Origin of the sequence: Bosea sp. 685 (assembly GCF_031884435.1) — a bacterium.
In the GTDB taxonomy this organism is placed as follows: domain Bacteria; phylum Pseudomonadota; class Alphaproteobacteria; order Rhizobiales; family Beijerinckiaceae; genus Allobosea.
On record NZ_CP134778.1, the window covers coordinates 113,614 to 169,987 of the forward strand.

The window sequence follows — 56,374 nt, forward strand, 5'->3', positions numbered from 1 at the left end:
CCTTTGCGATGATGGCGGAACTGCTTTCGGGTTCGGGCATAGCCGGAGGGCTCGCCCGCGGATTGTTCGACGGCCTCGGCAGGTGGGCGGTCGTGCTCACCCTGTTCATCTCAGCGATCTTCGGAGCGCTGGCAAACACGGGGAATGCGGCAAACGGCCTCTTCATGGCGCCTCAGATCAGCTTGGCGACGGACGCCGGCCTGAACGTGGAAGCTGTGATCGCCCTCCAGCATGCCGCGGCGCTATCGCTCAACATCGTCTCGCCGGTACGCATGTCCATCGTCTGCGCCCTGGCGGGCACTCCGGGGCATGAGCGGGACGCCTATCGCATGATGATGCCGTTCGTTTGGGTGGTGGTCGCAGCCCTTCTGGTCGCAGGCCTGATCGTCGTCCTGAGGGTCGTCTGACGGTAGAGGCGACCGATTGAAGCCGCAGGAAGCGACAGCTACTCAGCGGGCTCTTCAACTCTCTCGGCGCCCAAAAAAATCGGCCGTAGTCGCTGGAGTTCCTTGGACGCAAATGCAGTGAAGGTGTTCACGCGAGCCGTCCGACGAAGGTCTTCGTGTGTCAAAACCCAGAGTCCGGTCGTCTCGAACTCTGGAGCAGAATAGCGGACCCTCCTCAGGTTGGGAGACAGATCCCCTAGGTAATGTGGGAGCAGGGCGAAACCCAACCCCGCCTGGGCGGCTTGCCTCAGAGCTATCAAGGAGTCCGCTCGAAGGGCAACCGCGCCAGCTGGCACGTTTTTGTTCAGCCAACGAGAGATGCCCATTCCGCCAAGGGTGACGTCAGGAACGAGCCAACGATCGAACGCGCGCGGCTCCACGTTTTCATTCTGCTCGACCAGGTCCATTGCAGCGTAGATCCCGAAACCGACATCCGAAATTCTGCGTCCGATTAACCTGTCGGGGATGTCGTCTCCGGTGCGGATGGCTATATGCGCGTCCCTTTGCGCGAGGTCCGTGACGAAGCTACCCGTCGTGACTTCCAAGGTTATGCCGGGATGAAGCGCACTGAACGCTCTCAAGATCCCCGGCAGGACAGAGCCCATCAGCGTGTCGCATGTCGTGATGCGAAGGATGCCCTCCAACCGAAGATCCCTCCCGGTCAATTTGCGTTCCAAGTTATCGACGATGGTGCTCATCTCGTTCGCAGCTTTGAGCAACTCGTCGCCCGAGTCCGTCAATGCGTAGCCATGTGGCAGGCGGTCGAATAATCGCAATCCATAGCTCTGCTCGAACGCATTGATGCGCCGAAGAACCGTCGTGTGATTCACCCGCATGGCGCGCCCGGCGCCTGCCAGGGTCCTGTGCTCAGCGACCGCGAGCACGAACCTCAGGTCGTCCCAATTCCAGCTGTGCATTTTCGCAGAGTCTTTCGCCATTTTTTCCATCTGGTGAAGCAATTTAGCACATCCTATCGGTCAGGCACACCGCCGCGCCGGATCGGTCGCTGCGCCAAACGGAGAGAAGAAATGATCGAACTAAAAAGCGCTCCTTACGGCATCTTGCTGCTCCGCCTCACCACAGGTCTGGCGCTGCTGGCGCATTCGCTTCTTCTAAAAGTATTCGTATTCACGATGGCTGGTACGACGGCCTTCTTTCAGTCGATAGGTTTGCCGGGATTGCTCGCGTGGGGCGTCCTCGTCGTGGAAATCGTAACGGGCGCAATGCTCATACTCGGCATCAAAACCCGCTTTGCGGCGATCGCCGCCACCCCCGTCATGCTGGGCGCCACCTGGGCCCACTCCGGGAATGGATGGCTGTTCAGCGGCGCGGGCGGAGGTTGGGAATACCCGCTCTTTTGGACGGCTGCCCTGGTGTCGATTGCGTTGTTGGGCGATGGCGCTCATGCCATTGCCCCAACGGCCACCGTCGCACCGTCGGCATCCAACCGATAGACCGGCTTGCCGTCTGCAAAGTCGACCGCCAGCTCGCGCCGCTGTGAGCCGCCTTCGTTGTCGCGGTCGATCGCTCCTTCGATACTGAGAAGAAGCGATCATTCTCGCCGCGCCCTCGAGGCGCGGGCACATGGCTGGTCGCGCCGGCCCCTCCCAGCGTTCGTCCTACGGGACAGCGGGTTCGTGGGAAGTCCAACGCTTTGGCAGACGGCATCTCAAACAGGTCGACGCGACACTGGAATGTCGGCATCGGTCCATGCTGTCGCAAAGCCATGCGGGGCCACGGCACAACGGAACTGGATCATCGACATTCGCGTAAACTGGCCCTGTTAGCTGGGCCAGGTTCGATCCAAGATGTCGCTTGGTGTGGAGCTATGTCGAAGGCTCGTCGGTCGATGGGAGCACGATGAAAGACCTGGTCGTCCCATTGTCGTCTAGCGTCGAACCCGTGCAAATCCCGCTTAGAAGCTGGATCTGTGCGCTTTGTAGCCTCGTTTATCACGAGCGGGACGGCTGGCCGGACGAAGGCATCCCACCCGGTACGCGGTGGATCGACGTGTCCGAGGACTGGCTTTGTCCAGACTGCGGTGCGGCCAAGGGTGACTTTGAGATGACGGAGCTCTGAAGTCGCCCAGGGGGTTGGAACCTTTCAACGTGGCGCCGCAGATGGCCGCCAAGGAGCTACCATGTACGTGCCGCCGCATTTTGATGTTTCGCGCCTTGAGACGCTTTGCGATTTTATCGACAATAACGCTCTCGGCGTCCTTGTCACGCACGGCAAGAGCGGGCTGGACGCCAACCACATTCCATTCGAGCTGAACCGCACGCAGGGGCCGCATGGCGTGTTGCACTGCCACGTCGCCCGCAACAATCCTGTTTGGCAGGATATCGCCTCGGGGGACGAGGTGCTCGTCGTATTCCGCGCGGCGGACGCATACATCTCGCCTCAGTGGTATCCGAGCAAGCACGACTTCCACAAGCAGGTGCCGACGTGGAACTACCTCGTCGTCCATGCTCATGGTCGTGTCACGATCAGGGACGACGAGCGTTACGTTCGTGGAATGGTCGCGAGATTGACCCGTACGCACGAGGCGTCGCAGCCCGTGCCGTGGAAGATGACGGATGCCCCCAAGGACTTCATCGATGCGATGCTCAAGGCGATCGTCGGTATCGAAATCGAGATCACGCGCCTCGTGGGGAAATTCAAGCTGAGCCAAAACAAGGAAGAACGCGATATCCGCGGCGCCGGAGAAAATCTGGTCGAGCGGGGCGACACATATGTTGGCGAGAGGATGCTAGAGGCAGCCGCGGCCAAACTCGTTTGAAAATACCGTGACGACGACGGTGGTCTAATCCGTGACGTCGGATGAACGTGCGCATCTTTGGCTCCGGTGTTCGCGGCATGGGGCCGAAGGGGCGGAGTCATGGGGATGGCGCTAGCCCCGCGCCCTCCCATCGGTGCGGCCGTTGGCACGCCATCATCCGGGGCGCGGCGATCACCCTTGCGGGTCAGTTCAACGATTTCGGAAAGCTTGCGGGGCGCACTCGATCCCAGCTGGAATCGTGGGGTCGAGGCGCGACCTTCAGCCACCGACTTTCACCGACCCGGATGGAGCGACTTCAAACTCAATATCGCCTGGGCCCTTCTGCGTGATGCGTCCGATGAGACCATGGATGTCGCCCAGAACCCACAAGTCCCGAACCTTGTCACCCTCGAAAGTGAAGATCGGCATTCCGTTCCACCAGACATGACGCCCGGTCGCCGCAAGGCCGAACATGGGCTCGCGGTGGATGCCGTGAAAGCGCAGCTTCGCGGACACCCTGTCCTCCTCCTCGATCATCACAAGGATGTCGGAGGTGTAGTCGCCCAAGGATTGAGTCACCCAACGAACGTAGTCCGCGAATTGGGAATGCCCTACCAACGTCGGTCCCAAGGAGCCTCGGAAGGTGAAATCCGGATGGAAGATGTCGGGGATCAGCGAGACGTCCGCGTGGTCCCACATGTCCTTGTAGAATTTTCTGACCAACTCCTTCCTTGGACTAAGAACCGTTCCTTCGAAGCTCAGTGCTGGTTCGGTATCCATCAAAGTCCTCCAATGTCTCACGGCCGCCGTTCGCGTCGTGGCTTGATCGTCTGGTCACGAATGCAAGTATGAGATGCCACGGCCGATGTGCTCTGGAGCATCGTCCCCGGTCACGACGAGGTTGTCGGTGAGGAAGTGGACCAGCGGCCGGACGAGTTCGGTGGTCTGCGTCCCGTCCGATAGGATCACGATCTCCATCTGCGGGAGGGCCGGCCAGCCTTCCTCGGTCGTGAGGACGCGCATGCCGCGCCCCAGGAATGACCTGCCCAGAGCTGTCACGCCAAGTCCTCCTTCCACTGCCGCCTGGGCTCCCAGGAGGCTGCTGGCCGTACAGGACACCCGCCAATCCAAGTTGGCCTGGGACAGACGCTCGATCATCAAGGCACGATACGTGCAGGGTATGGGAAGCATGACCAACCGGATCGGCTTCGCATCGATCGCGAAATCGCTGCTCGCCATCCAAGTGAGCGCTTCACGCCAGATCGTCTTCCCGCGCTGGCTGGTTCGATCCTTCTTTGCGATCACAGCGTCGAACCTTCCTTCGTCGAAAGCCGCCACCAGGTTGCAGCTCAAGCCGGTGGTGACATCGACCTGCACCCGGGGATAGGCGCTCGCGAAACTGGCGAGGATCGAGGGCAGCTGGCGGGGGATTGCGTCCTCGGAGATCGCCAGCCGCAACGTGCCTTCCACCTTGGGTTCGCGAAGTTCGCGCACGACCTTGTCGTTGAACTCGATCATCTGCCGCGCGGCCGCGAGCAATTTCTCCCCTTCGAGGGTCAAGCCGATCGAGCGGCTGTTGCGGTCGAACATCCGCTGGCCGAGGATACCCTCCAACCGCAGTACCTTCTGGCTCACGGCGGATTGGGACCTGCCCACCAGGGGCGCGGCTGCGCTGAAGCCTCCGGAATCGGCGACGGCCACGAACGCCCTGAGCAGATCAATCTCAAGGTCTGGGTATCTCATGCCGAAGCCTCCGCAAATCGATGAACGGGCCGAACAAGACGCGACGTTTCAGCGTTCGGGCCAAAGCTGCTCGATGGGGAGAGCGGTCTTGTACTTGACCTGTTTCAACGAAAAACTCGATCGAATGCTTGAGACGGCCTCGATCTTAGTGAGTTTGTCGAGGATGAAATCCCTCAGGGCCACCGTGTCGGTGACGACGACGCGCAGAAGATAGTCCGAGTCGCCGGACATCAGATAGCATTCCATGACCTCCGGCAATTCGATGACCACCTTCTCGAACCTCTCCAGATTTTTCTCCGTCTGGTTCGTCAGCGAAATCTGGATGAAGACGCTCACCGTGCTGCCGATCCTTTCAGGATCCAACAACGCCACGTACCTGCTCACGACACCCTTGTCTTCGAGCTGCTTGACCCTCGCGAGGCAGGGCGACGGGGAGAGTCCCACTTTTCCCGCGAGCTCAACGTTCGAGATTCGTCCGGAATTCTGAAGCTCAGCCAGAATACGACGGTCGGCTCGATCTAGCGCTGATCTCAGCATATCGTGCTCCATAATCGCAGTTTCGCAGACTAGCATGCCGCAACGGTGTTTCAAGGCGGTATATGCGGCAGGATATTCCGGCGTGAAATCGGTAGTCTCCGGCGCGTGATTGGAGTCCATCAAAATGCCTGAGAGCAGCAGTCGGGAACTTTCCACAACCTCTGGCGACGTCGATCCGAGCGAGACCTCGGATTGGCTGGGATCGCTCGAGGCCATGGCACGCGAGGAAGGAAGCGACCGCGTTCGGTTCGTGCTCGCAGCGCTGGAGCGTCGCGCCCGAGAGTTGGGCGTCCTATCCGATGCGCTGCCCTATTCGCCCTATCGCAACACGATCTCGCTGGAAAAACAGCCTCCGTTCCCTGGCGATCTCGCGATGGAGGAGCGGATCACATCGATCATCCGATGGAACGCGCTCGCGATGGTCGTGCGTGCCAATCGTGCCTATGGCGAGCTCGGGGGGCACGTCGCAAGCTATGCGTCAGCCGCAGAGATCTTCGAGGTCGGATTCAATCATTTCTTTCGCGGCGGCGGAGAGAAGGGCGAAGGCGACCTCGTGTTCTTTCAGCCCCACTCGGCACCCGGTGTCTACGCCCGGGCCTTCCTCGAAGGCCGTCTGACCGCCGATCATCTTGCTCGCTACCGCCAGGAGATCGGGGGAGGGGGGCTGTGCTCGTATCCCCATCCTTGGTTGATGCCCGACTTCTGGCAGTTCCCGACGGGGTCGATGGGGATCGGGCCCATCAGCTCGGTCTATCAGGCCCGGTTCATGCGCTATCTCCGGGACCGTGGCTTGCTCGACACCGATGGACGTCGCGTCTGGGGCGTGTTCGGCGATGGTGAGATGGACGAGCCGGAGTCCATCGCCGCGCTGTCTCTTGCCGCGCGCGAGAACCTCGACAACCTCACCTTCATCATCAACTGCAACTTGCAGCGCCTCGACGGTCCCGTCCGGGGCAATGGCCAGATCGTCCAAGAGCTCGAGTCCATCTTCAAGGGTGCCGGCTGGAACGTCGTCAAGGTGCTCTGGGGCTCCGAATGGGACGCGATCTTCGCTCGGGACACCAATCACGAACTGCTCCGGCGCTTCGCGGAAACCGTCGACGGCCAGTATCAAACGCTCGGGGCCAAGGACGGCGCATACAACGTCGCAAATTTCTTCGACGCAAACCCGGAGGTCCGGAAGCTCGTTTCCCATATGTCGGACCACGACGTGGACCAACTGAAGCGCGGCGGCCACGATTTCCGGAAGCTCTTCGCCGCCTTTCAGAAGGCCAGAGACACCAAGGGGCGGCCCACCGTCATCCTGGCCAAGACCAAGAAGGGCTACGGCATGGGCCGGGCCGGCGAATCCAGGATGACCTCGCATCAGGCAAAGAAGCTCGACGTCGAGGGCCTTCTCGCCTTCCGCGACAAATTCTCGCTGCCGCTTTCAAACGAGCAAGTCGAGAACCTAGAGTTCCTGAAACCGGCGGACGACTCCGCCGAGATCGCCTACCTGAAATCCCGACGCGAGCAGCTCGGCGGCTATCTGCCTACTCGGCGGTCCGCAGCTAGGACGTATGCCGTCCCGGCCATCGAGAGCTACGCCGATTTCGCGTTGAGTGCTGCCGGCAAGGAGATGTCGACGACGGTCGCGGTCGTTCGCCTGTTCAGCACCCTGCTGAAGAACAAGGAGCTCGGTCCCCGAATCGTGCCGATCGTCGCCGACGAGGCCAGGACCTTCGGCATGGACAACCTCTTCCGACAGGTCGGCATCTACTCGCCCGTGGGTCAGCTTTACGAGCCGGAAGATGCCGGAACGATGCTCTACTACAAAGAGGCCAAGGACGGTCAGCTTCTTGAGGAGGGCATCACCGAGGCCGGGGCGATCTCGTCCTGGGTCGCCGCTGCCACGTCCTACAGCGTTCACGCCGAGCCAATGCTCCCGTTCTATATCTACTACTCGATGTTCGGCTTTCAGCGGATCGGCGATCTGATCTGGGCAGCAGCCGATCAGAGGGCGCGGGGCTTCCTGATCGGCGCCACCGCGGGCCGCACCACACTCGGTGGCGAAGGCCTCCAGCATCAGGACGGGAGCAGTCACCTGGTCGCATCCACGGTGCCCAACTGCCGCGCCTACGATCCGGCCTACGCCTATGAGATGGCCGTCATCATCGACCACGGCGCCCGCCGGATGATGGAGGAGGGTGCGGACGAATTCTTCTACGTCACAGCGATGAACGAAAACTACGCGCAACCCTCGATGCCGGCGGGTATCGAAGGCGACATCATCCGCGGGATGTACAAGCTGTCCGGGCCGTCCGGCGGTGCCGCGGCGGTGAGGCTTCTCGGCTCCGGCGCGATCCTTCCGGAAGTGGTGGCAGCCGCGGAGCTCTTGAAAAACGACTGGCAAATCGACGCGGACACGTTCAGCGTCACGAGCTTCAGCGAGTTGGCCAGGGAGGCGCGCGAACTCGAGCGGCAGCAGATATTCTGCGGTGGAGTCTCCCCGAAGAGCCACGTTGCAACTCTGCTGGACGGCGCCGCTCCCATCGTCGCGGCCACGGATTACGTGCGGGCCTATCCGCAGCTGATCGCGTCCTACGTGGAAGCACGCTTCATCGCCCTCGGCACTGACGGCTTCGGACGCAGCGACACGCGAAAGGCTCTCCGCAACTTCTTCGAAGTGGATCGGCATCACATCGCAGTGGCGGCTCTGTCCTCGCTCGCCGCAGAGGGCAAGCTCGATGCCGAGACCGTCGCGGCCGCCATCACGAAGTACAGCCTGAATGCCATCGAGGCTCCGCCCTGGTCGCGCTGAGTTCGCGCCCCTGAAACGATAAAGGAAAGCGCGGCCATGGGCGCAAGGAAGACGATCGAGTTGCCGGATATCGGCGACTACAAGGACGTTCCCGTCGTGGAGATTCTGGTTTCCCTGGGCGACGCCGTCGGCGCCGACCAGCCAATCATGACGCTGGAATCCGACAAGGCAACGCTGGAGGTCCCGGCCCCGTTCGCCGGCAGGATCGTCGAGCTCCTGGTCGAGGTCGGGTCGAAGGTCTCCACGGGCCTCGCGGTGGCCATCATGGAAGTCGAAGAGGCGCAAGCGCCACCCGCACCGACGGCGCCTTCTGCCGCGCCGGTGCCTGCTCCGGCGCCTCCAGCGGCTGCGGCGCCTCCCGAGCCTGCCAAGGCCGCTATTGTAGGTGCACGCCCTGATGAGGTGCACGGGCAGAGCCGGGCGGCACACGCCACGCCTTCCGTGCGAGGCTATGCGCGCGAGCTCGGCGTCGACCTCTCGCGGGTCTCAGCGAGCGGACCGAAGGGGCGGATCCTGCGGGAGGACATCCAGGGCTTCGTCAAAAACCGCCTCAGCGCGCCGGAGAGCGCGAGCGCTCAGACATCCTCGGGGCTCTCATTGCCGGCGATGCCTGCGATCGACTTCTCCAAATATGGGGAGATCGAGCGCGAGCCGCTATCGCGCATTCAACAGATCTCGGGAGCCAACCTGCATCGCAATTGGCTGACGATCCCGCATGTCACGAATTTCGACAACGCCGACGTCACCGATCTGGAGGCGTTCCGTCTCGCCATCAACGCCGAAAAGCGGAACCCGCCCGTGAAGCTCACGATGGTTGCGTTCCTCCTGAAGGCGTCGGCGCTCGCCCTTGCGGCGTTCCCCCGCTTCAACAGCTCGCTCGATGGGGCGCACCTCGTCAAAAAGAAATACGTGCATGTCGGCTTTGCCGTGGATACCCCAAAGGGGTTGATGGTCCCGGTCATCCGTGACTGCGACAGGAAGGGGCTGCTCCAGATCGCCGACGAGATGGCGACGCTCTCGGAGAAGGCCCGCCAAGGAAAGCTGGCGCCTTCCGACATGGAAGGTGGGTCGTTTTCCGTCTCGTCCCTGGGCGGCATCGGAGGAGCCGGCTTCACCCCGATCATCAATGCGCCCGAGGTCGCGATCCTCGGAGCCGCCCGATCGCAGATGCAGGCGGTCTGGAATGGCTCGGCCTTCGAGCCCCGGCTCATCACGCCCATCAGCCTGTCATGGGATCACCGGGTCGTCGATGGCGTGGCTGCCGCGCGCTTCCTCGGCCATGTGGCCGGGTTGCTGGGCGATTTCCGCCGCGCGCTGCTCTGAGGATGACGATGGCTACGACAGTGCTTGTCCCCGACCTGGGCGACTACAAGGACGTTTTGGTGGCGGAGTTCCTGGCGAAGCCGGGCGATGCGGTCGCGGTCGACCAGCCGTTGGTGGCCATCGAAAGCGACAAGGCGACCATCGAGGTCCCGTCCCCGGTCGCGGGTCGGCTGCTTTCGTTCGCCGTCAAGGTCGGTGATCGCGTCAGCACGTCGTCGACCCTCGCTATGATCGAGGAACGCGCGAGCGAGGACCAGCAACGGAATGCGGCGGCGCCAGCGAAGCCACAGGCTGCGCCGACCGTCAAAGATGAGACCGTCGAGCGCCTCGACCTCGTGGTGATCGGTGGCGGTCCGGGCGGTTACTCGGCTGCGTTTCGGGCCGCGGACCTGGGCCTCCGGGTCACGTTGATCGAGCAGTACGACACCCTCGGCGGCGTTTGCCTGAACGTCGGCTGCATTCCCTCGAAGGCCTTGCTGCATGTCGCGGCGGTCGTAGAGGAGGCAGGCCGGATGGCCTCCCATGGGATCACGTTCGCCGAGCCGCAGATCGACCTCGAAAAGCTGAGGGGCTCGAAAGGACAAACAGTCCGGCGGCTGACCGATGGCCTCGCCCAGATGGCGCGGATGCGCAAGGTCGATGTCGTCGTCGGGAAGGCCAGTTTCGTCGATCCGAACACTCTGAATGTCGAAGGCGCGGACGGAAGTCGGCGGCAAATCGGCTTCGCCAATTGCATTGTTGCCGCGGGGTCGTCGCCGATCCACTTGCCCTTCCTGCCGGAAGATTCCCGCATCGTGGATTCGACGGGAGCCCTTGAGCTTCCGTTCATTCCGAAGAGGATGCTCGTCATAGGCGGCGGGATCATCGGGCTAGAGATGGCGACGGTGTATAGCTCGTTGGGGGCCCGCATCGACATTGTGGAGCAGCTCGACGGGCTGTTGGCCGGCGCAGATCGGGATCTCGTCGCGGTCTGGCAGAAGCGGAATGCCCACCGTTTCGATCACCTCATGCTGTCGACGCGCCTGGAGTCGGTGGCGGCGACCGATGAAGGACTTGTGGCCGTTTTTGCCGGGAGCGATCACCCGCCACGGACATACGATCTCATCCTGCAGGCTCCCGGCCGCCGACCGAACACCGCCGCCCTGAATTTGGCCGCCGCCGGCATCGCGTGCGAAAATGGGTTCATCTGCATCGACAAGCAGATGCGCACTTCAGTCCCTTATATCTACGCGGTCGGGGACATCGCCGACCAGCCCATGCTGGCTCACAAAGCGGTCCACCAGGGGCATGTGGCGGCCGAAGTCGTCGCCGGCGAGAAGGCGGCCCTCGATGCCATGGTCGTTCCGTCGGTCGCGTATCTGGACCCGGAGATCGCCTGGGTCGGCGCAACCGAAGAAAGCGCCAAGGCATCCGGCCTGTCCATCGAGGTCGGTCGCTTCCCCTGGGCTGCTTCCGGCCGGGCGATCGCCAACGGAGCGGACTACGGCATGACCAAGCTGCTCTTTTCCAAGGAAACCGGGCGGATCGTCGGCGGGGGAATCGTCGGCGTGGGCGCAGGCGACCTGATCGGCGAGGTCTGCCTAGCCATCGAAATGGGCGCCGATGCCCATGATATCGGCAAGACGATCCATCCGCACCCGACCTTTGTCGAGACGGTCGGCATGGCCGCCGAGGCCATGTTGGGGACGTGCACGGATCTCCCGCCGAAGTCACCCAAGAAGTAATTTGGAATGCGAGCCTGCCTTGGGCCCTGAACGTATCCATTTGAAGAAGGAAATTCGTCATGAGTCGGCAAGCAATTTCGGCCCCGGATGCCACGGCCGTCGGCCCCTATTCGCATGGCATCAGGGCGCGCGGGGACGTCGTATTCCTGTCGGGGCAGACGCCTTTGGACAGTGCTACGGGGAAGCTTGTCGTCGGAGACATCAAAGACCAGGTGCGTCAGTGCCTCGGCAACCTCGGTGCCGTCCTGGCCGCGGCGAACCTGACTTTTGACGACGTCGTCAAATGCAATGTCTTCCTCGTCGATATGGCCGATTTCCCAGCCCTGAACGAGGTCTATGCGAGCCATTTTCGCGAGCCGTTCCCAGCGCGGACGACCATTGGCGTGGCGTCGCTACCCCTCGGAGCCAGGGTTGAAATCGAAATGGTCGCCATCGCGCACGGGGTCTAGAGATACGATCGCGAGCGGCGGAAGGCACCCGAGAGGAGCGCATCGGGCATCGGCAATGCCGCGTCTGGCATTGCCATTTCATCCAAGCCGCCATGTCGGGTTAGAGGCGTCCGGGAGCTCCGCCCGTCGCAAACACTATGCCCGCCAAAAGCTCGGTGCGGTTCCTGTAGATCTCAGTCGCATGCGCCCATGCGTATTCCAACAAAATGGCCGGCCTCCGCTAGGAGCCGGCCAAAGTTGGAAACATCGGCGCTCGCCAAGGTTTCTCTGGGGAACAATCAAAGCTGGCGTGAATATCAAGCATTGAAGAGTTATTCGAAAGACTTGGAATCGAGGATATTCCGACTTAGATCGATTCGCAATGAACAAAAACTCACTTCGGCCATGCGTTTTGCTCATGAAGAATGGGCTACCTAGATTGAAAGTTAAATTTATCTGGTGCGTTACAGTGTTTATGGGCGCCATTCGAAAAACGACTGACTATTATTTGAACTATGCGTTTGCGTCCCCGTTCGGGCGCCCCAAGCTGGCATGACAACAAACGAGGTTCCTGCATGCGCGCCCAAGTTCTGAAAGCCTACGGCGGACCGGAGATGCTGCAGCTGGCAGATGTCGAACGTCCGGCTGCCCGGTCCGGAGAGGTCCTCATCCGCATTCGTGCCACCTCGATCAATCCCGTCGACATCAAGATCCGAGAGGGTCTCCCCATCGGTCCCGAGCTTCCGGCGATCCTTGGCGCGGACCTGGCCGGAACCGTCGAGGCGGTCGGGACCGGGGTCGACGATTTCAATGTCGGCGACGAAGTCTACGGCTGTGCAGGTGGGGTGAAGGGCGTCGGTGGTACGCTCGCGGAGTACATTGCTGCCGACGCGCGGTTGATCGCGCCGAAACCGCGTGCCTTGACGTTCCGGGAAGCCGCTGCTCTCCCGTTGGTCTCCATCACCGCCTGGGAGGCCATTGAGCGCATCGCCCCAAAGAAGGGGGAGGCAATACTCGTTCAAGGAGGCGTTGGAGGCGTGGGCCACATCGCCGTTCAACTGGCCGCCATTGCCGGTGCGGTGGTGTCCGCGAGCGTCGGCACCGATCGCGACTTCGAGAAGGCCCGGTCATTCGGGGCCGCGAACGTCATTGACTACAAGAACGATCCGGTGGCGTCCTTCGTACAGCGCATCACCGGTGGTCGCGGGTTTGATGCAATCGTAGACACTGCAGGCGGCCAGAATCTCGTCAAGTCGTTCGAGGCGGCTGCGGTGGGCGGACGCATCGCCACGACCAATTCCAGAGCCTCGGTCGATCTTGGACAGATGCACGGAAAGGCTCTGTCGCTGCACCTCGTCTTCATGCTGCTGCCCATGCTCTCGGGCGAGGGGCGCGACAAGCACGGCCGTATTCTTCGCGAGATAGCGGCTCTGGCGGATCGTGGGCTCCTGCGTCCGCACGTCGATCCCGAACGGTTCACGTTGGAGACGGCAGCGGATGCGCATCGGCACGTTTCGAGTGGCAAGTCGAAAGGCAAGGTGGTGATCGAGGTCGATTGAAAGGTCGGCTGAAGCTTCGCCGTCGGGTTCGAATTTGGAAGCAGTGCATCGAGCAATGCAAAGTGGAGGAAACGAATGAAACGACAGCTCGCAGCAGCCCTGATCGCGTCCATCGTCCTCGGCCCCGCCATCCCAGGCTGGGCACAGGTGCCGCAGGCGGTGCCCGGCAACTCGATAGATCTGCCTCACGCCTGGCCGAGAAGCGGTGCTGAAAAGATCCTTGAGAACGACCGCGGAGCGATGTGGAACATCGACTTCGCCGAAGGTGTCGGTGCCCATTGGCACAAGCATCAATTCGAGTTCGTCGGCGTGGAACTGACCACCTCGGCGTTCACTGTGACCAACCCCGATGGCATGACCCACACCGTAGCCAGCCCAAGGGGAAAAATGTGGATTCTGCCCAAGGGGCTAACCCACATGGAGAAGGGATTGACCACACCGGGACGCAACATCCTGATCGTCGATCTCAAGGATGGGCCGTCGCCCGGCTATGAGAACAAGTCGGGCGAACCGTCAGGTTACGCTGGAACTCAAGCCAAGCTGGTGAACGATACCGCACGCTTGCTACAGTGGGACGTCTCACTGTCACCGAGCGTGCCGGAGAAGGCGACCTTCCATTCCCGGGACATCTTCATTTGCGTGCTCGACGGCGGGCGCTTGAAGGTTTCGGAGCCGGGCAAGCCGCCGGAACTGCTCGAATTGAAGCCCGGTGTCGGCGCGTTCCTCAAGGGTGGCGTCGTTCGCAGTCTGGAAGCGGTGGAAGCGACGTCCCGATTGATGCTCGTCGAGCTCAAGTAGCAAAAGGCGGCGGGCCTTCCCCCATGGGAAAGCCGCCGCGATTTTGTTTGCACCGCCATTGACGCCGAACAACGCGGCAGGCTCGCGACACGCTTCAGCCTATCCTTCACGTTGGCCTTCACACCTCCCCGGCGCCCACGGACTTTTAATCGGCGCGCGACATCCGTGATGCCTGGAAGACGACCGGTCGCCCTCGACTGGCAAGACCAGCCTTTATAGCAATTCGAGTAGCATCAATCGCACCGCGCCATTGGCGGATCGGAGCGAAATGCTCTTTCCCCGTTCCAAGAACAGTACATCGCCGACATCGACGTCGAGGACGTTGTCCTGCCCATGATCTAGGACGATCCGTCCCGGCGTGACGGCAACGACGAACGTATCGTTCGGCCAGTGGGGCGAATTGACATCTGAGGATGGATTGATGGTGACGTCGTACTGTTTGTAAAAGACGTCCTCTCCCACCAGCTTGTAATCAACATTCGAAATCTTGTTCGTCTCGAAGACGCCGCGGCCATCGCCGACCGGACTGGCGTCCTTTATATCAACGATCACGATATGCCTTCCGATCGTCGAGATCCCCTTCTCCATATGAGTGAGACCCTTGGGAAGCATCCACATCCTTCCCGGGAAAGAGACTTTTATTTCGGACCCACCATCGGGGTTTATGATCTCGTATGCCGCGGAAGCCAGATCAACGCCCGCATAATGATACAGATGCTTGTGGAAATTCGAGTAAAGCCCCTGGGTGAACTTAATGTCCCAAGCCGCACCGCGATCATTTTCAAGGATCAGGTTGGCACCAGGTCTCGGCCAGGCGTGAGGAAGCGATACCATGTTGGCCTCGACGTCACGTTCAACTGTGGCTCCACTCGACATGGTCTTCGACCTCACTCTTCCAGATGATGTATGAATTATGGACCGATTTCGCGTCCCTCCAAAGGGCCGACGGTCCGGTTCGGGCACATTCCTCAAGGGCGGCGTGTCAGCTTTCGACGACGCTCTCATTCAATTCGGCTTTGCCAGGAAATAGCGCGGAGTACCCCGGCAAGCTCTCGATCCGCTTGAGCCAGCTCAATACATTGGGCTTGTCATCGAGCTCGATACCGCCCATTCGCGCCATGCGAGTGTAGGGGTAAAGGGCAATGTCCGCGATGCTTGGCTGACTCCCGGTCGCCAACCAATTCCCTTCCTCGACCTGGCCCAACCGCTCATCCAGAACAGCCAGGGCCCGGTTGGCCTTGCGCTCCCACTCTTCCACATCGCCACGCTCGACTTTCCAGTCAGGGTGGAGCGCGCGATGCAGCCTTAGTTGAGCCAAGGGGTGCATGTGCGCGGATTGCTCGAACGACATCCATGATAAAACATCCGCCTGCTCACTCGGATCTTTGGGCCACCAGTCCGTCCCTTGGGCCAGGAAAAACAGGATCGCCGCGGACTCTGCGATCGTCCGGCCATCCGCCATTTCGATGACGGGGACCTGACGGAAGCGAGCAATCGCTCGAAATTCGGGGGTTTCCAGGTCCCCCTTGTCGATCGACAGCGTCCTTCGTTCGAGCGGCTGTCCTATGAAACTGGCGAGAAGGCGGACCTTCCACGCGTTTCCCGAGCGCTGCGTGTCATAGAGGCGCACGGGCCCTGGCTTCGGCATTTGGATGGCCTCGCTTGGGTGAAGGCTCGCCGCACCGGGGCGGGCTGCCTGGAAGGAGGTGAAGGGTTTGTCCTGCTCCAGGGCCCTTCAAGCCTTTCCGAGAGATCGCATCTTCGAGGCGACGACCGCCTCTTCGAGAAACTCCAGCCGATCTTGACCCCAGAAGATGTCGCCCTCGAACAGGTAGAACGGCGACCCGAATACCCCCTTCGCGATCGCGTCGTCGGAGTACCGTCCAAATTCCTCCTGGACCGATGGCGAGCCCGCTTCTTCGAGCAGACGGGGCGCGTTCTTCAACGACCGGTTCGCGAGGGTCAGTAGGACGTCGGGTGAGGCAACGTCGAGCTCCTCCACCCATGCGGCCTTCAAGATGTCATGAGAGATCTGCTCGACGGATTGTCCGGCGCGTTTAGCCGCGATGATGAGCCCAGAGGCCAGGTCCTCGTTGGTAGTGCCGTATTTCGGGGGCTCATTGATGGGCATGCCCAACTTGACCTGCCAGCGGCGCAGTTCGGCGAGGCGATAGTCCTGCCGCTGCTTGGATCTTTGGCTCAGAAGGATGCCACCCGTCCTGGCGTAGACGTAAGGCATCTTGATCGGAAAATAATTGATGGTCACCCCGTGCCGCTCGCCGATCGAGGCCAGGCGGGGGCCGCCGAAGTAGGCCCAGTCCGAGAGGACCCAGAAATAATAATCGATGCTTGGTTGGGCCATGGTCATCCCCGATAAAGACGTTGAGACATCATTCATATGCTGCGTCGTGACGAATCTTTTCTGCAGGCAGGGTCTCGCCGGCGAGCGCATCGTTCGCACCCGCCGGAGAGCGAGGCCTCTCAGTGCAGGATCTGGCTGAGGAAGAGCTTGGTGCGCTCGTGTTGCGGGTTCTTGAAGAACTCGTTGGGCTCGTTCATCTCGACGATCTGGCCGGCGTCCATGAAGATGACGCGGTCGGCGACCTGGCGGGCAAAGCCCATCTCGTGGGTGACGCAGAGCATGGTCATGCCCTCGTCGGCGAGCGAGACCATGGTGTCGAGCACCTCCTTGACCATTTCCGGGTCGAGCGCCGAGGTCGGCTCGTCGAACAGCATGATCTTGGGGCTCATGCAAAGCGAGCGCGCGATGGCGACGCGCTGCTGCTGGCCGCCGGAGAGCTGGCCCGGATATTTGTTGGCCTGCTCCGGAATCTTGACGCGCGTCAGATAGTGCATCGCGATCTCCTCGGCATCCCTCCGGGGCGTCTTGCGGACCCAGATCGGAGCGAGCGTCAGGTTCTCGAGAATCGTCAGATGCGGGAACAGGTTGAAGTGCTGGAACACCATGCCGACGTCGCGGCGGATCTCGTCGATCTTCTTCAGATCGTTCGTGAGTTGGGTGCCGTCGACGATGATCGAGCCCTTCTGGTGCTCCTCCAGGCGATTGATGCAGCGGATCATCGTCGATTTGCCGGAGCCCGAGGGCCCGCAAACGACCAGCTTTTCGCCACGCTCCACCTTCAAGTCGATGTCGCGCAGCACATGAAATTCGCCGAACCATTTGTTCACGCCGACCATCTCGACCGCCGTCGACGTCGTCAGTGCGGTCGGCTTCGGTGCGCCGAAGGATTTGTCCTGCAGAGTCTTCAAAGGCTCGGTCCCCCGACTTGCGGTTCACATGAAGCCTCCCCGAAAGGGGCGCTAGGCAACACGTTGTCCAACACATCACCGAGTCGGGATTTAGTCAACCAAATTGGAAAGAAGGACGTTGTCGTACCTGCGCTCGCGCGCCAAAGGGGAGGGCGTGCCTCGCAGGCTGCCTCGCTCGAACGCCGCAGAATGCCGCCTATTTCTCGCGAGTGATCGCGATCAGAGCGCTGCCCCCGCCATCCGGAGCGCGAACCTGATGCGCGAGGTGCCCGGGAAACTGGAGGAAGTCGCCCGCCCCGAGCAGGACCGAGCGATCGGAGAACTGGATCTCGATCTTTCCGGTCACGACGAAGATGATCTCGGTTCCGCCATGGTCGACCCGGCCGTCCATGCCGAAATCGCGCCCGGGGAAGAGCAAGAAGGCCTCGACACCACCGGCAGCCTGGCTCAGCGGTTCGAAGTACGCCTCGGCGTTTCTATCCTCGGGGACCGGCCGCTCATGAGCCCTGACGATGTGGATCATCGACTCGTCGGTGGCCTCTCCGAAAAGGGCTGATACGGAGACGGCAAATGCCTGGGAGAGCTTCAACGCCGTCGCGATCGACGGCGTTTTCTCTCCTCTTTCGACCCGCGAGAGGTACCCTTTGTTGAGCCCAGTCATCCCGGCGAGATGATCGAGCGTCATTTTGCGAGAGCGCCTCATGGCGGCCATGTGAAGGCCGAAAGAGCGAGCCGCATCGTTGTTGTTCGACGGCGACACGTCCCTGATCGATTTGACCCTCGGCAATGCTGGCTCCAGTTCAACTGCGTAGGCGCGGCCTATCAGTATGTCGCCGCGGTGGCTAGAGGCACGCTTCTTGGACCCGCCACCTAAGACTCGGACGAGAGGTCGAGTGTTGCGGGGGCTGAAAAACTCTGATAGCGATCGGGCAACAAGTTGTCCGAAGGTACATGGGGCGGGAATGATAGCGCAAGTCTGGTCCGGGGAACTTCTGCATATCCACATCGCTCCTGCCGCCTCCTACGAGATGGAGGAGCTGCCCCAAGCGAACCTGATCGCGGGGAAGGGGATCGAAGGCGATCGATATTATCTCGGAACCGGAACGTATTCGGCAAGGCCTGCCGTACGTGAGGTGACTCTGATCGAGGCCGAGGTGCTCGAGCATCTGGAGATAGGAGAGCCGCAGGTTCCAGGGATAAAGCTGAGCCTGTCCCCGGCGGAGCATCGCCGTAACCTCACGACCAGGGGCGTGCCCCTCAACCACCTCGTCGGCAAACGTTTTCGAGTTGGCGATGTGGTCCTCCGGGGAGCCAGGCTGAACTTCCCCTGCAAGTACATCGAAGAGCTCCTTGGCATCCCGAGATTGTTCGAGTCGCTGCTCAATCGGTCAGGTCTCAATTGCGCGATCGAGGTCGGGGGCGTCATTCGCCCCGGTGATCGCATCGTTCCTTTGGAGGATTAAGGCGATGGCCGCACCACGTCTCATCATGAAGATGAAGGTAGCAGCCCTTCGTCCCGAACCCGGCGAAGTGAACGTCGTCGAATTCCGCCACCCGCGGCGGCCCGTGCTGCCCGCTTTCGAGCCTGGCTCGCACGTCGACATACACCTTCCAGACGGCAAGGTGCGCCAGTACTCGTTGATGAACGACCCGGCGGATCTATCGAAGTACGTGATTGGGGTGAAACGCGAGGACGGCGGACGGGGCGGCTCGACCTGGCTGCATGCCAACTTGAACGTGGGCGACGAGGTCGCCGTCTCGACACCGCGCAATCACTTCAAGCTAAATGACGAAGCGCGGTCGCATCTGCTTTTGGCGGGTGGCATCGGGATCACGCCGATGATCTCCATGGCGCGGGCGTTGAAGGCGCAAGGGCAAGCATTCGTCCTGCATTTCTTTGCGAGGAGCCGCGCTGTCGCCCCGCTGCTGTCGGATCTCGAAACGGAGATCGCCGCCGGCTCGCTCGCACTTCATTTCGACGACGATCCGACATCCACCGTGAATCTGGCGGACCTGCTGAGGGACCAGCCGGATGGGATGCACCTCTACTATTGCGGACCACCGGGTTTCATGGCCTGGACGAGGGCCAACTCCGCTCATTGGAACAGCGATACGGTCCACTTCGAGGCCTTCCAGCCCGATCTGGACCCCGATTTCGTCCCTGCCCCATTCATCATGCAATTGCGTTCGAGCGGACGCGAGTTGGAGGTTCCTGCCGACGTATCCGCGCTCACCGTGCTTCGCGCCGCGGGTGTTCCGCTCCTTTCGTCTTGTGAGAATGGAGTGTGCGGCAGTTGCGAGTGTGGGTTTGTCGCCGGGGAACCTATCCACCGCGACGCGGTGCTGACGCCCGGCGCCAAAAGCGACCGATTCATACCCTGCGTGTCCAGGGCCAAAGGGCGTCTCGTCCTGGATCTTTGAACGCTGCCGTTATCCCTCTGCCCCGTTGGAGCTTTGATATGTCGCATTCCAAAAATACCGCCCCGGGCTCCAACGAACGCGTGGACGGCTTTGCGACACGGGCGATCCATTTCGGTTACGACCCATCGCTGTACGGCGGCGCGGTTGCTCCGCCCGTATTCTTCACTTCGACGTACGGCTTCGAGAGCATGGAGGAAATGGACGCGGCGGCTTCCCAAGGCGGTAAGTTGTATGCGCGCGAGCACAATCCTACGACTGAGATCCTCGAAGCCCGTTTGGCAAATCTGGAGGGTGCCGAAGCGGCGCTTGCGGTCGCCACCGGCATGGCAGCCGCTGGAACCCTGATGCTCGGCCTGCTGTCACAAGGCGACGAGATCATCGTCCACCGGACGCTGTACTCGAACACCGTGGCACTGACGCGCGACGGCATACCGCGTTTCGGTATAAAAGTGATTCCCGTCGACTTGTCCGAACCCGCGAACTTGGATGCGGCGCTGACGGCGAAGACGAAGCTGGTGTATTTCGAAACGCCAGTTAACCCAACCTCCGAGATCCTCGACATCGCCGCCATCTCCGCACGGGCCGCGAAGGTTGGCGCGAAGGTGGTCGTGGACAGCACGTTCGCTTCGCCGGCGCTTCAGCGACCGCTGGAGCACGGGGCTCATATCGTCCTCCATTCACTTACCAAGTACATCAACGGTCACGGCGACGTCCTGGGTGGTGTGCTGCTGGGCGATCGGGACACGATCGCCCATCTCCACAGCCACGGTCTCCGGTACCTGACCGGCGCGACGCTGTCGCCCATGACCGCAGGCCTCATCATGCGCGGCTTGAAGACATTGCCCCTTCGCATGGAGCGCCACAGCCGCACGGCTTTGACGATTGCGCAAAGGCTGGCCGATCACCGCGCCGTCGCCTGGGTCCGCTATCCCTTCCTGGAAGGCTCGCCGGGCTACGAGATTGCCAAGAGGCAGATGAGCGGCGGCTCCGGCATGCTGTCATTCGGCCTCAGGAACGGCTTCGATGGCGCCCGACGGGTGCTGGATCGCCTCCAGCTCGCCAGCCGGGGCGTGAGCCTCGGCGATGTCGAGACCCTCGTCACGCATCCGGCGAGCATCCTGCGCGCCCGGCAGACGGTCAGGCCCGAGGCAAAACCCGTCGAAGGCGTCGGCGACGACCTCATTCGGTTCTCCGTGGGTCTCGAGGATGAGGCGGACATCTGGAACGATCTCGCACAAGCCCTCGAGAATGCGTGAACGGGGTAGGCCGGGCGGCGCTCGACACGATGTCCAGTCGATCAACCAGCCAACAGATCAATCCCTGACCGGGGCAATAAACTTCGCGTGAAACTCGATGCCGTCTCGATCGGCGTCCCATCAAAAAGCAATCAGGCGACATCGGAAAGTCGCCAAAGGGAGGATACGACATGAAGCGTCATCATAGCATCTGGGGAGCCTCGTCCTTGGTTTTGGGCGTGTTTGCCGCCGGCTTCGCGACCGCGGGGCCCACGGTGGACAAGATCAAGGCTAGGGGAGCGATAATTTGCGGCGTCTCGCAAGGCATCGCCGGCTTCTCCATTCCCGACAGCTCGGGGAAATGGTCCGGCATGGACGTCGATCTCTGTCGCGGACTGGCCGCGGCCGTCTTCGACGATCCGAACAAGGTCCAGTACTCGCCCCTCTCGGCAAAGGATCGGTTCACCGCCTTGCAGTCGAGCGCCGTGGACCTCCTGGCCCGCAACACGACGTGGACCATGCAGCGCGAGGCCTCCTTGGGAATGAACTTCGCCGTCGTCAATTTCTATGACGGCAACAGCTTCATGACCAAGAAGTCGTTGAACGTGAAGAACGCCAAGGACCTCGGTGGCGCGTCGATCTGCGTGACCGCGGGGACGACGATGGAGCTCAACGTCGCGGATTTCTTCCGCGCCAACCAGATGAAGTTCGAGCCCGTCGTGTTCGTCACCGCGGACGAGACCGCGAAGGCCTACGAGACCGGCCGATGCGACGTCCTCATTGCAGACTCGTCCGCCAATTACTCGCGTCGGGCGCAGCTTCAGAAGCCGGACGACCACATCGTGTTGCCCGAATTGATTTCGAAGGAACCGCTGGGCCCGGCCGTTCGTCAAGGCGACGACCAATGGCTGAACATCGTGAAGTGGACCCACTACGCGATGATCAACGCCGAGGAACTCGGGGTTACGAAAGCCAACGTCGTCGAGATGCGCTCGTCCACCAATCCGGAAATTCGCCGGCTTCTGGGGCTCGAGGGGAATCTCGGTGAAGGTCTGGGGCTCTCCAAGGACTGGGCGGACCGTATCGTCCGAGCTGTCGGCAACTACGGGGAGGTCTACGACAGGAACGTCGGGCAGGGATCGGTCATCAAGATCGAGCGGACCACGAACGCCCTATGGACCAAGGGCGGCCTGCAATACGCGCCCCCGGTGAGATGATCGGTCTCGCCCCGAGCGCCTGAAGGCATTCCGCGGCCTCGAAAACGTGCCGGCAGGGCGACGTCCTGCCGACACGTTTTCCCCATCAAAGTCGAGACTCATGACCCGTGACGCTCCCGGACGCCGGCGCGAGACGAGCCGTACCGCTCTGGTCAACGACCCGAAAGTACGGCGTTTCGTCCTGCAGACCCTTTTGATCGTCGTGCTGTCGTTCGCCGCTTACAGCGCGGTCAAGAACGTCGCGGCGAACTTGGCCAACCAACGAATTTCAAGCGGCTTCGGCTTCTTGGACCAAACGGCAGGTTTCGGGATTTCCCAAGCACTGATCCCATGGTCCGAGACGATGACCTATGGCAGGGCGTATCTCGTCGGCCTCGTGAACACAATGCTGGTGTCGGCCGTGGCGATCCTAATGTCGACGATCCTCGGCTTCGCCGTGGGCATAGCTCGGCTGGCACCGAATTTCATCATATCGCAACTCGCGAGATGGTACGTCGAGCTCGTCAGAAACCTGCCGCTCCTTTTCCAGATTTTGTTCTGGTACCTGGCGATCCTGTCGGCGATGCCGCCGCCCCGGTCGGCCCTGAACCTCCTGGGCTCGGTTTTCCTGAGCCAACGCGGACTCACCCTGCCGCAACCGGTGATCCAGCCCGGAGCCGCGTTGTTGGGCTTGGCTGCGCTCGCCGTTCTCGTAGGTGGCGTCCTGATCGTTCGATGGTCAAGGATCAGGCGCGAACGCACCGGGTTCGGCATGCCCAGGATCGTATCGCTCGGTCTTACCGCGGCGGCGGTCGCATTGCTGGGCGTCGTCTACGTTTTCGCCGGGGCTCCCCTGCAACTCGACGCGCCTCAGCAAGGCCGTTTCAACCTGTCGGGCGGCGTCACGATGATGCCCGAGTTCGCCGCCTTCGCGATCGCCCTGACGCTCTACAGCGCCGCGAACATCGGCGAGATCGTGCGGGCCGGCATCCAGGGTGTCGGCAAGGGCCAGACGGAAGCCGGGCGCTCGCTCGGGTTACGCGCGGGATCCATCCTGCGGTTGGTCACGATACCCCAGGCCATGCGCATCATAATTCCGATGATGACGAGCATGTACTTGAACATCGTCAAGAACTCGTCGTTGGGCGTGAGTATCGGATACCCGGAGTTGGTCTCAGTCGGCGGGACAATCCTCAACAATACAGGACAGGCGATCGAGGTGATCGCGATGTGGATGGCGACATATCTCACGATTTCGATCGCGACCTCGCTTTTCATGAATTGGTACAACGCGCGCATCGCGCTCGTCTCGAGGTAGGCAGCCATGACGATCACGTTCGTGCGGGGTGAACCGCTGCCTTCAATGCCGGCTCCGAACATGGACGTCGGACCGTTGCGGTGGCTGCGGCGAGAAGTTTTTTCCAGTCCGATGCAGGCCGTCGCGACGGCGGCAGGGGCGTATGTCGCCTATCTGTTGATCAGCTCGTTCATCGATTTCACGGTGATCAGAGCCGTCTGGCAGGGTAACGATCGGGCGGCCTGCAGCAACCTGCCCTACGAGGTCGGGGCGTGTTGGCCGTTCATCTGGGCCAAACTAGGGCAATTGACCTACGGGTTCTATCCTGTGGACGAACGCTGGCGCATCAACCTGGTCTTTGTAGTCTCCTTGGCGCTCCTGATACCACTGTCGATGCCACGGGCACCGTACAAGCTGCACAATGGCATCGCGTTCTTGGGCGTGTTTCCGATTTTCGCGTTCATACTCCTTTACGGGGGATCGATCGTAACGCCCTGGATGAGCGTCGCCTCGGTCGTCTTCGCCGCGGCGTCGGCGATCGCGCTCGCCCTCCATCTGATGCAGCTGAACGAGCAGGCGAACCTTCAGCCCCTGCGGTACGGGGCGGTGGCGATCGCCCTCGTCCTTGGTTTCGCGATCGCAAAGGTGGCGGGGGTGCCGTGGCTCGTCCCCTCAATCGAACTGGCGCTGCTATTCGCGTCTGGCGCCGCATTCGTCGAGGCATATCTAGACGGGCGAGCGGCCCGGAAGAGGTGGGCGTCTTATGGCGTGCTGACGGCGGCAATCGCGTGGACGTTCGCCGCCGCGGTCGGTTCGGCGGCCTTCGAGGAGCCGTCGCTCCCGGTCGTACCCACGTCTCAGTGGGGCGGATTGTTCGTCACATTGGTCGTCGCCACGACCGGGATCGTGGCCTCCCTGCCCATCGGCATCGTTCTCGCCCTGGCTCGCCGCTCGAACGCGGCCGTCCTGCGGTTCACCTCCATCGCTTTTATTGAGATCGTGCGCGGCGTCCCGCTGATCACCGTTCTGTTCTTCGCCACTTACATGCTGCCTCTATTCTTGGAGCATTCGCCGGACGCCATGGTCAGGGTCCTGGTTGGAATATCCCTATTTTCGGGGGCCTACATGGCGGAGACCGTACGGGGAGGGCTCCAGGCAATCGGGAGCGGACAGCACGAGGCGGCTGCGGCGCTGGGTCTGAACTATGGCCAGTCCACCGGTCTCATCGTGTTGCCGCAAGCGTTGCGGCTGGTCATCCCGGGGATCGTCAACTCGTTCATCGGTTTGCTCAAGGACACCACCCTCGTCTCCATCGTCGCCATCTTCGATCTGCTCGGCGGGCTGCGTGCCGCATTCGCAGATCCGAACTGGACGGCTCCGTCGACGCTCTACACGGGGTTTGCGTACGCAGGGATAATTTATTTCGCGCTCTGCTTCCTCATTTCCACCTACTCGGCTCGCCTGGAGAAGCGGTTGCAAGTCGGCCATCGGAATTGACGCGTGGCCTTCGCTAGGACAGCTCGCACACGTGACTGAGGACAGTGATCCTCGCGCGGACCTAGGTTGGCTGTTCCACGATACGATAGGGAACTGCTCGCCGAACATCGGGGTCTATGGCGATGGCGCTACCGGCAGGCGGAAATGCCCGCTGGGGGCAGTCCGTTCGCTCGCATAGTCTGCAGCTGATGCCGATGCGCGCGATGGAGTGGGCATTGAGCGTGTCGAGTCCATCGGCGTAGACGACCTGTCCCCCATCGGCGAGCTCGCACCCGAGCCCGATGGCATAGCGGCGACGCGTCGAACTGTGACCTATGCCGGCCTTGGTGATGGCCTGCGCGAGGGAAAGGTACCTGACTCCGTCGGGCATCTCCACGATCTGCACATGCAAGCGGTCGGGGGCCTCAAAGGCTTCGTGGACATTCCACAAGGGGCAGGCTCCGCCGTACCGCGCGAAGCGCAGCCGCGTCGCGCTATGGCGCTTGGTGATGTTGCCGGCCCGGTCGATCCGTAGAAAATAGAACGGGATACCCTGGGCTCCAGGGCGCTGGAGCGTCGAAAGCCGATGGGCGACCTGCTCAAGGCTCGCTCCGAAAATATGCATCAGGATTCCGAGGTCGTGGCGATGTGACCGAGCGGCGTCCAGGAACTGCCGGTATGGCAAGACCACGGCCCCGGCAAAGTAGTTGGCCAAGGCGACCGAGCACACGGAGTTGGCGTCAGCGCTCCGAAAATTTGCCTGCCGTAGAATATCCCGCGCCAAGTCGCCCGCCTGGAACAAGGCCAATTGGTGCGCCAGCGCGAAGGTTTGGGTGGAGGTGTCCGCGCAGCCGTCGATATGCAGCGTTCGGGAACTCCTGTCGAACCTCCTTATGGGTCGATCCGCGCCGATTGAACGATCGATTTTGACGGTGAGACGGTGGCGCATCTCAAGTCTTTCGATCAATGCGCCGGGCAACCCGGCGGCGTCCGCCCTCAGCTCCTCGCGGGTCAGCTCGGCGCCTCTATCAAGCGTATCGACATAGTTGCCGATGCCATGGAAGAAGTCGCGGACCTCCTCGTATGGAAAGACCACCCCGCCCGGTGTCTGAAACGCCTCCGAATGAGAGAGCGTCTGATCCAAGGCTTGATACTTGTCATCGAGCGCCCGATGGGCCGCCTGCAGGCGGATGATGGCTTTGGCGAGATTAGGGGTGTGCTGGATCGCTGCTTCCAGCTCGTGTGACGCCTGAACCCCATGACCGAGCGCTGGATCGGCAAGCGCGTCCCTCAGATCGACGAGCAGCCTATCCTCGGCATTGTCAGAGAACTGCGCGATGTCGACGCGGAAAACACGGGCCAGTTCAACTAGGACTGACGCGCTGAGCGGCCGCTGGGATCGCTCGATCTGGTTGAGATAGCTCGGCGAGATCTGGAGTTTTGTCGCCAGGAAAACCTGTGCCCATCCAGCCTCCTCGCGCAGGCGACGGACCGCTGGGCCTGCAAACACTTTTCGTTTCGATCTTGCGATTGTGGAAATTTGCATCTTCGCAACTACGCACTTTTTTGCCCGACATGCAAAGCGGCCGAAGGCTAATGGGGGGAAGTCAGGGCGCGGCGGCGGGATGGCCATGAAAGAGATACTCGACCAGCTCGAAGATCGTCGCGAGGGTGCGCGCCAAGGTGGCGGAACCCGCCGCGTCGAAGCCCAGCACAAGCGCGGCAAGCTGACGGCGCGGGAGCGCATAGAGCTCCTGCTCGACCGCGACTCCTTCGAGGAGTTCGACATGTTCGTGCAGCATCGCTGCGTCGATTTCGGCATGGAGAAGGGCGAGAAGATTCCCGGCGACGGCGTCGTCACCGGCTGGGGCACGGTCAATGGCCGCACCGTCTTCGTCTTCTCCAAGGATTTCACCGTCTTCGGCGGCTCGCTCTCCGAGACCCACGCCCAGAAAATCACCAAGATCCAGGACATGGCGCTGAAGATGCGCGCGCCCATCGTCGGCCTGTTCGATGCCGGCGGCGCCCGCATCCAGGAGGGCGTGGCGGCGCTGGGCGGCTATGGCGAGGTCTTCAAGCGCAATGTCGCGGCCTCGGGCGTCATCCCCCAGATCTCCGTGATCATGGGCCCTTGCGCTGGCGGCGACGTCTATTCGCCGGCGATGACGGACTTCATCTTCATGGTCCGCGATACCAGCTACATGTTCGTCACCGGCCCCGAGGTGGTGAAGACCGTCACCAACGAGACCGTGACCTCCGAGGAGCTCGGCGGCGCGAAGGTCCACACCACGAAATCCTCGGTCGCCGACGGCTCCTTCGAGAACGATGTCGAGGCGCTGCTGCAGGTGCGCCGGCTGATCGACTTCCTGCCTGCCAACAACACCGCCGGCGTGCCGGAATGGCCCTCCTTCGACGTGCCGGACCGTGTCGATATGAGCTTGGACACGCTGGTGCCGGACAATCCCAACAAGCCCTACGACATCAAGGAACTGATCCTGAAGACGCTCGACGAGGGCGATTTCTTCGAGATCCAGGCCGCTTATGCCGGCAACATCGTCACCGGCTTCGGCCGCATCGAGGGCCGCACCGTCGGCGTCGTCGCCAACCAGCCCATGGTGCTGGCCGGTGTGCTCGATTCCGACGCCTCAAGGAAGGCCGCGCGCTTCGTGCGCTATTGCGACGCGTTCGAAATCCCGATCGTGACGCTGGTCGACGTGCCGGGCTTCCTGCCGGGCACGGCGCAGGAATATGGCGGGCTGATCAAGCATGGCGCAAAGCTGCTCTACGCCTATAGCGAATGCACCGTGCCGCTGGTCACGGTGATCACCCGCAAGGCCTTCGGCGGCGCCTATGACGTGATGGCGTCAAAGCATATCGGCGCCGACGTCAACTATGCCTGGCCGACCGCGCAGATCGCGGTGATGGGCGCCAAGGGCGCGGTCGAGATCATCTTCCGTGGCGGCGACGCGGAAACCATCGCCCGCCAGACCAAGGAATACGAGGACCGCTTCATGTCGCCCTTCGTGGCGGCCGAGCGCGGCTATATCGACGAGGTCATCCTGCCGCATGGAACGCGCCGCCGTATCGCCCGCGCGCTCGCCATGCTGCGCACCAAGAGCGTCGAGCGGCCCTGGCGCAAGCACGACAACATTCCGCTGTGAAAAAGCGCATGGCCGAAACGGCTTCGAGCGCCGACGACGAGCGCTTCGCCTTGCTCGCGAAGCTGCTGTGGAGCGCTAGTGACCACGAGGCCGCGCCACAGCAATCCGCCATGCTGATCGATGAGATCTCCCAACTTCTTTGGGCCGTCAGCAACCTTCATCAGCCCTACGATCCCTCAAGGCAGTGACAGCCATGTTCACGAAGATCCTGATCGCGAACCGTGGCGAGATCGCCTGCCGCGTCATCAAGACGGCCCGCCGCATGGGAATCGCGACGGTTGCCGTCTATTCGGATGCCGATCGCGACGCGCTGCATGTCGAGATGGCCGATGAAGCCGTGCATATCGGGCCGCCCGCCGCCGCCCAGTCCTATCTGGTGATCGAGAAGATCATCGAGGCCTGCAAGGCGACGGGCGCCGAGGCCGTGCATCCCGGCTACGGCTTCCTGTCCGAGCGCGAGGCCTTCGCCCAGGCGCTGAAGGACAACGGCATCGTCTTCATCGGGCCTAATCCCGGTGCCATTGCCGCGATGGGCGACAAGATCGAATCGAAGAAGGCGGCGGCCGCGGCCAACGTCTCGACCGTGCCGGGCCATCTCGGCATTATCGAGAGCCCCGAGCATGCCGTCACGATCGCCGACGAGATCGGCTATCCCGTGATGATCAAGGCCTCGGCCGGCGGCGGCGGCAAGGGCATGCGCATCGCCCATTCGGCGGACGAGGTGGCGGAAGGCTTCGCGCGCGCCAAGTCGGAAGCGGCCTCATCCTTCGGCGACGACCGCGTCTTCGTCGAGAAGTTCATCGTCGATCCCCGCCATATCGAGATCCAGGTGCTCGGCGACAAGCATGGCAACGTGATCTATCTCGGCGAGCGCGAGTGTTCGATCCAGCGCCGCAACCAGAAGGTCGTCGAGGAGGCGCCGTCGCCGCTGCTCGACGAGGCGACACGCAAGCTGATGGGCGAGCAGGCGGTCGCGCTCGCCAAGGCCGTGAACTACGACAGCGCCGGAACGGTCGAGTTCGTCGCGGGCCAGGACAAGTCCTTCTACTTCCTCGAGATGAACACGCGGCTGCAGGTCGAGCATCCGGTCACCGAGATGATCACCGGGGTCGATCTCGTCGAGGAGATGATCCGCGTCGCCTATGGCGAAAAGCTGCGGCTGACGCAGGCCGATGTGAAGCTGAACGGCTGGGCCGTCGAATCGCGGGTCTACGCCGAGGATCCGACGCGCGGCTTCCTGCCCTCGACCGGGCGGCTCGTGACCTATCGGCCGCCGGCTGAAGGGCCCGATGGCGAGGCGACCGTGCGCAACGACAACGGCGTGTTCGAAGGCGGCGAGATCTCGATCTATTACGACCCGATGATCGCCAAGCTGGTGACGCATGCGCCGACGCGCGCGGCCGCGATCGAGGCGCAGGGGCGCGCGCTCGATGCTTTTGCGATCGACGGCATCCGCCACAACATCCCCTTCGTCTCGGCGCTGATGCATCATCCGCGCTGGATTGCGGGCGATCTCTCGACCGGCTTCATCGACGAGGAGTTTCCGGAAGGCTTTGCCCTGCCGCAGCCCAAGGGCGAGATCGCGCTGCGGATGGCTGCGATCGCGATCGCCTGCGACCACCGGATGAACCAGCGCAAGCGCCATGTCTCGGCGCAGATGCAGGGCTGGCGCAAGGTCGCCTTCGATCGCACGCGCATCGTCGTGCTCGGCGGCGAACGCTTCGAGGGCGAGGTCACGGAGCAGGTCGGGGCGATCGTGATCGCCTTCGGGGCGCGCAGCCTCAGCGTCGCAAGCGACTGGACGCCGGGCGAGCCGGTCTGGCGCGGCACGCTCGACGGTGTCGCTGTCGCGGCGCAGGTGCGCTCGATCCTGAACGGCTTTTCGCTCGGCCATGCCGGTGCCTATGCGAACGCCCATGTCCACACCCCGCGCGAGGCCGAGCTTGCCGCACTGATGCCCGAGAAGGTCGCGGCCGACACCGGCAAGTTCCTGCTCTGTCCGATGCCCGGCGTGGTCAAGGCGATCTCGGTTTCGGTCGGGCAGGAGGTCAAGGCCGGGGAGGCGCTCTGCATGGTCGAGGCCATGAAGATGGAAAACGTGCTGCGCGCCGAGAAGGACGCCGCCATCGCCAAGATCCTGGCGAAGGAGGGCGATTCGCTCGCCGTCGACGCAGTCATCATGGAATTCGCCTGATCCCCTTTCACGCCTCGGATCAACATCAACTGCCGGTAACCGGAGAGGATGGTCGCATGACCCAAGAAGCTTCGTCCCACTATTCCGAGGCGACCGTCGCCCCAGCGAGCGCTAGCGTCCTGCGGGCGGTCGCGATCGCGTTCGCCGGCTCCTTGCTGTTGGCCCTGGCCTCGCGGATCGCTGTGCCGATGTTCCCCGTACCGATGACGCTCCAGACCTATGCCGTCCTCCTGTTGGGAGCGATGCTGGGATGGCGACGCGCTGGCTTGTCCGTGGCGTTCTATTTGGTCGAGGCCGCGATGGGTTTCCCGGTGTTGGCCAACGGTGCGTCCGGGGCGTTGCGCCTCATCGGCCCGACGGGAGGATACTTGCTCGCGTTCCCGGTCGCCGCAATGGCGGTGGGCTTGGCGATGTGCGGAAGCCTGCCCCAAAATCGGTTGCGGACCTTCGCCCTCATGATGGCGGGCCATGCTGCCATCCTCGCGGCTGGTTCGGCATGGCTCGCGACGACCCTCGGTTGGGAAACGGCGATCGCGGTTGGCGTGACGCCGTTCCTGCTGGGCTCGGTCGTCAAGAGCGCGCTGGTGGTGGTGACCGTCGAGGCCCTCGGAGGCGCCCGTCGGCACCTGTCCGCGTAGTCCGGCTTCGACCGGGTCAAAGGAGCTGACAATGTCAGGAATGGGTTTTGCGGAAGCCTTTCCCATCCCCGCGTGGGGCGAGTGGCGCAGCGCCGTCAAGAAGGTCCTCAAAGACTCGACCTTTGAGGATGCTTTGGTTGGTCGAAGCGCCGATGGCTTCGCAATCCAGCCGCTTTACGCGAGGGCCAACGGCCCGATCGTGGCGGGCAAACGGGCGGCTTCTCCCTGGCACGTCACCGTGCGGGTCGACCATCCCGAAGTCGCTTCCGCAGCCGCATCTGCCGTCGCGGAGCTTGAGAACGGCGCCGACTCCCTTGCGCTGGTGATGCGAGGCAACCGCTTCGCACGCGGTCACGGACTGTGGGCTCGTTCCGCCGACGAGCTCGATGCGACCCTGGAGAAGATCGATCTGCCATTGATCCATATCTGGATTGAACCCGGCGCGAGCGTAGCCGACGCCGACCTGATCGCGGCATTGGTTGAGCGACGCGGACATGCCCCGGAAGCCATCGATGTTGATTTTGGAGTCGACCCGATCGGTGAGGCGGGATCGACCGGCCACGCGCCCGCGGATATGAACGCACTCGGCGAACGGCTCCATGGTACTTTCGATCGCCTGCGGGGCAGGGGTTTCAAGGGACCCATCTTGCGCGCCGACGGCCGCAGCTATCACGAGGCTGGTGCCAGCCAGGGCCAGGAATTGGCGTGCGTACTGGCCACCCTGGTCGACTATCTGCGCGCATTGGATGCGTGCGGCGTTGCGCCGTCGGAGGGCGCGGCCGCGATGAGTGTGGCCCTGGTCGCGGACTCGGACCAGCTGTTGACGATCGCCAAGTTCAGGGCGCTAAGGCGTCTGTGGGACCGCGCTCAGCGAGGGTGTGGAATCGATCCGCTTCCGATTGCGCTGCATGCCGAAACCTCCTGGCGGATGCTGACCCGGCGCGACCCCTGGGTGAACATCCTGCGGGGAACGATCGCCGGGTTCTCGGCGGGGGTGGGCGGGGCCGACAGCGTCAGCGTTTTGCCTTTCGATATCGCGATCGGATTGTCGGACACGCTTGCGCGAAGGGTTGCACGCAACACCCAACTCGTCCTGCAGCACGAAGCGCATCTCTGGCGCGTCGTCGACCCGGCTGCCGGCTCGGGGGGCATCGAGGCAATGACCGACGAACTCTGTCGGGGGGCCTGGTCCGTGTTCCAACGGATCGAACGGGATGGCGGAATGCTGCGGAGCCTGCTCGACGGCAAGATCGCCGTGCTGCTCGAGCCTGCCCGAGACGCGCTCCTGTCTTCCATAGCGACGCGCCGTCAACCCATCACCGGCACGAGCGCCTTTCCCAATCTCGGCGAGGCCCGGCTGCAGCGCGCGGCCGGGCGAGCGGGCCCGGCGCCGACGATGGAGGACCAAGGGCGAGTGGGCCTGGTGCCGATCCTTCCGGGGCTCCGGCTCTCGGAGTGCTTCGAGTCGATGCGGGATCGCTCGGAGGCCGCCGGAGAAGGTGGAACTCCTCGCGTCTTCATAGCGGAGCTTGGCGACAACAAGATCGCGCCCGTCCGCACCGCATTCGCACGCAATCTGTTCGCGATTGGCGGGATCGCATCGACTGTGGAACGCGACCTCGACCCGAGTGGGGACGACATAGCGAGCGACGTCGCGGCGCGCTGGCAGGCGAGCGGCGCCAGTCTCTTTTGCCTTTGCGCCAGCGCCGACGTCGCGAACTCGATGCCCCACGATGCGACCCATCCTACCGATACGGTGGCCGAGGCGATCGGACGAAGCGTGCGGCAGGCCGGCGCCGAGATGCTCTTTTATGGGGACGACCCGGGGGGCGCGGCCGAGGCGCTTCGGGCTTCGGGCTTCTCGCACTTTCTGGTGGAGGGCTGCGACGTCATCGCCGTTCTCGATGCGAGCCTGACCGCTCACTGCTCGTGGAGTGGCCTGTCATGACGACGATCCCTGACTTTTCGCATTTGGAATTTTGTGACGGCTCCTCAGCCGCCATCGTTGCCAGGCCGGTCAGCGAGGACTGGCTGACGCCGGAAGGCATTCCGGTGAAGCCGCTCTATACGGCGGAGGATCGCGAGGGCCTGCCTTTCGTCGATACGCTGCCGGGCATCGCGCCTTACCTGCGCGGCCCCTATCCGACGATGTATGTCAACCAGCCCTGGACGATCCGGCAATATGCCGGCTTCTCCACGGCCGAGGATTCCAACGCCTTCTACCGGCGCAATCTGGCCGCCGGGCAGAAGGGCCTTTCGGTCGCCTTCGATCTCGCGACCCATCGCGGCTATGACAGCGACCATCCGCGCGTCGGCGGCGATGTCGGCATGGCCGGCGTCGCGATCGATTCGATCTACGACATGCGCACACTGTTCTCCGGCATCCCGCTCGACCAGATGAGCGTGTCGATGACGATGAACGGCGCAGTCCTGCCGGTGCTGGCGCTCTATATCGTCGCGGCCGAGGAACAGGGCGTTCCCGCAGCCAAGCTCTCGGGGACCATCCAGAACGACATCCTCAAGGAGTTCATGGTCCGCAACACCTATATCTACCCGCCCGCCCCCTCGATGCGGATCATCGGCGACATCTTCTCCTACACGTCGCAGAACATGCCGAAATTCAACTCGATTTCGATTTCCGGCTACCACATGCAGGAAGCGGGAGCGACGCAGGATCTCGAACTCGGCTACACGCTCGCCGACGGCGTCGAATATATCCGCGCCGGCCAGCGTGCGGGTTTGGGGGTCGATGCCTTTGCGCCGCGGCTGTCGTTCTTCTGGGCCATCGGCATGAACTTCTTCATGGAAGTCGCCAAGCTCAGGGCGGGTCGCCTGATCTGGGCCAAACTGGTCAAGGATTTCGGCGCCACCAACGAGAAGTCGTTCCCGCTGCGCACGCATTGCCAGACCTCAGGCTGGTCGCTGACGGCGCAGGACGTGTTCAACAACGTGCCGCGCACCATGATCGAGGCGATGGCGGCGACGCAGGGGCACACCCAGTCGCTGCACACCAATGCGCTCGACGAGGCATTGGCACTGCCGACGGACTTCTCCGCGCGCATCGCCCGCAACACCCAGATCCTGCTGCAGCAGGAGAGCGGCACCAGCCGGATCATCGATCCCTGGGGCGGCTCCTATTATGTCGAACGCCTCACCGCGGAACTCGCCAAGAAGGCTTGGGCGCATATCCAGGAGGTCGAGGCTCTCGGCGGCATGGCCAAGGCGATCGAGGCCGGCATCCCGAAGCTGCGCATCGAGGAGGCTGCCGCCAAGACGCAGGCCCGCATCGATGGCGGCCAGCAGGCGATCATCGGCGTCAACATGTTCAAGCCCGAGAACGAAGCCTCTATCGACGTGCTCAAGGTCGACAACGCCTCCGTCCGGACGCAACAGCTCGAAAAGCTGCGCAGGCTCAAGGCCGAACGCAACGAGGCCGATGTGCAGGCGGCGCTGACCGCGCTGACCAACGGCGCGCGCGGCGACGCCAACCTGCTCGACCTCGCGGTCAAGGCGGCGCGCGCAAAGGCTACCGTCGGCGAGATCTCGCTGGCGATGGAGCAGGTGTTCGGGCGCCACCGGGCCGAGATCAAGTCGATCTCGGGCGTCTACAAGCGGGAGGTCGGCACCATGAACCCAGCCGTCATGCGGGTGCAAATGATGACCGAGGCCTTCGAGGAAGCCGACGGACGCCGCCCGCGCATCCTCGTCGCCAAGATGGGCCAGGACGGGCATGATCGCGGCCAGAAGGTGATCGCCTCGGCTTTCGCCGATCTCGGCTTCGACGTCGATATCGGGCCGCTTTTTGCGACCCCCGACGAGGCGACGCGACAGGCCGTCGAGAACGACGTCCATATCATCGGCGTGTCGTCGCTGGCGGCAGGCCACCTGACACTGGTGCCGGAACTCAAGGCTGCGCTCGCGCAGGCCGGCCGGCCCGACATCATGATCGTCGTCGGCGGCGTGATCCCGTCGCAGGATTTCGAGGCGCTCTTTGAGGCCGGCGCGAGCGCGATCTTCCCGCCGGGCACGGTGATCGCCGACGCGGCCGAGAAGCTGCTGCAGGAACTCAACCTGCGGCTGGGCTTCCACCAACGTAAAGCGGATCATTACACCGCAAGGATCGATGGGCTCTGATTTTGCCTGCAAGAGCGCGTGGCTTCGAGCGCAATTCCAATCAGCGTTTCTCCAGCCGCATTAAATGCGATGATCGCCGCCCGAGATTGAAATTTTACGCTCAGCCTTCCGGATTCGAGCGCGCGTGACATGCTGCGCCCATTAGAGCGCCATAATTTGCCAGATAGTCGTACAAACCTGGCCGTTGCACATCTAGGGGCTACGGCTCCCACGCACCCCATATGGAATGAAAGTGATGCGGCTTGGGCGCGGCCAGACGGAAAGGCTGGCCGCGCAATATCAGCACACGTCAGCCGGCGATCGCGATCACCGCAACCTCCACCTTGATCTTGGCATCCGCGAGACGACTCTCTACGCATGCGCGAGCCGGACCTGGCTCCGGCGCCCATGCGTCCCACACCGTGTTGAATGCATCGCGATCAGAGATGTCCGGCAGCCAGATTGTGGCTGACAAAATCTTTGACTTGTCGGACCCTGCTTCCTTCAGAATTGCATCGATCTTAGAGATGACTTCCCGGCTTTGAGCTTCAATGCCGACGTCGAGATTGTCGGGCACTTGCCCGGACAGATACACGATGCCGCCGTGAACAGTGGCGCCGCTAAGGCGCTTGGCAGGTCGAATGTGTTTCATCTTCTTTTGCTCCTCTAATCAAACTGGATTTAGATTACTTCGACGTTTTCCAGTCCTTGGTTCTATCGTGCTAAAGCTTCGTCAAGAAAATCTAGCCTATCCTGCCCCCAGAACGGCTCCCCCTTGAAAATATAGAATGGCGATCCGAATACGCCGTCCTGAGGTGCGTCATCCGTGTAACGCTGGTATTCTGCGAGGACCTCCGAACTTGCAGCACTGTCAAACAACTGCTCGACCTCGGGGACATGCCGGGCAGCGATTTCGCGCAACGTGTTCGGATCGGAGATGTCACGCTCCTCTACCCACGCAGCCTTCATGACGTCGAAGGTAAACTCGCTCACCGGGAACCCACCCAGCTTGGCAGCGATAAGCAGCCGCGAGGAAAGTTCGTGGGCGACAGGGGAGAACTTGGGCTCGATGTTGATTGGATCGTTAAGGCGCACCTTCCAGCGCCTCAGCTCGGCAAACCTGTAGTCTTGTCGCTGTTGGGCTCTTTGGCCCAACAAAATACCACCTGTCTTTGCGTAGATCGCCGGCAGGTCCACAGGACGGTAATCGATGGTCGCGCCGTGCCGGTTTGCGATTTCGACCAAGCGACGGTGCCCGAGATAGGCCCAGTCCGATATGGTCCAAAAATAGTATCGGATCGATTTCACGCCAACCATTCACATGTGTCCTATATTGAGAGACTGCCGATCTGCACACACAACTGATCCGTCGTGATGGTTCTTATGATGATAGAATTCATCTAATCGGAGGAGCGTATTGCAAGCCGCCTTTGGTCCAAAGGGCGTTGGCTACACGCTCAATTTTTATCGGCGAGTCTTTTCCCAAATTTTTGTCGTAGATGTCTTCGTAATTACCAACATGCCGTATGATGCGATCGGCCCAATCCTTGCTCAGGCCCAATCCCTCCCCCAAATTTCCTTCAGTTCCCAGAAGGCGGCGAATCTCAGGGTTCTCCGATTTACGCATGTCCACTACGTTTGACTTGGAGACGCCGAGCTCCTCCGCATTGAGCATGGCGAAATGGGTCCACTTAACAATATTGAGCCATTGGTCGTCTCCCTGCCGAACAGCAGGACCAAGTGGCTCCTTGGAAATTAGTTCCGGCAGAATGATGTGTTCTTCCGGCTTTTGGAATTGTGAGCGCCGAGCATAATTATCAGACGAATCAGCGACGAGTACGTCACAGCGCCCAACCTCGTACGCTTTGACGGTTTCTTCGGCAGTGACAAACACGACCGGCTCATACTTCAATTTATGCGCACGAAAATAGTCTGCGACGTTCAGCTCAGTTGTTGTACCCGTCGTTACACAAACGGAAGCGCCGGCAAGCTCAGAAGCGTTTTTAATATTTTGAGATTTTCGGACAAGGAAGCTTGCGCCATCATAGAAATTTATCGCAGCGAAATTCATTCCCAATGATGCTTCGCGCTGCATTGACCAGGTTGTATTTCGAGAAAGAATATCAACGGCGCCGGATTGCAGTGCTGTAAAACGATCTTTTGCGGACAGGGGTGTGAACTGCACCTTGTTAGGGTCGTCAAAAATCGCGGCTGACAATCCCTTACAAAGATCTACATCGATGCCGGACCATTTTCCCGTGTTATCCGGAATCGAAAAGCCGCCTATGCCTTGCGATACGCCGCAGACGACGACGCCTCGGGCCTTGATGCGATCCATGGTGGGCCCGGCATATGCTGTGCTCGCTGCTCCCAGGATAAGTGCGGATCCAACCAGCGCTAAGGCTCTCCGACGGTGAGACAGGGTTGTCATTGATCGCTCCCTCGTTAGGCAACGAGTTGCTCTCGTTGTCCATGCGATTTTATACGAGCCCAATGTACGCATCAATACCGCCGCTATGTTGCAAATCTTGCAATTAAACGCCGATATTTGCATAAAACAACTTGTTGCCTATTTTTGATAACTCCGATACCGGGAAGTGCTATGTTCGAGAGATTCAAGTCCCCTCGTCCTTGACGTACCGTACGGTCACGATCGTCAGCCCGATTGAAAGAACCGGTGCCAATGCGGCGATTGCCAGCGCAAGCTGAATGTTGATCGTTGCCGCCGCGAACATTCCCGGCAGCGCTTCGATGAGATAATTCAGCTCGAACATCGTCTTCGCTTCGAAACTCAGATGGCGCCGGGAGGCAGATATCAGCCGTCGGGCAGATCCATCTTCATTCCGAACCATTTCTCATGTGAGGCCGAGGCGGCCGTCGTCACGCATGGCCCTGATCACCTTGCTGATGAAGTCGCGCAGGTCCGTATCCTCCGCTCTCGTGACCCAACCGGAATAGGTGAGGGGGTTGTCGGTGGGGACGGGCCCGCCTTTCCGTTTGACGGCGTACCGGCACCCAACAGGGCAACGTCATCCGGCCTCAGGTCATCGTCTCAAGGCGGTCGCGGGAGAAGGCGACGGCGAAGGCCGCGGACCCGTTGAGGACGCTGGGTCTTCCAGGAAAGGCAGAGGGGTTCCCGTATGCCTTGTCGGGGGGCACCGTCAGCGAGTCGCGATCGCACGGGGGCAGGCCATGGATCCAGCGCTGATGTTGTTCGACGAGCCGACGTCGGCGCTGGACCCCGAGCACGTCGGCGAGGCCGTGACGTTGCTACGCGATCTGGCGACGGCGGGGACGACGATGCTCGTCGTGACGCATGAGATGGGTTTCGCCTCCAAGGTCAGCGATCGGATCGTGGCGATGACTGCGGGAAAGGTCGTCTTCGACGCGAGGAGGGAGGATGCGCTGAACGGCTCGGACAATCGTTTGTTGAACTCGTACTTCGAAGAGCGAACCTACTGAGCACACGTCATCCCTATTTTACGTGTCTTCCCCTCAGTCGTTCGGAAGACGCAGCCTGATCAGCTCGACGACATCTTCATCGTGATCATGCCGGATACGATGAGCATCGCGGCAACGGCCCTCATCGGCGTCAGGGCCTCGCCGAGAACTGCAACGCCTACAACGAAGGCGCCGACCGCTCCAATGCCGGTCCAAACGGTGTAGGCCGTCCCGAGCGGAAGCGAGCGCATCGCCAAGGACAAAAGCGCGAAGCTGCCGATCATTGCTACGATGGTCACGGTCGTTGGGCCCGGTCGGGTGAAGCCCTCGGACTGCTTCATCGCCAATGCCCAGACGACTTCGAGAATTCCGGCGACGATGAGGAATAGCCAGGACATTGCGGCTCTCTAACGGCTTTAGTGTCCAAGCCTCGTTGCCGGAGCTCGGTACGTGGTCGCTCGCGCGATCGCGGGACACCGGGGCTTCATGAATGCGTCGATCCCCTCCCGTGTACCGGGGGGCTGGATCGACGCTGATTCACCGGCGATTGGAAATTTGGCCTAGAGCCTGGTCTAGGTCGGAGATCAGGTCGAGCGCATTCTCTAGACCGATGGACATTCGCAGCAATCCTTCGGGGGCCTTTGTCTGTGGACCCTCTACTGAAGCGCGATGCTCGATGAGGCTATGCGTGCCACCCAGGCTGGTCGCGCGGGCGATCAAACGGAGCGCCCCAGCCACGGCCATGGCCTCCTTGCGCGCCCCGGCGACCTCGAACGAAAGCATGCCACCAAAGGACTTCATCTGCTTCGAGGCGACGGCGAACCCCGGATGCGTCGGCAATCCGGGATAGTGAACGACGGACACCGCAGGATGCTGGGACAGGAAGCGGGCGACCTCCATCGCATTGCCGCAATGGACCTGCATTCGCGGCGCGAGGGACTGGATGCCCCGCAGCGCCAGCCAGCAGTCGAGGGGCGAAGGCACGGAACCCTTGTGCTTTTGTATTGCCCGGAGGGCGAGGTTCTGCGGGCCTGACTCGCGCGAAACGACGGCGCCGATCATGACGTCGCTGTGTCCGCCGATGTACTTGGTGAGCGAATGGACGACCAGGTCGGCACCGAACTCGAACGGCCTAGTGAGCAACGGCGTCGCCCACGTGTTGTCGACGGCGGAAACGGCTCCGCCCTCCCGCGCGAGCTGCGCGATGGCCGCTATGTCGACGATCTTCACGAGCGGGTTCGAAGGCGTCTCGATCCACACCAACCCCGTCGGTTTCGCGCATGCCGCCCGAACGGCTTGGAGATCCGTCATGTCGACGACCTCCCACTCGAACCGCCTACCGACATCCGTTTCATTCAAAAGGGAGCGTACCCCGAAGTAAATGTCGTCCGGGAGGACCAAGCGTTTTGGTAGGTCGTCGGGGAGGCTCTCGATCACCGCGGTGATGGCGGCCATGCCCGAGGCGAACGTGATCGCCTCGGCACCGCCCTCCAGGGCAGCAAGGCAGGTTTCTAGGTTGCGACGATTGGGGTTGTCGTCCCGGCTGTATTCGTATCCGCTCGGAAACGTCCCGTCGGCGGATCGTTCGAAAGTGGTCGAGAGGTAGATCGGCGCAGCGATCGCGCCTGTGACGGGATCGCTTTTCTGGCCGGCGTGTACGGCGAGTGTCTCCGGATGCATTGGACGTCCTCGTTTGTGAGAATCTTCTATGAAGGTCGGCGTAGGCTGCAGGCGAAGGAGATTTCGCTGGCCCGACAGGACCGCCGAAGTTTGGCGTCTCATCGAGCCTGGCGTTGACCCGTGGGCGAGTCTTGATCGAGAAATAGCTGCGTAGCCCTCATCTCCGGATTCAATCGGCGCAGTCCGTCGATCAAATTGGCGCCCGCTTCGAGCAGTGATTGGATGGGCATCGGGTCCAGCCGCTCGAGCACGAACCACATCGCCGTGGTGGTTTCGGTGATCCTGGTCCGAGTGCCTTGGCGCCAGTTCCAGCGGCGGCAGGTGACTCCCCGCGCATCCCGCCAGATCACCTCGCCATGATCGACGGCCTCGATCTTCGCCACGCCCTCGGCGACCGTGTCGAATGGCTCCCCGCCGGATGCCTGGAGAAGTGTCGGTGCGCCATCGTAAACGGTCGCATCCTCGCCACCGATCGGAAGCGCATACCGGACGCTCAGGGCGTTGTAGAGATCCACGACGGCATTTACGGCGGGCAGCGCGCGATCGCGTTCGGCTCGTTTACGCAACGCCTCCGCCGAGCACGGGGTACGTTGCGGTTTGGCTCCGAACGAGCGATAGGCGTCGCGCCATGAATTCAAATGGGCTTCCGCCCATGGAGCTGAATCGAGCTCGCTGCAGGCGGCGCGGAGAAGGCCCATGCTGCACTCGTCGCTCGATCCGTTCCGCACGAACTCTGCATGGATGCTGAGGGCCGCATAATCCGGGCGCAGTGCGAAAATTTCGGGTCTGATCAAAGGTTCGACGGCCATTTCGGTCTCTTAGTCCTCTGTTGACGCCGAAGGGTACCGACGGCAAAATGCACTAATGACCGAAATAGTCAATATAATGACCGATGGCTCGACTGATCCCGATCCGACGCGTGCGGTGCATGCGGCGATCGCCGGCCGCATCGCCCTGCTGAGAAAGGCGCGTCGGCTCTCCTTCGATCAACTCGCCGCCCGTTGCGGCGTCAGCAAGGGAATGCTGGTTCAAATCGAGCAGGGGAAGGCCAACCCCAGCATAGGAACGCTGTGTAGGCTTGCCTCAGGACTCGGTGTCTCGGTGGCGGAACTCGTCGAGGTTGCGGAGGCGGGGCAGCGTCCCATCAGGATCATCGCTCCGGGCGAGGGACCGATATTGTGGCAGGGTCCCTTCGGCGGTACGGCTCGCCTGCTGATCGGGTCGGACGGTCCGGAGATGTTTGAACAGTGGATGTGGGAGCTGCATCCCGGAGAGCGTTTCGAAGCGCAGGTCCATCCCGCGGGAACACAGGAGTTGGTATCCGTTCTCGAGGGGAGCCTCGTCCTGGAACTGGGAGGATCAAGTCACGTGATAGAACAGGGGGCTCGGCGCATGCCCGAACCGACTGCGAGCATGCGTATGCCTGTGCCGGGGAATGTTCGACCCGTTTCGTCATGGCGGTGTTGGAGCCATCAAATGAATAGGCTCGTGAAGTCGATGGAGAAATACTCTTCGCCGCGACGACGGCGGCAGCTACGCAAAGTAGCTTTGGTCGGTGTTCATTCCCCCGCGCGCATTGTGTAAGGGTCGCCAAAATCAAAAGCCTATAGTATAGGCCTCGTGCGCTCAACATTTGAGCATAACGCAGTTTTCTTCTCCGCCAAACTGCCGCCGGGTCAGCATGTCAGTTTTTGAGGCCTATTTGGCCGATTTGAGTGCGTGACATCTCTTGCTTCGATGCTGCCATCCTTTTTCTATTGCTGCGGACGAGGCGCGGCGCGCGACAGCTATGGATAGCGACATGACCATGTTGAAGGCGACGATACTTACGGGGTTTCTTGGGGCCGGTAAGACGACCTTGTTGAACAACCTGCTCCTGTCGTCTGACAACGAGCGGGTCGCGGTGATCATCAATGAATATGGTGAAGTCGGGATCGACGCCAAACTTGTCGTGGAAACCCAGGACGACGTGATCGAACTGAACAACGGCTGCGTCTGCTGCACCGTCCGGGCCGATCTCATCACCACGATCCATGAATTGCTGGCGTCGGAACGCCCATTTGATCGCATCATCATCGAAACTTCGGGCCTCGCGGATCCCGCCCCGGTCATCCAATCGTTCATGCTGGACGAGATACTGGGCTCAAGGGTCCAGTTGGACGCGATCGTCACGGTGGTGGATGCTCGCCATGTCGCGCAGCACCTTTCGGTCGAGGAGGCGAAAGAGCAGATCAGCTTCGCCGACGTGCTCCTTCTCAACAAGATCGACCTGGCCCCCGACGGGCTCGACGGTGTCGAAACTCGCCTCCGATCCCTCAATCCGCTGGCGAAGATCATTCGCACCAATTCCTGCCTCGTCGATCGCGACCAACTCCTCGATATCGGTGCCTTCGATCTGAAGAACATATTGTCGATCGATCCGGACATCCTCGGGGATCATGACCACGAACACGATTCCAGCATCGGGTGTCTGGCCATCCGGGAGCCTGCTCCGCTCGATCCTTCCCGGCTCAACGGGTGGTTGAACGGTCTGGTGCAGTCGAGCGGCAAGGATCTGTTCCGAATGAAGGGCGTCCTTCATTTCGCGGACGAGCCTCGGCGGTACGTGTTCCATGGCGTCCACATGGTGCTGGAGGGTCGACCCGGGCGCCCGTGGTCGTCGGACGAGGAGCGCCTCAATGAAATCGTCTTCATCGGGCGCGATCTGGACGGGCAAGCAATTCGTGCGGGTTTCGACGCGTGTCTGGCAAGAACGGCGGCGTTGGCCTGATGCGCCAGCTGCCCGATCTGAGCGATTGCCCGCCGCAGCCGTCCCACAATCATGCGGCCGATCGCGATTTGTCGAATGGAGGGAGGCCGATTTGAAACTCCAGCACTATCTCGGTGGTCTCGAAGGCTTGGGCGAGGTGAGCACCGAAGTCAGGGTTTTCGTCGAGCCGTGGGAAACGCGCATATTCGGCATTCACACCGCAATGATGGCGCTTTCTCCGCAGCTCCCGCTGCCATCGACTGCGTCGACCTTCCACACTGTGTGGACCTGGGCCGACCTGCGTAAAGGGGCGGAAGCTCTCAATCCTTTCGACTATTTCAGATACCGCTACTACGAAAAATGGCTCGGCGGAATTTCCGCGTATTTCATCGCCAACGGTTACGTCACCGCCGAGGAACTCGATGCGGAGACCGAAGAATACTATCGGAATCCCGACCGATCTCTGCCGAGGGGCGGCGGTGCCGATATCGACGAACGGATCGGGCGGTACCTCGTCGAGGGGGATAGTCCGCGACGAGACGAGCAGATCAAGCCTCGCTTTGCGAAAGGAGACCACGTCTTGGTTCGCGATGTCGCCTCCGTCGAACATACCCGGCTGCCTGGCTATCTACGCGGGCACCTTGGAGTGATCGAGGCCGTCTACGAGGGCGCCTATGCCTACCTGTGCGACACCGGCCCCGACGGCATCGGCCCGCCGATGCACGTCTACTGCGTGCGCTTCGACCCCTCGGACATCTGGCCGGGCAATGCCGAGGCGAATTTCGCGATCTATGCCGATCTTTTCGATAGCTATCTGAAGCCGCCCGCCGTCACGGCCCGGGCCGCTTGACCAGTCACCAAACGAGGGATCGCATCCATGGCGGACCAATTCGACCATCGCCCGGACCGTGAAGCCTACAGCGCGGCACGAGTGCGGGCTTTAGAGGCCCTGTTGATCAAGAAGGGGATCATCACCGACCGAACCGTGGACATCGTACTCGATACATTCGAGACGAGGATGGGCCCATTCAACGGAGCTAAGATCGTAGCGAAGGCTTGGGTGGATGCCGCCTTCAAGGAGCGCCTGGTCAGGGACACCGCCGGGGCCATCGCCGAACTCTCGCTCCCCGAAGGCATGACGGGCGCAGAAGGCGAGCACATGCGGGCGGTCGCGAACTCGCCCGGCGTACATAACCTCGTCATCTGCACTTTGTGCTCGTGCTTTCCCTGGCCGGTCCTGGGCCTGCCGCCCTACTGGTACAAGGATCCCACATTCCGCAGCAGGGCTGCCCGGGAACCACGGGCCGTACTGCGCGAGTTTGGCCTCGACATAGCGGAGGAAACCGAGGTCAAGGTTTGGGATTCGAGCGCCCAAATCCGCTGGTTCGTCGTTCCCGAAAGGCCTCCGGGAACGGAGGGCCTCGGCGAGGCGGAGCTCGTGGGCCTCGTAACGCCCGAAGCGATGATGGGCGTTGCAGTCGCCAAGGCCGCTTGAGGCACGTCATGCTCACGCGCTTCGAGCACTTCGCGGTTACCGAGCTGATGGGCAAGCCAGAGACACCGCCGCGCGAGAACGGGACGCTCTGCTTCAGTCACGAGTGGGAGCGGACGGCCTTCGGCATCGCCCTTGCGCTCGCTCGGCAAGGACATTTCGAATGGGACGACTTTCGCGCTTCGTTGATCAACGAGATCGGAGCATGGGAGGCGGCTCACCCCGACGATCGATCTTCGTGGAACTATTATGAGTTATGGCTAGCCGCATTGGAGAAATCGGTGGCCGCAGCCGGGCTTGCCGACGCGGCGCCCTCGACGACCGCGCTCTTTGAAGCGTAGTCCGTCGCCCCTCGGGCGGCGGGCGCCTCCAAGGTATGAAGTCGGGTCCGGCGGAAAGCGTCCTGCGCGGCGGCGCGAAGTTTGCGCTGACAAACTTATTCTACGGTGCAGGATCCGTGATAGTTATGCTTCGCCGGGGATATGGGAAATGCGCATCGCCATTCTAGCCCCGCCGGGTGTGCAGTCGCTCGACGTCGTGGGGCCAGCCGAGGTCTTCTGGGAGGCCAGCCGCCGCCTAAACGACTTGTCGGCCTACGACATCCAGATCATTTCGACGGGCGCGCCAGCCATCGGCGGGACGGGGGGCTCCGCTTCATCGCCGACAGGACGATCTACGACGCGGACGAGCCGATCGACACTCTCCTTGTGGCTGGCGATCCTTCACTGCAGACGGGAGACCCTGTTGCAACCGAGTGGCTTCGACGCCGCGTGCCGGACGTTCGCAGATTCGGCTCTATCTGCACGGGCGTATTTTTGTTGGCGGAAGCGGGACTGCTACACGGCAAGCGGGTCACGACCCATTGGGAATGCGCTGAACGCTTCGCGCTTCGGTTCCCGAACATCGCCCTCGACGCCGACGCCATCTACTTGCGGGACGGGCCATTGGTCACCGCGGCCGGCGTCACCGCCGGAATCGACTTGGCCCTTTCGCTGGTCGAGGAAGATCACGGACGCGACATTGCCTTGGCCGTGGCACGTTACCTTGTGGTCTTCCTGAAGAGACCGGGCGGCCAGTCGCAATTCAGCACGCACCTATTCGGACAGATGGCCGAGACCACGATGGTCCAGAAGGCGCAGTCCTACATATTGCAAAACCTCGCCGGAGATCTCAGCGTCGACCATGTCGCAAGCCGCATTGGAATGAGCCCGCGGAACTTCGCCAGAATGTTCCGTCGGGAGTTGGGGATCACGCCGGCGGGGTTCGTGGCCTCGGCTCGGGTGGACGCTGCACGGCGCTTGCTCGAGGACACCGAGCAGCCCCTCAGACGCGTAGCGCTCAACTGCGGGTTTTCAAACATGAACACCATGCGTCGCATATTCTGCAAGACAGCAGGCGTGACCCCTGCAGCGTATCGCAGTCGATTTCATCGATCGGGCGAACCGAAACTGAAGTGACACCCTAGTGCGCGAGCTGGAACCGATCGGGAGGAGGTCGCCTGTAGCGGCTGGTCACCGCTATCCGATGTCACAGGCTTTCATCATTCGATAAAGGTGGGCTCGACTTATTCCGAGCAAAGTCGCCGCTCGACGCTTGTTTCCTTGAGCCTGTTCCAACGCGCCGCGGATTTCCGTGGCGGCAAGAGATCGCGTCCGCTGCTTGAGCGAAGCGCTAGGGTTGGAAGTCACCGGGGTCGGCGAGGTTATGGAGGCCGTCGGTTGCAGTCGGCCGGTGACGACCAACCGGGTCAGCGCATTCTCCAGCTCACGCACGTTGCCTGGCCATGGGTGATCGCGCAGCACACGGTAATCATCCTTGGTCAAACGAGCGGCAGGCTTGGACAGCCGGGCTGCGATACGTTGCAACATGTTCTCCGCAAGGAAAGCGATATCGGCGCGATCTCGCAGGGCGGGCACGGAAACCGGCAGGACGTTGAGCCTGTGAAAGAGATCCTCCCTGAATCGCCCCGCTGCCACCAAGTCTGCGAGCGGTCGATTGGTTGCGCAAACCACGCGCACATCGATCGTGATGGGAATGGTGCCTCCGACCCTCACGATCTCGCTCGTTTGGATCACTCGCAGGAGGCTGCCCTGAAGCGAAATCGGCATGTCGCCGATCTCGTCCAAGAAAAGCACGCCACCGCTGGCAAGCTCGAACTTGCCCGGCTTACCCCGATCGCGAGCGCCTGTGAAGGCTCCGCCTTCATAGCCGAAAAGCTCGGCTTCGATCAGCTCGCTCGGGATGGACGCGCAATTCACCCATACGAAAGGTTCTGCCGCACGGCCTGACAATCCGTGAATGGCATGCGCCGCCAGCTCCTTGCCGACGCCTGTCTCGCCCGAGATCAGCACCGGCAGGTCGTATTCGGCGACCAGACCCAAGGTGGCGCGGTAAGCGTCCATCAGCTCACCCTCTCCGATGACGTCGTGAACGTTGAACTTGGAGAGCCAGTGCCGGCTGGCGCGCGGCAGCGCGAGCTGATCTTTCGAGATGCGGCTGTAGGTCTTTTTCAGCGCGTCGTAGTCCGAGAACAGGGCTAGGCCAACCGCCCCGATGATCTCGCCGTCGCGCTGGACCGGAACCTGCTTCGTCACCAACTTGTGGCCGCGAACTTCAAGCGGATAGCCGATGTGCGTACCCACTCCTCGGGCCACAAGGTGAAGCTTGGTCTGCGGCCCGACCACATCGGTGATATGGCGCCCCACGAAGTCATCGGCCTCGCCTCCCAGAAGCCGGCAGTAGGGTTCGTTGATCAGGACGATCGTTCCCGTAGTGTCGACCGCGACGAGGCAGTCGGAAACGTGATCCAGGACGAGTCTGAGAAAGGCTGCTTCCTCGGTGGATCCGACAAACCATTCCGGAAGTGCCATGGAAACGCCTGGGTTGGCCGGGCCGCAAGGCTGACGGCAGCGACGAGTGTCTCTTATTGGAGACTATAGTTGTCTCTCATTGGTGGCGCAACGTGTCACCGAAACCTGGCTCCAGCCTACGAAATTCGAAAACACGTATAGATAACAGGGCGTTGACATGTTTTGGTCGCTCATCCTCAAGCTGGCCCGCGCCTTGCGAATATAGCCGGATAACAGCAGGGGAGACACCAATGCCTAGTGAAACTATGAGTATCGGAGACACAGTCGTGAAGGTGTCCGGGCGCGGAGACCCGCTGGTCTTCGTTCACGGCTTCACGACGACCGCGGAGTTCTGGCGCGAGCAGACCGAGGTGTTCTCGCGCCTCTATAAGGTAATTCGGATAAATTTGCCCGGACACGGCGTGTCGCCTCGCCCCGACGATCGCAAGTACACCATCGCCGCCTTCGCGGATGACGTGCTTGAGGTGTATCGCACACTGGGGATCGATTCGGCCGTTCTGATCGGTCTTTCCATGGGCGGGACGGTCGCCCAGAGCTTCGCGCTCGACTATCCCGAGCGCGTACGGGCGCTCGTGCTGGTGGGGGCCACCCCTCACGGCCTTGGCGAGGACGTCAACGTCGACAACGTGCTCCAGGCGATCGAGGACCTGGGAGTGGTCACCGCCAGCCAGAACGTCATCGAGCGATCCTTCGGCAAGGCCGCCAGCCCCGAGCTATTGAAGTTCGCCAAGGCGGAGGTTTCGCAGACGCCGGCATCGGTGGCGCGGCAGGCGATCGCCTCGTTGAACGCTTCGGACAGCCGTTCGAGGCTCGGCGATATCGGCGTGCCGACGCTGGTCGTCGTCGGGGAGGAGGACATCATCACCCCGCCCAGCGAGTCTCGCGTGCTCGCCGAAGGCATCCCGGGCAGCCGCCTTGAGGTCATGGCCGGGGCGGGGCATTTCCCGATGCTCGAGCAGCCTCAGGCCTTCAACCGACTGCTCGATGATTTCTTAAATCAGAGCACCCGCATCTCTCCCGCAGCGGCATTGGCCCGTTCGCGGCAAACAGTTTGAATGGGAGGCTTGCATGTCTGTTCAACAGTTCTCGCCCGCGGCCGCCGCGGTTTCTCAGCCAAGCGAACAGGATACCAAACGCACGGTCTTCGCCGCCGCCCTCGGGACAGTGTTCGAATGGTACGATTTCTTCATCTACGGTTCCCTTGCCGCCTTCTTCAGCACCCTATTCTTCCCGAAAGGCAATGAGACGGCGGCCCTGCTCGCGGCATTAGCCACTTTTGGTGCCGGCTTCGTCCTCCGTCCCTTCGGCGCGATTGTCTTCGGCCGGCTTGGTGACATGGTCGGGCGCAAGAAGACGTTCCTGGTCACCATGCTCGTCATGGGCATTGCCACCGCCGCGATCGGCCTCCTGCCGACCTACGAGACGATAGGCTGGGCAGCCCCCGCAATGCTCGTCGGACTGCGACTGCTCCAGGGGCTTGCCGTCGGCGGCGAATTCGGCGGCGCCGTGACCTATGTGGCGGAGCATTCCGACCCCAACCGGCGTGGCCTCACCACGAGCTGGATCCAGATCACCGCCACGCTTGGGCTGTTCCTGTCGCTCGTCGTGATCGTCTTGTGCCGGTCTTCGATGTCGGCGGAGGCGTTCGCAAGTTGGGGCTGGCGCGTGCCCTTCATAGGGTCGATCGCGCTGCTTCTCCTCTCCCTTTACATCCGCCTCAAGCTCCATGAATCCCCCGTGTTCAAGGAAATGAAGGCACAGGGAAAGGGTTCCAGAAATCCCATCGCCGAAACGTTCGGGGACCGCAGCAATCTTCGTCTCGTGCTCGTCGCGATCTTCGGCGTCGTCGCTGGCCAGGCGGTGGTTTGGTACACCGGGCATTTCTACAGCCTCTATTTCATGACCACGACGCTGAAGATGAGCCATGAGCAGGCGAACACCTACCTGCTGGTCGCGCTAGCCCTCGGAACTCCGTTCTTCTTGGTCTTCGGCTGGCTCTCCGACCGGATCGGACGCAAGTGGATCGTCGTCACGGGTTGCGTGTTGTCGGCGGTTCTGATCATGCCTCTGTTTCAAGCGCTTGCCACGTACGGGAACCCAGCCCTTACGGAGTTTCGTGCGCGGACATCGGTCGTCCTGAGTGGAAACAATTGCAGCGAGGATCAGTCGATCGTCGGGCAGCTCTTCAGGCCGCAAGCGACGACGGATTGTACGAAGGCCAAGGCGCTCCTCACGGCGAACGCGATACCCTATGTCGTGAATGCCGATGGGACTTCACTGCGCATTCGCATCGGAGACAAGGAGCTCACCCGGTTCGACGATGCGGCGATCCTCGGGGCGTTGACCGAGAAGGGCATGCCCTCGGCCAAGGCTCCCGTGCAACCCAACGCTCCCACGGTCGTCGCGACCTTGTTTGGATTGGTGTTCCTTGCGACGATGGTCTACGGGCCGTTGGGCGCCTTGCTGGTCGAGCTGTTCCCGGTGCGGATCAGATACAGCGGCGTTTCGGTTGCCCTGCAGCTGGGCAACGGCTGGATCGGCGGCTTTGCCCCGTTCGTCGCGACGGCGGTCGTCATCGCGACAGGCAATATCTTCGGCGGTCTTTGGTACACCGTGATCGTAGCGGCCATGACCGCAGTGATCGGTGCGCTCTTCCTGCCGGAGACACGCGGGCGCGACCTGAGCAAATAGGGATCGCATGTTAGCCAAGCCGCGGCGCCCTGCAAAAAGCGCCGCGGCACGTCCGAAATCGGTCTAGTCGATCCTATCGAAGTAGCCGGCGCGTACCGCCGCCCCGACGAGGTTTACGATCAATCGCCCAGCCGTGATGCTGGTGATCTGGTTCACGTCGGTCGAAGGCGTGATTTCGACGACGTCCATCCCTATGACGCGCCCTTTCCGAACGAGCCCACGCAGGAGCGAGCGGGCCTGCATGAACGTCATACCTCCGGCGCACGGCGCTGCGACGCCAGGCGCGACGCCAGGTTCGAACGCGTCGAGATCTATTGTGACGTAGTAGCGCCCGCCGTCGGGAATGCTCGCTAGTACGTGCTCGATGCCATTCTCGTGAAGATCGTAGGACGGAAAGAGGCGTGCCCCATAGGAACGCGCCGCCTCGAACTCCTCCGGACGCCCGCTGCCGGATGCATGTAGCCCGATTTGGAAAATCTGCTCGACATGGCTCATCTCGGACGCACGTCGGATGGGGCTGGAGAGGCCTTCCCGCACGCCGTTGATCTCCTGGCGCCAATCCAGGTGCTGGTCGATTTGGATCAGCGTGATCGGCCCCTGATCGTCCAACGCACGCAGCACGGGGATCGGGATGGAATGGTCCCCGCCGAGCACGATGGGCATGGCTCCGGCCGCGACTATCTTGCGGACCGCCGCTTCCGCACGGCTCAAATGGCCCATGGGATCGGTGGGATCCGCATAGACGTCGCCACAATCGACGGCCCGGATCGGCCGGTTGTCATACAGCGGTCCTCCGATATCGAAGTCGTACCGTTCAATGGAACGCAGTATCCTGTCGGTCGCCCGCCGCAGCGCCAACGGCCCGCGGCTCTGGTCGTTTGCGATCTCGCCGAAGGAATACGACTGGCCATAAGGTATGCCGAGATAGGCGATGTCCGCCGTTAGATCTTCGAGGCTATCGACCGGGGAAGAATATAGGAACGTCGTGTGCTCGGCTTTGGCTGGAACGGTGAGTTTCATGAGATTTTCCTGTGGCGTGAGGGTCGCGCGCACCTCGTCGAGGCTAGGTTCGATTGTCTTAGGACGCGCGGTGGGCGAGCTCTTAGTTGCCGCTATTGAAGCGTTGAGCGCGGTGGTGAATCCACTCACCGACCCGGCCATCCGTCGACCCTCGGAACTGCGGAAAGGAAATTTGATCGTATAGGGGCCTGCGATCGTGAAGGATCACCTGCGCATTGCCGATTTCGCCCAGTTTCCCATCTTGCATCACCGCGATCCTATCGGAGAGACGGGCAGCCACGGAGATGTCGTGCGAGATGAAGAGATACGCCACCCCCAGCTAATCGCGCAGGTCCGGCAGAAGACGGATGTTCGCGTCGTAGGTCCTTCGATCGAAGAAGCTTATGCCAGGAGCGACCACGTAAAGCGCCCGGCGACAACCAGCAAGAAGAGGCCGAAGGCGACCTCAAGCCTGCGCTTCGAGAGCCGGTGGGCCAGACGCGCGCCGATCGGAGCTGTCCGGACCGATGTCGGGACGAAGAGTAGGAAGCCGATCAGCGAGACAAAGCCAAGGGAGAGCGGAGGCAGCACCGCCATTTTAGGCCAGCCGGCATCGATGAAGCCGAGCGCGCCGGGGATCGAGATGAGCACGCCGAGCCCCGAGGAGGTCGCGATCGCCTGGTGAATCGGCCGGCCATGGAAGGTCATGAACAGACTGGATAGCTGGCCGCCGCCTATACTCATCAGGGCCGAGAGCACGCCGATCAATCCGCCATAGCCTACCATGATCGGCTTGGCGGCCAGCTCCGCGCCGAAATTCCAGCGGTCGGTGGCGAAGATCAGACGCAGCGCGCTCAGCGCTGCGACGACGACGAAGATGATCTTGAACAGGTCCGGCGGTGCGAAGCGCGCGACATAGCTGCCGGCGACAACGCCGAGCACGACCGTCACCGCCCAGATCTTAAGGATCGAGAGATCGACCAACCCCTTGGCCCGGTGCGTCATGAACGAGCGGATCGAGGTCGGGATGATGATGGCGAGCGGCGTGCCGACGCAAAGAGGCATGCGCACCTCCTCCGGCACGCCGGCGAGGCGGAAGATCTCGTAGAGAATCGGCACGATGACCGCGCCGCCGCCGACTCCGAAGACCCCAGCCAAAATGCCCGTGGCGCCCCCTGCCAGGACGAGGGCCACGGCAAGAAACGTCAGCTCGCCGGGTGAAATCGCAGAGGACATCAAATCCCGTCCAGGAGAGGCGCGTCCGAACCGAGGCCAAGGCAGAGCCGCTATAGTCGAATTGAAGGCATGTGAGCGGAAATGCAAGAATTGATATGCCTCAAATCCAGCCAAATCCACATCAAATCCAGACAAATCAGTAAAGTATAACTAATGGCCTGACAGATTAACTGTGTCTTAGCGCAGTTGTGAAAATGAAGACGGATATCTTCGTGAGGACAGTCTTATGTCTCTTTCCAAAAGCTTCGGGTCCCTGTCAATCGGCCGTTCCTTGGCGATGGTCGCGGCATTGGCAGTTCTCATCGCTGTCGGCGGAGTAAGCTACACGCTGACCGCCGCTTACAACGAGATGCTGGCGCTAAGACGCACCGAGATGCGCAACACGGTCGAGGCGGCCGTCTCTACGATCAGGGGATATGTGGCTCGGACCGAGGCCGGGGAGCTAAACGAGGCCGACGCCAAGAAGTTGGTGATGGACGCCATCGGCAATGCCCAGTTCGGCAATGGCAACCACTACTTCATCATCGCCTATGATGGGATCGCCGTGCTGAATGCCAACAAGAAGGTCCAGTCGACGGACATGAGGCCGCTCAAGGATGCCCGCGGGAAGTTCTTCATTCAGGATATGATCGATCTTGCCAAGAGTAAGGGTCAGGGCTTTGTCGAATATGACTGGCTCAAGCTCGGCGACAAGGACCCGTCGCTGAAGATTTCCTACATACTCGGCATTCCAAAATGGCAATGGTTGGTGGGGTTTGGCCTACATGTCCATGACGTAGACGCAGCCTTCTTCAGCATGATCATCAGCGCTGCGAAAGTATTGTTGCCGCTCGGCCTGCTGCTGCTCGGGCTGGTGGTCGTCCTCAGCCGTCGGGCTTCAAGCATGCTGACCTCCCTCTCTTCGGTGATGAAAGAGCTCGCGGCCGGTAAACTGCAAACGGAGATCACTCACCAGGAGCGCCAGGACGAGGTGGGAGCGATGGCCCGCGCGCTCGTGGTTTTCCGCGATGCTGCGCTGACGAGGCAGCAGGTCCAGGCGGAGAAGGAGAAGGCCGAGGCCGATGCCTGCGAACTGCGTCGGGACACCGATGCCCAACGCAGCCTCAACGAGGCCCAACGCGGCGAGCAGGCAAAGAAGCAGGCTTTGGTCGTCGAGGCGCTCGGCTTTGGCATGGAGCGCCTGACCGAGGGCGATCTGACCTACCGGATAGAGGTGGCTTTCAGCGCCGAATACGCAAAGCTGAAGGACGATTTCAACGCGGCGATGGCGCAGGTCGAGGAGACTATGCGGCAGATCGCGATGAACACGGGAAGCATGAAGGCAGGGGCGGGCGAGATCAGCCAGGCGGTGGACGACCTCGCCAGGCGTACCGAGCAGCAAGCTTCCTCGGTTGAAGAAACGGCGTCCGCGCTAGATCAATTGACCGCCACCGTGCGCCAGACGGCCGACGGCGCGCATCAGGCGAGCCTCGCCACGACCCAGGTCAAAGGCGAGGCCGAGCAGTCGGGCGAGATCGTCCGTGACGCGGTCGCGGCGATGGGCAGCATCGAGAAATGCGCCAATGGGATCTCGCAGATCGTCGGCGTCATCGACGAGATCGCCTTCCAGACAAATCTGCTCGCGCTCAACGCCTCGGTGGAGGCTGCCCGCGCCGGAGATGCCGGCAAGGGCTTTGCCGTCGTTGCCTCGGAGGTCCGTGCACTCGCGCAGCGCTCGGCGGAGGCAGCCAAAGAGATCAAAAGCCTCATCACCGCCTCAAGCATCGAGGTCGAGAAGGGCGTCGCGTTGGTAGGTCAGACCGGCAGCGCGTTGGAGCGCATGTCCGGCCAGATTGCCCGGGTGACTTCGCTGGTCGGCGAGATCGCCTCGGCGGCCCAGGAGCAGGCTACCGGTCTGCAGCAGGTCAATACTGCGGTCAACGAAATGGACCAGGCGACACAGCAGAATGCCGCCATGGCCGAGCAGTCGACAGCTGCCTCGCAGGCGCTGGCGGAAGAGGCCCAAAGGCTTGCGCTGCTGGTCGGCCGCTTCAGGCTCGGCGACGACGCCAGCCCTCTTAGGGCGATGGCCGGCAAGATGGCCCTGGTAGCGGCGACTTCAAGGCATCCAGTACGCAGCCTTCCGGCTGCTCCGCGCGAAGTTCAAGGCGCATTTGCACGCAGGCTCGTCGCCCATGGCGGAGGCACCGGCTGGCAGGAGTTTTAACGGTGTCATCCTGCCAGGTCGCGATGGCGACAATGTCAGCCGCGCGCGCCGTATCGCTTCACCAAGGTCGTCGCCTCCTTCACAGTGCGCCAGACAGTCTCTGCTGCGGGCGGGACATCGTGTATGAGACCGATTGCCTGGCCAATAGTCACATGGGCCATATCATAGTCGCCGGTCGCCCATCTGGTGCTGACGTCGGCGATGCGACCGAACCCGTAGCGCACGATCAACGCCAAGAAGCGGACGGCAGCAAGCAAAGCCACCCACAAGTCAAATCCGCTCATCTCCAAGGCGTGGCGCTTCTTGAGACCACGAAGTGACGCCCCCCGTTCGGCCTCTAGCCTAGGGTGAAGTGGCCCTGGGGGGGACGACATGATCATTCCCGACGGCAGGGCCCAGATCGTCGTTCGCCCGCGCGATATCTGCCAATAGCTCGGCGATCGCAATCCCAGCCTTCTTAACCAAACTCGTGTCCATGTCGTCCATCAGCTTGGTCAGCGCTTCGTCTGATTTGGTTTTCGCCTGATTGAATAGTTCAAGGCCAGCCGATGTGACGGATACGAGTATACGATGAGGGCTCGAGCCGGAAGGAACGCGCGCGACAAGGCCGCGACGTTCCATGTTCGGGATGGTGCGGGAGAGGCTGGGTGGCACGATCTGCGAGCGACGACCCAGCTCGCCCATGTCGCAGGTTCCGCCGTCGACCAACGCGCGCAATATGCGCCACTGTTGCTCCGTGAGCTCGTATTCCCAAAGAACCGGGCGCACATGCTGCATGATCTGTTCCCGGGCCCGGAGCAGTGCAGGAATCAACTTGCGCATATCCGACAGCGCGTCGTCGGACGCGGACAAGCGACCTGACGACGCCGTAGTCGCAGTCGGCGAATTTTTGGACTTCGACAAGGGCAACCAATCTCAAGAACTCGGAGCATCTTAGGCATCGGCGTCGTAGCCGTCAAAACGACCGGCCCCGTCGGAGACAGGGCCGGTCCTTGCCACGGAGCCTTAGCCTCGACCGGATATGGTCAAGTGGTCTGGGCGTGCTGTGATCGCTGAGACTGCGAGGGGAGGTGACGCGTTATGAGCAGAAGTGCGCCGCAGACCATGAGCATCGCGATACCGAGCAGGCCAAAATAGGACCATGAGCCACCGGTGATGACCGCCGCCCCGATGAAGGAGCTTGAGATCGCGCCGAAGCGCCCGATGGCCAACGCCCATGCCATGCCAGACGCCCGGGCGGCCGTCGGATAGACGTGGGCGCAGACGATGTACATGTTCGATTGCACCGCGTTTACGAACAGGCCGTGAATGCCGAGCCCTAGGAAGACGAGCTGTGGATTTTGCGCGACGTCGACGGCCTGAAGTGCGAATGCGATGGCCGCGGCGCAGGCGCCGCATAGGACGAGCGGCAGCCGCGATCCCAATCTCGGGATCGCCAGCGCGCACCCTAGGGAGCCGATGACGCCGCCGACATTGTAGGCGGTCAGGCCGGTCACTGCCGCAGAGGGATTCAATCCCGCAGCCACGAGCATGGTCGGTAGCCAGCTGAATGCCGAATAGATGGCGAAGAGCGAGCAAAAGAATGCGAGCCACAGAACCCCGGTGTCGCGTCGCCACCCTCGGCTGATCAGGGCCGAGAAGCCCTGCTTCTTCTCTTGCTGCCGCTCGGCCACGTCGACGAAGACGGGGTTGGATCCCACCTCGACCCCGATGCGCGCCAGCAGTCGAGCCAGTTCCGGCCAGCGGTGCGGCCGGCGAACAAGGTATTTTGGCGACTCCGGCAATGCGACGAACAGTATGGCCCCGAGTGCAAGCGCGATGGCGCCCCCCATGAAGAACAACGTTCGCCAGCCGAACGCGGGCAGGACGTAGCTGGCAACGAGACCAGCCAGC

General features: G+C 61.9%; 54 protein-coding genes and 2 pseudogenes (2 of these 56 running past the window's edge). 32 read left to right on the forward strand and 24 right to left on the reverse strand.

The window, feature by feature from the left end; genetic code table 11:
- A protein-coding gene (locus RMR04_RS00570; protein ID WP_311909279.1) for an L-lactate permease crosses the window boundary here: on the forward strand, positions 1 to 407 show its 3' portion. 1,057 nt of this gene lie to the left of the window's left edge; only the last 407 of its 1,464 coding nucleotides appear in the window; its start codon lies beyond the left edge, outside the window; the stop codon is at positions 405 to 407.
- A 38-nt stretch (positions 408 to 445) separates the two neighbouring features.
- On the opposite strand, the gene RMR04_RS00575 is transcribed toward RMR04_RS00570, so the two are convergent.
- Positions 446 to 1,405 carry a LysR family transcriptional regulator gene (locus tag RMR04_RS00575; protein ID WP_311909280.1) on the reverse strand — a complete coding sequence of 320 codons (960 nt, stop codon included), beginning with the start codon at positions 1,403 to 1,405 and terminating at the stop codon, positions 446 to 448.
- A gap of 69 nt (positions 1,406 to 1,474) precedes the next feature.
- Here RMR04_RS00575 and RMR04_RS00580 point away from each other — a divergent pair, with 69 nt between their 5' ends.
- The 3 genes from RMR04_RS00580 to RMR04_RS00590 all read left to right on the forward strand — a co-directional run bounded on the left by RMR04_RS00580 (position 1,475) and on the right by RMR04_RS00590 (position 3,225).
- Positions 1,475 to 1,900, forward strand: coding sequence for a DoxX family protein (locus RMR04_RS00580; protein WP_311909281.1), 426 nt, complete (start codon positions 1,475 to 1,477; stop codon positions 1,898 to 1,900).
- Positions 1,901 to 2,306: 406 nt separating this feature from the next.
- Positions 2,307 to 2,525, forward strand: a complete 219-nt coding sequence (locus RMR04_RS00585; RefSeq protein WP_410492123.1) for a rubredoxin — start codon at positions 2,307 to 2,309, stop codon at positions 2,523 to 2,525.
- 61 nt (positions 2,526 to 2,586) lie between these two features.
- Entirely contained in the window at positions 2,587 to 3,225 is a 639-nt protein-coding gene (locus tag RMR04_RS00590) for an FMN-binding negative transcriptional regulator (protein WP_311909282.1), read from the forward strand.
- A 258-nt stretch (positions 3,226 to 3,483) separates the two neighbouring features.
- Here RMR04_RS00590 and RMR04_RS00595 read toward each other — a convergent pair whose 3' ends face one another.
- From RMR04_RS00595 to RMR04_RS00605, 3 genes are read right to left on the reverse strand one after another with little or no spacing between them, the layout of a single operon-like run.
- Positions 3,484 to 3,984, reverse strand: a complete 501-nt coding sequence (locus RMR04_RS00595) for an ester cyclase (RefSeq protein ID WP_311909283.1) — start codon at positions 3,982 to 3,984, stop codon at positions 3,484 to 3,486.
- A gap of 54 nt (positions 3,985 to 4,038) precedes the next feature.
- On the reverse strand, positions 4,039 to 4,947 hold the full coding sequence (locus RMR04_RS00600; RefSeq protein WP_311909284.1) for a LysR substrate-binding domain-containing protein: 909 nt from the start codon (positions 4,945 to 4,947) through the stop codon (positions 4,039 to 4,041).
- Between the two features lie 48 nt (positions 4,948 to 4,995).
- Entirely contained in the window at positions 4,996 to 5,484 is a 489-nt protein-coding gene (locus tag RMR04_RS00605) for an Lrp/AsnC family transcriptional regulator (protein ID WP_311909285.1), read from the reverse strand.
- A gap of 124 nt (positions 5,485 to 5,608) precedes the next feature.
- Between RMR04_RS00605 and mdeB the strand changes: the two genes are divergently transcribed.
- From mdeB to RMR04_RS00635, 6 genes are all read left to right on the forward strand, one after another.
- On the forward strand, positions 5,609 to 8,284 hold the full coding sequence (mdeB, locus tag RMR04_RS00610; protein ID WP_311909286.1) for an alpha-ketoglutarate dehydrogenase: 2,676 nt from the start codon (positions 5,609 to 5,611) through the stop codon (positions 8,282 to 8,284).
- Between the two features lie 36 nt (positions 8,285 to 8,320).
- Positions 8,321 to 9,607, forward strand: coding sequence for a dihydrolipoyllysine-residue acetyltransferase (gene aceF / locus RMR04_RS00615; protein ID WP_311909287.1), 1,287 nt, complete (start codon positions 8,321 to 8,323; stop codon positions 9,605 to 9,607).
- 8 nt (positions 9,608 to 9,615) lie between these two features.
- Positions 9,616 to 11,331, forward strand: coding sequence for a dihydrolipoyl dehydrogenase (gene lpdA, locus RMR04_RS00620; RefSeq protein WP_311909288.1), 1,716 nt, complete (start codon positions 9,616 to 9,618; stop codon positions 11,329 to 11,331).
- Between the two features lie 59 nt (positions 11,332 to 11,390).
- On the forward strand, positions 11,391 to 11,780 hold the full coding sequence (locus tag RMR04_RS00625; protein ID WP_311909289.1) for a RidA family protein: 390 nt from the start codon (positions 11,391 to 11,393) through the stop codon (positions 11,778 to 11,780).
- A gap of 554 nt (positions 11,781 to 12,334) precedes the next feature.
- Positions 12,335 to 13,318 (forward strand): zinc-dependent alcohol dehydrogenase family protein, encoded by a 984-nt coding sequence (locus RMR04_RS00630; protein ID WP_311909290.1) that lies wholly within the window; start codon positions 12,335 to 12,337, stop codon positions 13,316 to 13,318.
- Between the two features lie 75 nt (positions 13,319 to 13,393).
- Positions 13,394 to 14,116 carry a cupin domain-containing protein gene (locus RMR04_RS00635; protein ID WP_311909291.1) on the forward strand — a complete coding sequence of 241 codons (723 nt, stop codon included), beginning with the start codon at positions 13,394 to 13,396 and terminating at the stop codon, positions 14,114 to 14,116.
- 213 nt (positions 14,117 to 14,329) lie between these two features.
- On the opposite strand, the gene RMR04_RS00640 is transcribed toward RMR04_RS00635, so the two are convergent.
- The 6 genes and pseudogenes from RMR04_RS00640 to RMR04_RS32050 all read right to left on the reverse strand — a co-directional run.
- Positions 14,330 to 14,992: a hypothetical protein gene (locus RMR04_RS00640; protein ID WP_311909292.1), complete on the reverse strand. Its 663-nt coding sequence runs from the start codon at positions 14,990 to 14,992 to the stop codon at positions 14,330 to 14,332.
- A 106-nt stretch (positions 14,993 to 15,098) separates the two neighbouring features.
- The gene (locus RMR04_RS00645; protein ID WP_311909293.1) at positions 15,099 to 15,746 is read right to left on the reverse strand and encodes a glutathione S-transferase family protein; all 648 of its coding nucleotides are present in this window, start codon (positions 15,744 to 15,746) and stop codon (positions 15,099 to 15,101) included.
- 105 nt (positions 15,747 to 15,851) lie between these two features.
- Positions 15,852 to 16,478, reverse strand: a complete 627-nt coding sequence (locus RMR04_RS00650; RefSeq protein WP_311909294.1) for a 2-hydroxychromene-2-carboxylate isomerase — start codon at positions 16,476 to 16,478, stop codon at positions 15,852 to 15,854.
- 119 nt (positions 16,479 to 16,597) lie between these two features.
- The gene (locus RMR04_RS00655) at positions 16,598 to 17,314 is read right to left on the reverse strand and encodes an amino acid ABC transporter ATP-binding protein (protein WP_311909467.1); all 717 of its coding nucleotides are present in this window, start codon (positions 17,312 to 17,314) and stop codon (positions 16,598 to 16,600) included.
- 268 nt (positions 17,315 to 17,582) lie between these two features.
- Complete coding sequence (locus RMR04_RS32045; RefSeq protein WP_410492129.1) at positions 17,583 to 17,714, reverse strand: hypothetical protein; 132 nt, start codon at positions 17,712 to 17,714, stop codon at positions 17,583 to 17,585.
- Between the two features lie 285 nt (positions 17,715 to 17,999).
- A pseudogene (locus RMR04_RS32050) lies at positions 18,000 to 18,392 on the reverse strand (helix-turn-helix domain-containing protein); the annotation flags it as partial.
- On the opposite strand from RMR04_RS32050, the gene RMR04_RS00665 reads away from it, so the two are divergent.
- The 6 genes from RMR04_RS00665 (at position 18,349) to RMR04_RS00690 (ending at position 25,032) form a co-directional block, all read left to right on the forward strand.
- Positions 18,349 to 18,849 carry an MOSC domain-containing protein gene (locus RMR04_RS00665; protein ID WP_311909296.1) on the forward strand — a complete coding sequence of 167 codons (501 nt, stop codon included), beginning with the start codon at positions 18,349 to 18,351 and terminating at the stop codon, positions 18,847 to 18,849. The pseudogene RMR04_RS32050 and the gene RMR04_RS00665 overlap by 44 nt on opposite strands.
- Positions 18,850 to 18,853: 4 nt before the next feature.
- Complete coding sequence (locus RMR04_RS00670) at positions 18,854 to 19,807, forward strand: PDR/VanB family oxidoreductase (RefSeq protein WP_311909297.1); 954 nt, start codon at positions 18,854 to 18,856, stop codon at positions 19,805 to 19,807.
- A gap of 38 nt (positions 19,808 to 19,845) precedes the next feature.
- Entirely contained in the window at positions 19,846 to 21,063 is a 1,218-nt protein-coding gene (locus RMR04_RS00675) for a trans-sulfuration enzyme family protein (protein WP_311909298.1), read from the forward strand.
- A gap of 170 nt (positions 21,064 to 21,233) precedes the next feature.
- Positions 21,234 to 22,259: an amino acid ABC transporter substrate-binding protein gene (locus RMR04_RS00680; protein ID WP_311909299.1), complete on the forward strand. Its 1,026-nt coding sequence runs from the start codon at positions 21,234 to 21,236 to the stop codon at positions 22,257 to 22,259.
- A 100-nt stretch (positions 22,260 to 22,359) separates the two neighbouring features.
- Positions 22,360 to 23,556: an amino acid ABC transporter permease gene (locus tag RMR04_RS00685; protein ID WP_311909300.1), complete on the forward strand. Its 1,197-nt coding sequence runs from the start codon at positions 22,360 to 22,362 to the stop codon at positions 23,554 to 23,556.
- 6 nt (positions 23,557 to 23,562) lie between these two features.
- Positions 23,563 to 25,032 carry an amino acid ABC transporter permease gene (locus tag RMR04_RS00690; RefSeq protein ID WP_311909301.1) on the forward strand — a complete coding sequence of 490 codons (1,470 nt, stop codon included), beginning with the start codon at positions 23,563 to 23,565 and terminating at the stop codon, positions 25,030 to 25,032.
- A 61-nt stretch (positions 25,033 to 25,093) separates the two neighbouring features.
- On the opposite strand, the gene RMR04_RS00695 is transcribed toward RMR04_RS00690, so the two are convergent.
- Positions 25,094 to 26,644 carry a helix-turn-helix domain-containing protein gene (locus RMR04_RS00695; protein WP_311909302.1) on the reverse strand — a complete coding sequence of 517 codons (1,551 nt, stop codon included), beginning with the start codon at positions 26,642 to 26,644 and terminating at the stop codon, positions 25,094 to 25,096.
- Between RMR04_RS00695 and RMR04_RS00700 the strand changes: the two genes are divergently transcribed.
- From RMR04_RS00700 to scpA, 6 genes are read left to right on the forward strand one after another with little or no spacing between them, the layout of a single operon-like run.
- Entirely contained in the window at positions 26,643 to 28,172 is a 1,530-nt protein-coding gene (locus tag RMR04_RS00700; RefSeq protein ID WP_311909303.1) for an acyl-CoA carboxylase subunit beta, read from the forward strand. The genes RMR04_RS00695 and RMR04_RS00700 overlap by 2 nt on opposite strands.
- Positions 28,173 to 28,180: 8 nt before the next feature.
- On the forward strand, positions 28,181 to 28,360 hold the full coding sequence (locus RMR04_RS00705) for a hypothetical protein (RefSeq protein ID WP_311909304.1): 180 nt from the start codon (positions 28,181 to 28,183) through the stop codon (positions 28,358 to 28,360).
- A gap of 5 nt (positions 28,361 to 28,365) precedes the next feature.
- A complete protein-coding gene (locus RMR04_RS00710) occupies positions 28,366 to 30,366 on the forward strand; it encodes an acetyl-CoA carboxylase biotin carboxylase subunit (protein WP_311909305.1) in 2,001 nt (666 codons plus the stop codon).
- A gap of 56 nt (positions 30,367 to 30,422) precedes the next feature.
- Positions 30,423 to 31,004: a biotin transporter BioY gene (locus tag RMR04_RS00715; RefSeq protein WP_311909306.1), complete on the forward strand. Its 582-nt coding sequence runs from the start codon at positions 30,423 to 30,425 to the stop codon at positions 31,002 to 31,004.
- 31 nt (positions 31,005 to 31,035) lie between these two features.
- Positions 31,036 to 32,952 (forward strand): methylmalonyl-CoA mutase subunit beta, encoded by a 1,917-nt coding sequence (locus tag RMR04_RS00720; protein ID WP_311909307.1) that lies wholly within the window; start codon positions 31,036 to 31,038, stop codon positions 32,950 to 32,952.
- On the forward strand, positions 32,949 to 35,138 hold the full coding sequence (scpA, locus tag RMR04_RS00725; protein WP_311909308.1) for a methylmalonyl-CoA mutase: 2,190 nt from the start codon (positions 32,949 to 32,951) through the stop codon (positions 35,136 to 35,138). Before RMR04_RS00720 ends, scpA begins: the two co-directional genes overlap by 4 nt.
- A gap of 289 nt (positions 35,139 to 35,427) precedes the next feature.
- On the opposite strand, the gene RMR04_RS00730 is transcribed toward scpA, so the two are convergent.
- The 4 genes from RMR04_RS00730 to RMR04_RS00745 form a co-directional block, all read right to left on the reverse strand.
- Entirely contained in the window at positions 35,428 to 35,769 is a 342-nt protein-coding gene (locus RMR04_RS00730; protein WP_311909309.1) for a RidA family protein, read from the reverse strand.
- A 62-nt stretch (positions 35,770 to 35,831) separates the two neighbouring features.
- Positions 35,832 to 36,434 (reverse strand): 2-hydroxychromene-2-carboxylate isomerase, encoded by a 603-nt coding sequence (locus tag RMR04_RS00735; RefSeq protein WP_311909310.1) that lies wholly within the window; start codon positions 36,432 to 36,434, stop codon positions 35,832 to 35,834.
- Between the two features lie 79 nt (positions 36,435 to 36,513).
- On the reverse strand, positions 36,514 to 37,455 hold the full coding sequence (locus RMR04_RS00740) for an amino acid ABC transporter substrate-binding protein (protein WP_311909311.1): 942 nt from the start codon (positions 37,453 to 37,455) through the stop codon (positions 36,514 to 36,516).
- A gap of 277 nt (positions 37,456 to 37,732) precedes the next feature.
- Complete coding sequence (locus RMR04_RS00745; protein WP_311909312.1) at positions 37,733 to 37,891, reverse strand: hypothetical protein; 159 nt, start codon at positions 37,889 to 37,891, stop codon at positions 37,733 to 37,735.
- A 418-nt stretch (positions 37,892 to 38,309) separates the two neighbouring features.
- Between RMR04_RS00745 and RMR04_RS00750 the strand changes: the two genes are divergently transcribed.
- A complete protein-coding gene (locus RMR04_RS00750) occupies positions 38,310 to 38,579 on the forward strand; it encodes an ATP-binding cassette domain-containing protein (protein WP_311909313.1) in 270 nt (89 codons plus the stop codon).
- Between the two features lie 59 nt (positions 38,580 to 38,638).
- Here RMR04_RS00750 and RMR04_RS00755 read toward each other — a convergent pair whose 3' ends face one another.
- The 3 genes from RMR04_RS00755 to RMR04_RS00765 all read right to left on the reverse strand — a co-directional run bounded on the left by RMR04_RS00755 (position 38,639) and on the right by RMR04_RS00765 (position 41,047).
- The gene (locus RMR04_RS00755) at positions 38,639 to 38,956 is read right to left on the reverse strand and encodes a DMT family transporter (RefSeq protein WP_311909314.1); all 318 of its coding nucleotides are present in this window, start codon (positions 38,954 to 38,956) and stop codon (positions 38,639 to 38,641) included.
- A gap of 139 nt (positions 38,957 to 39,095) precedes the next feature.
- A complete protein-coding gene (locus tag RMR04_RS00760; protein ID WP_311909315.1) occupies positions 39,096 to 40,238 on the reverse strand; it encodes a trans-sulfuration enzyme family protein in 1,143 nt (380 codons plus the stop codon).
- A 98-nt stretch (positions 40,239 to 40,336) separates the two neighbouring features.
- Positions 40,337 to 41,047: a B3/B4 domain-containing protein gene (locus RMR04_RS00765; protein WP_311909316.1), complete on the reverse strand. Its 711-nt coding sequence runs from the start codon at positions 41,045 to 41,047 to the stop codon at positions 40,337 to 40,339.
- A 55-nt stretch (positions 41,048 to 41,102) separates the two neighbouring features.
- Between RMR04_RS00765 and RMR04_RS00770 the strand changes: the two genes are divergently transcribed.
- The 6 genes and pseudogenes from RMR04_RS00770 to RMR04_RS00795 all read left to right on the forward strand — a co-directional run bounded on the left by RMR04_RS00770 (position 41,103) and on the right by RMR04_RS00795 (position 45,936).
- The gene (locus tag RMR04_RS00770; protein ID WP_311909317.1) at positions 41,103 to 41,822 is read left to right on the forward strand and encodes a helix-turn-helix domain-containing protein; all 720 of its coding nucleotides are present in this window, start codon (positions 41,103 to 41,105) and stop codon (positions 41,820 to 41,822) included.
- Positions 41,823 to 42,039: 217 nt separating this feature from the next.
- A complete protein-coding gene (locus RMR04_RS00775) occupies positions 42,040 to 43,008 on the forward strand; it encodes a CobW family GTP-binding protein (protein ID WP_311909318.1) in 969 nt (322 codons plus the stop codon).
- 91 nt (positions 43,009 to 43,099) lie between these two features.
- Entirely contained in the window at positions 43,100 to 43,837 is a 738-nt protein-coding gene (gene nthB, locus RMR04_RS00780; protein ID WP_311909319.1) for a nitrile hydratase subunit beta, read from the forward strand.
- 27 nt (positions 43,838 to 43,864) lie between these two features.
- Complete coding sequence (gene nthA / locus RMR04_RS00785; protein WP_311909320.1) at positions 43,865 to 44,482, forward strand: nitrile hydratase subunit alpha; 618 nt, start codon at positions 43,865 to 43,867, stop codon at positions 44,480 to 44,482.
- A gap of 8 nt (positions 44,483 to 44,490) precedes the next feature.
- Positions 44,491 to 44,820 carry a nitrile hydratase accessory protein gene (locus tag RMR04_RS00790; protein ID WP_311909321.1) on the forward strand — a complete coding sequence of 110 codons (330 nt, stop codon included), beginning with the start codon at positions 44,491 to 44,493 and terminating at the stop codon, positions 44,818 to 44,820.
- A 148-nt stretch (positions 44,821 to 44,968) separates the two neighbouring features.
- A pseudogene (locus tag RMR04_RS00795) lies at positions 44,969 to 45,936 on the forward strand (GlxA family transcriptional regulator).
- Positions 45,937 to 45,996: 60 nt separating this feature from the next.
- Here the strand turns inward: RMR04_RS00795 and RMR04_RS00800 are convergent.
- Positions 45,997 to 47,349, reverse strand: a complete 1,353-nt coding sequence (locus RMR04_RS00800; RefSeq protein WP_311909322.1) for a sigma-54 interaction domain-containing protein — start codon at positions 47,347 to 47,349, stop codon at positions 45,997 to 45,999.
- A gap of 266 nt (positions 47,350 to 47,615) precedes the next feature.
- On the opposite strand from RMR04_RS00800, the gene RMR04_RS00805 reads away from it, so the two are divergent.
- Complete coding sequence (locus tag RMR04_RS00805; RefSeq protein ID WP_311909323.1) at positions 47,616 to 48,404, forward strand: alpha/beta fold hydrolase; 789 nt, start codon at positions 47,616 to 47,618, stop codon at positions 48,402 to 48,404.
- Positions 48,405 to 48,417: 13 nt separating this feature from the next.
- Complete coding sequence (locus RMR04_RS00810; RefSeq protein ID WP_311909324.1) at positions 48,418 to 50,040, forward strand: MFS transporter; 1,623 nt, start codon at positions 48,418 to 48,420, stop codon at positions 50,038 to 50,040.
- A 63-nt stretch (positions 50,041 to 50,103) separates the two neighbouring features.
- On the opposite strand, the gene RMR04_RS00815 is transcribed toward RMR04_RS00810, so the two are convergent.
- Positions 50,104 to 51,060: an agmatinase gene (locus RMR04_RS00815; protein WP_311909325.1), complete on the reverse strand. Its 957-nt coding sequence runs from the start codon at positions 51,058 to 51,060 to the stop codon at positions 50,104 to 50,106.
- A 381-nt stretch (positions 51,061 to 51,441) separates the two neighbouring features.
- Positions 51,442 to 52,275 carry a sulfite exporter TauE/SafE family protein gene (locus RMR04_RS00820; RefSeq protein WP_311909326.1) on the reverse strand — a complete coding sequence of 278 codons (834 nt, stop codon included), beginning with the start codon at positions 52,273 to 52,275 and terminating at the stop codon, positions 51,442 to 51,444.
- Positions 52,276 to 52,501: 226 nt separating this feature from the next.
- Here RMR04_RS00820 and RMR04_RS00825 point away from each other — a divergent pair, with 226 nt between their 5' ends.
- A complete protein-coding gene (locus RMR04_RS00825) occupies positions 52,502 to 54,481 on the forward strand; it encodes a methyl-accepting chemotaxis protein (RefSeq protein ID WP_311909327.1) in 1,980 nt (659 codons plus the stop codon).
- A 35-nt stretch (positions 54,482 to 54,516) separates the two neighbouring features.
- Here the strand turns inward: RMR04_RS00825 and RMR04_RS00830 are convergent, their stop codons facing one another.
- The 3 genes from RMR04_RS00830 to RMR04_RS00840 all read right to left on the reverse strand — a co-directional run.
- Entirely contained in the window at positions 54,517 to 54,765 is a 249-nt protein-coding gene (locus tag RMR04_RS00830; RefSeq protein ID WP_311909328.1) for a hypothetical protein, read from the reverse strand.
- 58 nt (positions 54,766 to 54,823) lie between these two features.
- Positions 54,824 to 55,384: a MarR family transcriptional regulator gene (locus RMR04_RS00835; protein ID WP_311909329.1), complete on the reverse strand. Its 561-nt coding sequence runs from the start codon at positions 55,382 to 55,384 to the stop codon at positions 54,824 to 54,826.
- Between the two features lie 122 nt (positions 55,385 to 55,506).
- Positions 55,507 to 56,374: the 3' portion of an MFS transporter gene (locus RMR04_RS00840; protein WP_311909330.1), read on the reverse strand. The gene runs 482 nt beyond the window's last position; only the last 868 of its 1,350 coding nucleotides appear in the window; its start codon lies off the right edge, out of view; it ends in the stop codon at positions 55,507 to 55,509.

Bases quoted from the DNA above. Each gene is read 5' to 3' on its own strand.
- RMR04_RS00740 (WP_311909311.1), bottom strand. From the start codon at position 37,455: ATGGATCGCATCAAGGCCCGAGGCGTCGTCGTCTGCGGCGTATCGCAA.
- RMR04_RS00755 (WP_311909314.1), bottom strand. From the start codon at position 38,956: ATGTCCTGGCTATTCCTCATCGTCGCCGGAATTCTCGAAGTCGTCTGG.
- RMR04_RS00820 (WP_311909326.1), bottom strand. From the start codon at position 52,275: ATGTCCTCTGCGATTTCACCCGGCGAGCTGACGTTTCTTGCCGTGGCC.
- nthA (WP_311909320.1), top strand. From the start codon at position 43,865: ATGGCGGACCAATTCGACCATCGCCCGGACCGTGAAGCCTACAGCGCG.
- RMR04_RS00760 (WP_311909315.1), bottom strand. From the start codon at position 40,238: ATGCATCCGGAGACACTCGCCGTACACGCCGGCCAGAAAAGCGATCCC.
- RMR04_RS00710 (WP_311909305.1), top strand. From the start codon at position 28,366: ATGTTCACGAAGATCCTGATCGCGAACCGTGGCGAGATCGCCTGCCGC.
- RMR04_RS00815 (WP_311909325.1), bottom strand. From the start codon at position 51,060: ATGAAACTCACCGTTCCAGCCAAAGCCGAGCACACGACGTTCCTATAT.
- RMR04_RS00655 (WP_311909467.1), bottom strand. From the start codon at position 17,314: ATGGTCGGCGTGAACAAATGGTTCGGCGAATTTCATGTGCTGCGCGAC.
- RMR04_RS00595 (WP_311909283.1), bottom strand. From the start codon at position 3,984: ATGGATACCGAACCAGCACTGAGCTTCGAAGGAACGGTTCTTAGTCCA.
- RMR04_RS00670 (WP_311909297.1), top strand. From the start codon at position 18,854: ATGGCCGCACCACGTCTCATCATGAAGATGAAGGTAGCAGCCCTTCGT.
- RMR04_RS00630 (WP_311909290.1), top strand. From the start codon at position 12,335: ATGCGCGCCCAAGTTCTGAAAGCCTACGGCGGACCGGAGATGCTGCAG.
- RMR04_RS00635 (WP_311909291.1), top strand. From the start codon at position 13,394: ATGAAACGACAGCTCGCAGCAGCCCTGATCGCGTCCATCGTCCTCGGC.
- RMR04_RS00790 (WP_311909321.1), top strand. From the start codon at position 44,491: ATGCTCACGCGCTTCGAGCACTTCGCGGTTACCGAGCTGATGGGCAAG.
- RMR04_RS00735 (WP_311909310.1), bottom strand. From the start codon at position 36,434: ATGGTTGGCGTGAAATCGATCCGATACTATTTTTGGACCATATCGGAC.
- RMR04_RS00765 (WP_311909316.1), bottom strand. From the start codon at position 41,047: ATGGCCGTCGAACCTTTGATCAGACCCGAAATTTTCGCACTGCGCCCG.
- RMR04_RS00700 (WP_311909303.1), top strand. From the start codon at position 26,643: ATGAAAGAGATACTCGACCAGCTCGAAGATCGTCGCGAGGGTGCGCGC.
- RMR04_RS00810 (WP_311909324.1), top strand. From the start codon at position 48,418: ATGTCTGTTCAACAGTTCTCGCCCGCGGCCGCCGCGGTTTCTCAGCCA.
- RMR04_RS00690 (WP_311909301.1), top strand. From the start codon at position 23,563: ATGACGATCACGTTCGTGCGGGGTGAACCGCTGCCTTCAATGCCGGCT.
- RMR04_RS00640 (WP_311909292.1), bottom strand. From the start codon at position 14,992: ATGTCGAGTGGAGCCACAGTTGAACGTGACGTCGAGGCCAACATGGTA.
- RMR04_RS00745 (WP_311909312.1), bottom strand. From the start codon at position 37,891: ATGTTCGAGCTGAATTATCTCATCGAAGCGCTGCCGGGAATGTTCGCG.
- RMR04_RS00665 (WP_311909296.1), top strand. From the start codon at position 18,349: ATGATAGCGCAAGTCTGGTCCGGGGAACTTCTGCATATCCACATCGCT.
- RMR04_RS00675 (WP_311909298.1), top strand. From the start codon at position 19,846: ATGTCGCATTCCAAAAATACCGCCCCGGGCTCCAACGAACGCGTGGAC.
- RMR04_RS00590 (WP_311909282.1), top strand. From the start codon at position 2,587: ATGTACGTGCCGCCGCATTTTGATGTTTCGCGCCTTGAGACGCTTTGC.
- RMR04_RS00750 (WP_311909313.1), top strand. From the start codon at position 38,310: ATGGATCCAGCGCTGATGTTGTTCGACGAGCCGACGTCGGCGCTGGAC.
- RMR04_RS00580 (WP_311909281.1), top strand. From the start codon at position 1,475: ATGATCGAACTAAAAAGCGCTCCTTACGGCATCTTGCTGCTCCGCCTC.
- aceF (WP_311909287.1), top strand. From the start codon at position 8,321: ATGGGCGCAAGGAAGACGATCGAGTTGCCGGATATCGGCGACTACAAG.
- RMR04_RS00720 (WP_311909307.1), top strand. From the start codon at position 31,036: ATGTCAGGAATGGGTTTTGCGGAAGCCTTTCCCATCCCCGCGTGGGGC.
- RMR04_RS00825 (WP_311909327.1), top strand. From the start codon at position 52,502: ATGTCTCTTTCCAAAAGCTTCGGGTCCCTGTCAATCGGCCGTTCCTTG.
- mdeB (WP_311909286.1), top strand. From the start codon at position 5,609: ATGCCTGAGAGCAGCAGTCGGGAACTTTCCACAACCTCTGGCGACGTC.
- RMR04_RS00605 (WP_311909285.1), bottom strand. From the start codon at position 5,484: ATGCTGAGATCAGCGCTAGATCGAGCCGACCGTCGTATTCTGGCTGAG.
- RMR04_RS00705 (WP_311909304.1), top strand. From the start codon at position 28,181: ATGGCCGAAACGGCTTCGAGCGCCGACGACGAGCGCTTCGCCTTGCTC.
- RMR04_RS00715 (WP_311909306.1), top strand. From the start codon at position 30,423: ATGACCCAAGAAGCTTCGTCCCACTATTCCGAGGCGACCGTCGCCCCA.
- RMR04_RS00800 (WP_311909322.1), bottom strand. From the start codon at position 47,349: ATGGCACTTCCGGAATGGTTTGTCGGATCCACCGAGGAAGCAGCCTTT.
- RMR04_RS00685 (WP_311909300.1), top strand. From the start codon at position 22,360: ATGACCCGTGACGCTCCCGGACGCCGGCGCGAGACGAGCCGTACCGCT.
- scpA (WP_311909308.1), top strand. From the start codon at position 32,949: ATGACGACGATCCCTGACTTTTCGCATTTGGAATTTTGTGACGGCTCC.
- RMR04_RS00830 (WP_311909328.1), bottom strand. From the start codon at position 54,765: ATGAGCGGATTTGACTTGTGGGTGGCTTTGCTTGCTGCCGTCCGCTTC.
- RMR04_RS00770 (WP_311909317.1), top strand. From the start codon at position 41,103: ATGACCGAAATAGTCAATATAATGACCGATGGCTCGACTGATCCCGAT.
- RMR04_RS00775 (WP_311909318.1), top strand. From the start codon at position 42,040: ATGACCATGTTGAAGGCGACGATACTTACGGGGTTTCTTGGGGCCGGT.
- RMR04_RS00650 (WP_311909294.1), bottom strand. From the start codon at position 16,478: ATGGCCCAACCAAGCATCGATTATTATTTCTGGGTCCTCTCGGACTGG.
- RMR04_RS00625 (WP_311909289.1), top strand. From the start codon at position 11,391: ATGAGTCGGCAAGCAATTTCGGCCCCGGATGCCACGGCCGTCGGCCCC.
- RMR04_RS00730 (WP_311909309.1), bottom strand. From the start codon at position 35,769: ATGAAACACATTCGACCTGCCAAGCGCCTTAGCGGCGCCACTGTTCAC.
- RMR04_RS00695 (WP_311909302.1), bottom strand. From the start codon at position 26,644: ATGGCCATCCCGCCGCCGCGCCCTGACTTCCCCCCATTAGCCTTCGGC.
- RMR04_RS00600 (WP_311909284.1), bottom strand. From the start codon at position 4,947: ATGAGATACCCAGACCTTGAGATTGATCTGCTCAGGGCGTTCGTGGCC.
- RMR04_RS00585 (WP_410492123.1), top strand. From the start codon at position 2,307: ATGAAAGACCTGGTCGTCCCATTGTCGTCTAGCGTCGAACCCGTGCAA.
- lpdA (WP_311909288.1), top strand. From the start codon at position 9,616: ATGGCTACGACAGTGCTTGTCCCCGACCTGGGCGACTACAAGGACGTT.
- RMR04_RS00680 (WP_311909299.1), top strand. From the start codon at position 21,234: ATGAAGCGTCATCATAGCATCTGGGGAGCCTCGTCCTTGGTTTTGGGC.